52 protein-coding genes (1 of these 52 cut by a window edge) are annotated in these 57,526 nt (G+C 71.4%); 11 read left to right on the top strand and 41 right to left on the bottom strand.

Features of this window, described 5'->3' with window-relative positions; genetic code table 11:
* Positions 1-178, top strand: the end of a protein-coding gene (locus BKI49_RS27310; RefSeq protein WP_095936922.1) for a murein hydrolase activator EnvC family protein. It extends 527 nt beyond the left edge of the window; only the last 178 of its 705 coding nucleotides appear in the window; its start codon lies beyond the left edge, outside the window; it ends in the stop codon at positions 176-178.
* Positions 179-329: 151 nt separating this feature from the next.
* Here BKI49_RS27310 and BKI49_RS27305 read toward each other — a convergent pair whose 3' ends face one another.
* From BKI49_RS27305 to proS, 18 genes are all read right to left on the bottom strand, one after another.
* The gene (locus tag BKI49_RS27305) at positions 330-887 is read right to left on the bottom strand and encodes a TetR/AcrR family transcriptional regulator (protein WP_095936921.1); all 558 of its coding nucleotides are present in this window, start codon (positions 885-887) and stop codon (positions 330-332) included.
* 140 nt (positions 888-1,027) lie between these two features.
* Positions 1,028-1,870 (bottom strand): RNA polymerase sigma factor WhiG, encoded by an 843-nt coding sequence (whiG, locus tag BKI49_RS27300; RefSeq protein WP_028802460.1) that lies wholly within the window; start codon positions 1,868-1,870, stop codon positions 1,028-1,030.
* 273 nt (positions 1,871-2,143) lie between these two features.
* Positions 2,144-3,289, bottom strand: coding sequence for a DNA-processing protein DprA (gene dprA, locus BKI49_RS27295; protein WP_095936920.1), 1,146 nt, complete (start codon positions 3,287-3,289; stop codon positions 2,144-2,146).
* Positions 3,286-4,911: a YifB family Mg chelatase-like AAA ATPase gene (locus tag BKI49_RS27290; protein WP_095936919.1), complete on the bottom strand. Its 1,626-nt coding sequence runs from the start codon at positions 4,909-4,911 to the stop codon at positions 3,286-3,288. The genes dprA and BKI49_RS27290 overlap by 4 nt, the downstream gene beginning before the upstream one ends.
* Positions 4,911-5,282 carry a YraN family protein gene (locus BKI49_RS27285; protein ID WP_095936918.1) on the bottom strand — a complete coding sequence of 124 codons (372 nt, stop codon included), beginning with the start codon at positions 5,280-5,282 and terminating at the stop codon, positions 4,911-4,913. Before BKI49_RS27285 ends, BKI49_RS27290 begins: the two co-directional genes overlap by 1 nt.
* Before the next feature lie 170 nt (positions 5,283-5,452).
* Positions 5,453-5,761 carry a DUF2469 domain-containing protein gene (locus BKI49_RS27280; protein ID WP_003965949.1) on the bottom strand — a complete coding sequence of 103 codons (309 nt, stop codon included), beginning with the start codon at positions 5,759-5,761 and terminating at the stop codon, positions 5,453-5,455.
* Between the two features lie 55 nt (positions 5,762-5,816).
* Entirely contained in the window at positions 5,817-6,293 is a 477-nt protein-coding gene (locus BKI49_RS27275; protein WP_095936964.1) for an NUDIX hydrolase, read from the bottom strand.
* A gap of 94 nt (positions 6,294-6,387) precedes the next feature.
* Positions 6,388-7,161, bottom strand: coding sequence for a signal peptidase I (lepB, locus tag BKI49_RS27270; RefSeq protein WP_095936917.1), 774 nt, complete (start codon positions 7,159-7,161; stop codon positions 6,388-6,390).
* Between the two features lie 256 nt (positions 7,162-7,417).
* Positions 7,418-8,353 carry a signal peptidase I gene (gene lepB, locus BKI49_RS27265; protein WP_373557594.1) on the bottom strand — a complete coding sequence of 312 codons (936 nt, stop codon included), beginning with the start codon at positions 8,351-8,353 and terminating at the stop codon, positions 7,418-7,420.
* Positions 8,247-9,338 (bottom strand): signal peptidase I, encoded by a 1,092-nt coding sequence (lepB, locus tag BKI49_RS27260; protein WP_143658532.1) that lies wholly within the window; start codon positions 9,336-9,338, stop codon positions 8,247-8,249. Before lepB (BKI49_RS27260) ends, lepB (BKI49_RS27265) begins: the two co-directional genes overlap by 107 nt.
* The gene (gene lepB, locus BKI49_RS27255; protein ID WP_095936915.1) at positions 9,331-10,047 is read right to left on the bottom strand and encodes a signal peptidase I; all 717 of its coding nucleotides are present in this window, start codon (positions 10,045-10,047) and stop codon (positions 9,331-9,333) included. The genes lepB (BKI49_RS27260) and lepB (BKI49_RS27255) overlap by 8 nt, the downstream gene beginning before the upstream one ends.
* A gap of 83 nt (positions 10,048-10,130) precedes the next feature.
* On the bottom strand, positions 10,131-10,481 hold the full coding sequence (gene rplS, locus BKI49_RS27250; RefSeq protein ID WP_028802452.1) for a 50S ribosomal protein L19: 351 nt from the start codon (positions 10,479-10,481) through the stop codon (positions 10,131-10,133).
* 132 nt (positions 10,482-10,613) lie between these two features.
* The gene (gene trmD / locus BKI49_RS27245; protein ID WP_028802451.1) at positions 10,614-11,435 is read right to left on the bottom strand and encodes a tRNA (guanosine(37)-N1)-methyltransferase TrmD; all 822 of its coding nucleotides are present in this window, start codon (positions 11,433-11,435) and stop codon (positions 10,614-10,616) included.
* Positions 11,435-11,977 carry a ribosome maturation factor RimM gene (gene rimM, locus BKI49_RS27240; RefSeq protein ID WP_095936914.1) on the bottom strand — a complete coding sequence of 181 codons (543 nt, stop codon included), beginning with the start codon at positions 11,975-11,977 and terminating at the stop codon, positions 11,435-11,437. Before rimM ends, trmD begins: the two co-directional genes overlap by 1 nt.
* Positions 11,978-12,061: 84 nt before the next feature.
* Positions 12,062-12,301 carry an RNA-binding protein gene (locus BKI49_RS27235; RefSeq protein ID WP_003973401.1) on the bottom strand — a complete coding sequence of 80 codons (240 nt, stop codon included), beginning with the start codon at positions 12,299-12,301 and terminating at the stop codon, positions 12,062-12,064.
* Between the two features lie 2 nt (positions 12,302-12,303).
* Positions 12,304-12,723, bottom strand: coding sequence for a 30S ribosomal protein S16 (rpsP, locus tag BKI49_RS27230; protein WP_028802449.1), 420 nt, complete (start codon positions 12,721-12,723; stop codon positions 12,304-12,306).
* 296 nt (positions 12,724-13,019) lie between these two features.
* Positions 13,020-13,616: a hypothetical protein gene (locus tag BKI49_RS27225; RefSeq protein ID WP_028802448.1), complete on the bottom strand. Its 597-nt coding sequence runs from the start codon at positions 13,614-13,616 to the stop codon at positions 13,020-13,022.
* Positions 13,617-13,866: 250 nt separating this feature from the next.
* Positions 13,867-15,282, bottom strand: coding sequence for a proline--tRNA ligase (gene proS, locus BKI49_RS27220; RefSeq protein ID WP_095936913.1), 1,416 nt, complete (start codon positions 15,280-15,282; stop codon positions 13,867-13,869).
* Positions 15,283-15,480: 198 nt separating this feature from the next.
* On the opposite strand from proS, the gene BKI49_RS27215 reads away from it, so the two are divergent.
* Positions 15,481-16,341, top strand: coding sequence for an SAM-dependent methyltransferase (locus tag BKI49_RS27215; RefSeq protein WP_095936912.1), 861 nt, complete (start codon positions 15,481-15,483; stop codon positions 16,339-16,341).
* Positions 16,342-16,356: 15 nt separating this feature from the next.
* On the opposite strand, the gene ftsH is transcribed toward BKI49_RS27215, so the two are convergent.
* The 6 genes from ftsH to nsdA form a co-directional block, all read right to left on the bottom strand.
* Positions 16,357-18,291: an ATP-dependent zinc metalloprotease FtsH gene (gene ftsH, locus BKI49_RS27210; RefSeq protein ID WP_095936911.1), complete on the bottom strand. Its 1,935-nt coding sequence runs from the start codon at positions 18,289-18,291 to the stop codon at positions 16,357-16,359.
* A 279-nt stretch (positions 18,292-18,570) separates the two neighbouring features.
* A complete protein-coding gene (gene ffh, locus BKI49_RS27205; RefSeq protein ID WP_095936910.1) occupies positions 18,571-20,121 on the bottom strand; it encodes a signal recognition particle protein in 1,551 nt (516 codons plus the stop codon).
* 137 nt (positions 20,122-20,258) lie between these two features.
* Positions 20,259-22,706 (bottom strand): [protein-PII] uridylyltransferase, encoded by a 2,448-nt coding sequence (locus tag BKI49_RS27200; RefSeq protein ID WP_095936909.1) that lies wholly within the window; start codon positions 22,704-22,706, stop codon positions 20,259-20,261.
* Positions 22,707-22,731: 25 nt separating this feature from the next.
* The gene (locus tag BKI49_RS27195) at positions 22,732-23,070 is read right to left on the bottom strand and encodes a P-II family nitrogen regulator (RefSeq protein ID WP_086730248.1); all 339 of its coding nucleotides are present in this window, start codon (positions 23,068-23,070) and stop codon (positions 22,732-22,734) included.
* Positions 23,067-24,407 (bottom strand): ammonium transporter, encoded by a 1,341-nt coding sequence (locus BKI49_RS27190; protein ID WP_095936908.1) that lies wholly within the window; start codon positions 24,405-24,407, stop codon positions 23,067-23,069. The genes BKI49_RS27195 and BKI49_RS27190 overlap by 4 nt, the downstream gene beginning before the upstream one ends.
* A 336-nt stretch (positions 24,408-24,743) precedes the next feature.
* Positions 24,744-26,219, bottom strand: a complete 1,476-nt coding sequence (gene nsdA / locus BKI49_RS27185; protein WP_095936907.1) for a transcriptional repressor NsdA — start codon at positions 26,217-26,219, stop codon at positions 24,744-24,746.
* A 446-nt stretch (positions 26,220-26,665) separates the two neighbouring features.
* Here nsdA and BKI49_RS27180 point away from each other — a divergent pair, with 446 nt between their 5' ends.
* Entirely contained in the window at positions 26,666-27,328 is a 663-nt protein-coding gene (locus tag BKI49_RS27180; RefSeq protein ID WP_095936906.1) for a bifunctional DNA primase/polymerase, read from the top strand.
* Positions 27,329-27,524: 196 nt separating this feature from the next.
* Here BKI49_RS27180 and ftsY read toward each other — a convergent pair whose 3' ends face one another.
* Positions 27,525-28,733, bottom strand: coding sequence for a signal recognition particle-docking protein FtsY (gene ftsY / locus BKI49_RS27175; protein ID WP_095936905.1), 1,209 nt, complete (start codon positions 28,731-28,733; stop codon positions 27,525-27,527).
* Between the two features lie 109 nt (positions 28,734-28,842).
* Here ftsY and BKI49_RS27170 point away from each other — a divergent pair, with 109 nt between their 5' ends.
* Positions 28,843-30,429, top strand: coding sequence for a cytosine permease (locus tag BKI49_RS27170; RefSeq protein ID WP_095936904.1), 1,587 nt, complete (start codon positions 28,843-28,845; stop codon positions 30,427-30,429).
* A gap of 47 nt (positions 30,430-30,476) precedes the next feature.
* Complete coding sequence (locus BKI49_RS27165; RefSeq protein WP_095936903.1) at positions 30,477-31,457, top strand: LLM class flavin-dependent oxidoreductase; 981 nt, start codon at positions 30,477-30,479, stop codon at positions 31,455-31,457.
* A gap of 101 nt (positions 31,458-31,558) precedes the next feature.
* Here BKI49_RS27165 and BKI49_RS27160 read toward each other — a convergent pair whose 3' ends face one another.
* From BKI49_RS27160 to BKI49_RS27145, 4 genes are all read right to left on the bottom strand, one after another.
* Positions 31,559-32,977, bottom strand: a complete 1,419-nt coding sequence (locus BKI49_RS27160; RefSeq protein WP_095936902.1) for a sugar porter family MFS transporter — start codon at positions 32,975-32,977, stop codon at positions 31,559-31,561.
* 272 nt (positions 32,978-33,249) lie between these two features.
* Entirely contained in the window at positions 33,250-36,825 is a 3,576-nt protein-coding gene (gene smc, locus BKI49_RS27155; RefSeq protein WP_095936901.1) for a chromosome segregation protein SMC, read from the bottom strand.
* Positions 36,826-37,035: 210 nt separating this feature from the next.
* Positions 37,036-37,239 carry a hypothetical protein gene (locus BKI49_RS27150; protein ID WP_028802434.1) on the bottom strand — a complete coding sequence of 68 codons (204 nt, stop codon included), beginning with the start codon at positions 37,237-37,239 and terminating at the stop codon, positions 37,036-37,038.
* A gap of 381 nt (positions 37,240-37,620) precedes the next feature.
* A complete protein-coding gene (locus tag BKI49_RS27145) occupies positions 37,621-37,902 on the bottom strand; it encodes an acylphosphatase (protein WP_095936900.1) in 282 nt (93 codons plus the stop codon).
* 154 nt (positions 37,903-38,056) lie between these two features.
* Between BKI49_RS27145 and BKI49_RS27140 the strand changes: the two genes are divergently transcribed.
* On the top strand, positions 38,057-39,022 hold the full coding sequence (locus BKI49_RS27140) for a CAP domain-containing protein (RefSeq protein ID WP_095936899.1): 966 nt from the start codon (positions 38,057-38,059) through the stop codon (positions 39,020-39,022).
* 12 nt (positions 39,023-39,034) lie between these two features.
* Here BKI49_RS27140 and BKI49_RS36020 read toward each other — a convergent pair whose 3' ends face one another.
* Positions 39,035-39,340: a tyrosine-type recombinase/integrase gene (locus BKI49_RS36020; RefSeq protein WP_179332600.1), complete on the bottom strand. Its 306-nt coding sequence runs from the start codon at positions 39,338-39,340 to the stop codon at positions 39,035-39,037.
* A 185-nt stretch (positions 39,341-39,525) separates the two neighbouring features.
* Between BKI49_RS36020 and BKI49_RS35120 the strand changes: the two genes are divergently transcribed.
* Positions 39,526-39,948 (top strand): hypothetical protein, encoded by a 423-nt coding sequence (locus BKI49_RS35120; RefSeq protein ID WP_143658531.1) that lies wholly within the window; start codon positions 39,526-39,528, stop codon positions 39,946-39,948.
* Between the two features lie 589 nt (positions 39,949-40,537).
* On the opposite strand, the gene BKI49_RS27130 is transcribed toward BKI49_RS35120, so the two are convergent.
* Complete coding sequence (locus tag BKI49_RS27130) at positions 40,538-40,756, bottom strand: hypothetical protein (protein WP_095936898.1); 219 nt, start codon at positions 40,754-40,756, stop codon at positions 40,538-40,540.
* Between the two features lie 103 nt (positions 40,757-40,859).
* Positions 40,860-41,459: a flavodoxin family protein gene (locus tag BKI49_RS27125; protein ID WP_095936897.1), complete on the bottom strand. Its 600-nt coding sequence runs from the start codon at positions 41,457-41,459 to the stop codon at positions 40,860-40,862.
* Between the two features lie 130 nt (positions 41,460-41,589).
* Between BKI49_RS27125 and BKI49_RS27120 the strand changes: the two genes are divergently transcribed.
* Positions 41,590-42,024: a winged helix-turn-helix transcriptional regulator gene (locus tag BKI49_RS27120; RefSeq protein ID WP_257004972.1), complete on the top strand. Its 435-nt coding sequence runs from the start codon at positions 41,590-41,592 to the stop codon at positions 42,022-42,024.
* Between the two features lie 71 nt (positions 42,025-42,095).
* Here BKI49_RS27120 and mutM read toward each other — a convergent pair whose 3' ends face one another.
* The 8 genes from mutM to recG all read right to left on the bottom strand — a co-directional run bounded on the left by mutM (position 42,096) and on the right by recG (position 49,751).
* Complete coding sequence (gene mutM, locus BKI49_RS27115; RefSeq protein WP_095936896.1) at positions 42,096-42,956, bottom strand: bifunctional DNA-formamidopyrimidine glycosylase/DNA-(apurinic or apyrimidinic site) lyase; 861 nt, start codon at positions 42,954-42,956, stop codon at positions 42,096-42,098.
* Positions 42,957-43,341: 385 nt separating this feature from the next.
* Entirely contained in the window at positions 43,342-44,178 is an 837-nt protein-coding gene (gene rnc, locus BKI49_RS27110) for a ribonuclease III (protein ID WP_095936895.1), read from the bottom strand.
* 19 nt (positions 44,179-44,197) lie between these two features.
* Positions 44,198-44,371, bottom strand: a complete 174-nt coding sequence (gene rpmF, locus BKI49_RS27105; protein WP_028802425.1) for a 50S ribosomal protein L32 — start codon at positions 44,369-44,371, stop codon at positions 44,198-44,200.
* A 2-nt stretch (positions 44,372-44,373) separates the two neighbouring features.
* Positions 44,374-45,018 carry a YceD family protein gene (locus BKI49_RS27100; RefSeq protein ID WP_095936894.1) on the bottom strand — a complete coding sequence of 215 codons (645 nt, stop codon included), beginning with the start codon at positions 45,016-45,018 and terminating at the stop codon, positions 44,374-44,376.
* A 195-nt stretch (positions 45,019-45,213) separates the two neighbouring features.
* Positions 45,214-46,299, bottom strand: coding sequence for a cell division initiation protein (locus tag BKI49_RS27095; RefSeq protein ID WP_095936893.1), 1,086 nt, complete (start codon positions 46,297-46,299; stop codon positions 45,214-45,216).
* Positions 46,300-46,398: 99 nt separating this feature from the next.
* Positions 46,399-46,878 carry a pantetheine-phosphate adenylyltransferase gene (coaD, locus tag BKI49_RS27090; RefSeq protein WP_306453579.1) on the bottom strand — a complete coding sequence of 160 codons (480 nt, stop codon included), beginning with the start codon at positions 46,876-46,878 and terminating at the stop codon, positions 46,399-46,401.
* 26 nt (positions 46,879-46,904) lie between these two features.
* Entirely contained in the window at positions 46,905-47,492 is a 588-nt protein-coding gene (rsmD, locus tag BKI49_RS27085) for a 16S rRNA (guanine(966)-N(2))-methyltransferase RsmD (protein WP_095936891.1), read from the bottom strand.
* A 39-nt stretch (positions 47,493-47,531) separates the two neighbouring features.
* Entirely contained in the window at positions 47,532-49,751 is a 2,220-nt protein-coding gene (recG, locus tag BKI49_RS27080) for an ATP-dependent DNA helicase RecG (RefSeq protein WP_095936890.1), read from the bottom strand.
* A gap of 167 nt (positions 49,752-49,918) precedes the next feature.
* Between recG and BKI49_RS27075 the strand changes: the two genes are divergently transcribed.
* On the top strand, positions 49,919-51,757 hold the full coding sequence (locus BKI49_RS27075) for an HSP90 family protein (RefSeq protein ID WP_095936889.1): 1,839 nt from the start codon (positions 49,919-49,921) through the stop codon (positions 51,755-51,757).
* Positions 51,754-54,744: a hypothetical protein gene (locus tag BKI49_RS27070; protein ID WP_095936888.1), complete on the top strand. Its 2,991-nt coding sequence runs from the start codon at positions 51,754-51,756 to the stop codon at positions 54,742-54,744. Before BKI49_RS27075 ends, BKI49_RS27070 begins: the two co-directional genes overlap by 4 nt.
* 347 nt (positions 54,745-55,091) lie before the next feature.
* On the opposite strand, the gene BKI49_RS27065 is transcribed toward BKI49_RS27070, so the two are convergent.
* Complete coding sequence (locus BKI49_RS27065; RefSeq protein ID WP_095936887.1) at positions 55,092-56,873, bottom strand: DAK2 domain-containing protein; 1,782 nt, start codon at positions 56,871-56,873, stop codon at positions 55,092-55,094.
* Positions 56,874-57,132: 259 nt separating this feature from the next.
* Between BKI49_RS27065 and rpmB the strand changes: the two genes are divergently transcribed.
* On the top strand, positions 57,133-57,318 hold the full coding sequence (gene rpmB, locus BKI49_RS27060) for a 50S ribosomal protein L28 (protein ID WP_004924906.1): 186 nt from the start codon (positions 57,133-57,135) through the stop codon (positions 57,316-57,318).
* Positions 57,319-57,526: the final 208 nt, after the last annotated feature.

The raw sequence follows: 57,526 nt of genomic DNA, 5'->3' as shown, positions 1-57,526 counted from the left end.
CCTGCTCGGCACTGTCGAAGGCGACGGCTCGCACTGTGCCAGGTCGTGTCTGCACTGGGGACTGCTGAGAGGCAGTACGTATCTGGACCCGCTGTCGCTGCTCCCGCCCTGGCTGCTGCGCGCGGGCCCGTCGCGCCTGCTGCCGGTGGCGGGGGTGCCGCGGACACCCGCCACGTGAGGGAGACAGGTCCCGGACGTGAGGGAGACGGGTCCCGGCATCGGGTCCGCGCGCCCCGGGCCCCGGCGTCGCATCCGCGCGCCACAGGTCCCGACCTCACCTCCGCGCACACAGGTCCCGGCGTCGCCTCGCGTGCCGGGAAGCGCCGGACTCAGCCCCGCACGCCCCGCAGAACCATGGAAACGGCCGCGTCGGTGATGGCGTCGGGTTCCTCCGCGGCGCCCAGCTCGATACGACGCACGGCGGCGTCGACCACGCCCTGGAGGAGCATCGCGGCCAGCCGTGGTTCCGCGTGTCCCATGTCGCCGAGCGCCTCGACGATCATCGCGACCAGGCCGCCGTGAGCTGCGCGGATCTTCTCCCGCGCTCCGGCGTCGAGTTCGCTCGCGGAGATGGCGACCACGGCGCGGTGCCGCCGGTCGCCGACCAGCGCGAGCTGCCGGCGGACGTACGCCTCGACCTTGTCCTCAGGGGCGTCCGCCCGCTCCATCGCGGCGGAGACCTCGGCCGCCCAGACGGGGAAGTCGACCTCGCACAGTTCCTCGACGACGGCCGCGCGGGAGCGGAAGTACTCGTAGACGGACGATCTCGCGAGTCCCGTGCGTTCGGCGAGGGCAGGGAAGGTCAGCGCCTCCGTCCCGCCCTCGGACAGCAGGGACCGCGCCGCGTCCAGCAAGGCGGCTCGCTGCATCGACCGGTGCTCGGCCACGGAGGCCGCTCGAATCCTTGGCACGTCAACCACTGTACGGACGGAGCGCCCCGGACGGCAGCCACTCCGCCGACCCGGCGGTGGTGGCGGGGCCCCGACACGGGCGGGGCAGGGACGATTCGGCGTGCTGCCGCCACCCGTCAGCGGCCGAAACTCGCCAGCTTCGCCCGCAGCTGGAGCACCGACTTGGTGTGGATCTGGCTCACTCTGCTCTCGGTGACCCCGAGCACGTTGCCGATCTCCGCGAGTGTGAGTCCTTCGTAGTAGTAGAGCGTGACCACGGTCTTCTCCCGGTCGGGCAGCGTGTTGATGGCCCGCGCGAGGAATCTGCGCAGCTCTCGGTCCTCGGCCACCTCGACCGGGTTGTCGGCCGCTGTGTCCTCCAGCGTGTCCATCAGACTCAGGCGTTCACCGCCTTCGCCGCCGACGTGCAGCAACTCCTCCAGGGCCACCACGTTCGCCAGGGACAACTGGCTGAACACCGCGTGCAGTTCCTCCACCGCGATGCCCATCTCGGAGGCCACCTCGCCCTCCGACGGGGTGCGGCGCAGGCGTGCCTCCAGCGTCGCGTAGGCCCGCTCCACATTGCGGGCCTTCTGCCGCACCGAGCGCGGGATCCAGTCCAGCGCCCGCAGCTCGTCGATCATCGCGCCCCGGATCCGGGTGATCGCGTACGTCTCGAACTTGATCTCCCGCTCGATGTCGAACTTCTCGATCGCGTCGATCAGCCCGAACACCCCCGACGAGACGAAGTCCGCCTGTTCGACATTGGCCGGCAGTCCGACGCTCACCCGTCCCGCGACGTACTTCACCAGCGGTGAGTAGTGCAGGATCAACTGCTCCCGCAGCCGGTCGTCACCCGTCGCCTTGTAGGACCGCCACAACTCGTCGAGTGTCGCGGGAGCGGGCGGGCGCACGCTCCCGCCGTCGCGAGCGGCTGGCGGGATCGCCGCCCGGTCGGACCCGGAGGTGTGCTGGGGCATTCGTCGCCTTGTGCCGTTCTGCCGTGAACTGGGGCTGCCTGAGTGACCTGTCGGTCTGGTGTCGAGAATTGTCTGTCTGAGCCGGAATCCTCGTGAGCGTAGCGTGACTGAGGAGTCGCAGTGCGCGAAGAAGGGGGGATCACCCTCACGCGGAGTCACTTGACGTGACCTGCCTCCGCGTGACGGTGGTCGCCCTGCGTGACTGTCGGGAGACGCCAACTGCGGGAAATCCCAAGGCTGTCGGCGTTAGCCCGGACGGCCGAACACGCTCCGTCAGCAGCCTCGGCGATCTTCATGGACGGGGATCATCGCCTGGCGTGTCAACTTCCAGCCGTCGCCGTGTCGTTCGACGAAACCAAGTGCTCGGAGTTCGTACAGCCTCCCGACCGCGTCGTCCGGCGTGGTCGCCGCGCCCCGGGCGATCTCCTCCGCTCCGGCCCGGCCGCGCGCCGGCAGCGCGGCCAGCACGCGTCCGGCGCCCGGGTCCAGCAGATCTCGTGGCAGCACGGGCCCGCGCCGGTCCGGGGCCAGCTCGCCGATGTCACCCACCAGCTCCACGACGTCCGCGGCGTCGGAGACGAGGACCGCGTCGCCGCGCAGCAGTTCGTGCACTCCGGCCGACAGTCCGCTCGTGGCCGGGCCCGGCACCCCCATGGTGAACCGCCCGAGGCGCTGCGCCGCACGGGCCGTGACCAGCGCGCCGCTGCGATACGCCGCCTCGACGACCACCGTGCCCCGGGTGAGCGCGGCGATGACACGGTTGCGCAGGAGGAATCTGCTCTGTGTCGGATGGTCGCCGGGTGGCAACTCCCCCACCACGAGGCCCTGTTCCGCGATTCTCGTGATCAGGGTGGCGTGTCCGCTCGGGTAGGGCCGATCGACGCCGCAGGCCAGCACGGCGACCGTGGCTCCGCCCGCCCCGAGCGCTCCCCGGTGCGCGGCGCCGTCCACGCCGTACGCGCCGCCGGAGACCACCACCCATCCCCGCTCCGCGAGGCCCGCGCCGAGGCAGGCGGCCATGTGGGCGCCGTACTCGGTGCAGGCCCGGGCGCCGACGAGGGCGACGGAGCGCAGCGCCCACATCCGCAGACTGGGGCTCCCGCGCACCCACAGGCCCGTGGGCCGGGCATCGCCCAGGTCGTCGAGCTGCGCGGGCCATTCGGGCTCGCCGGGGCAGACGTACCTCACCCCGGCGGCCCGCGCCTGGGCCAGGTCCTGCTCGGGGCGGACCCGCCCGGCCCGTCCCCGCAGCCCCGCCCAGCGCTTCCCGGTCACCCCCGGCAGCGGTCTGCCCCCTTCGACCAGCCGCCGGGCCACCTCCACGGGCCCGAACTCGCGCAGCCATCGTCCGCCCACCTCGTCGCCCGGTTCGATGATGCGGGCGAGGGCGACGCGGGCCATACGTGCCTCGTCACTCATGTCGGCGAGCCGATCGTCATCGGCACCCCTCGCGGGACGCCGGTGCGCAACTGGAGCGCCAGGGCGACGTCACCGGCGTCGGGCCGGTCGTGCCCCGACAGGTCCGCGACGGTCCAGGCGACGCGGAGCACACGGTCCAGGCCGCGCGCGGTCAGCAGGCCGCGCTCCAGTCCGCGCTCCGCCTCGTCCATCGCCCCGGGCAGCGCCTGCCAGCGGCTGCGCAGCTCGCGTCCGGGCATTTCGGCGTTGGTGTGCCACGGCGTGCCGGACAGACGGCCGGCGGCCCGGTCGCGGGCGGCTCGCACCCGGTCGGCCACCGTGCGCGTCGACTCGCCCCGCGCGCCGAGCGCTGTCAGCTCCGAGCGGGTGACCGGCTCGACCTCGACCCGCAGGTCGACCCGGTCGAGCAGGGGGCCGGAGAGCCGGGACTGGTAGCGGCGGATGGCTGAGGGAGGGCATTCGCAGCAGTCGTTCGTCACGCTGAAGCGCCCGCACGGGCAGGGGTTGGCCGCCAGCACCATCAGGAACTTCGCCGGGAACCGCACGACTCCGGCGCTGCGCGCGATCACGACGTGCCCCGCTTCCAGGGGCTGGCGGAGGGCGTCGAGGACGAAACCGCTGAACTCGGGTGCCTCGTCGAGGAAGAGCACGCCGCGATGCGACAGCGACACGGCGCCGGGGCGTGCCAGGCCCCTGCCGCCGCCGACGAGCGACTGCATCGTCGCCGAGTGGTGCGGTGCGCAGTAGGGCGGGACGTCCACCATGGGTTTGCCCGGCGGCAGCAGGCCCGCGACCGAGTGGATCGCCGTCACCTCCAGGGATTCCTGCCGGTTCAGGGCCGGCAGGAGGGACGGCATGCGCTCGGCGAGCATGGTCTTGCCCGCGCCGGGTGGTCCCTGCAGGAAGACGTGGTGTCCGCCCGCCGCGGCCACCTCCATCGCGGTGCGCGCCGACAGCTGGCCGACGACGTCCGCGAGATCGTGCCCCTGGTCCTGGTCGGGGAGGGTGGTGCCGCACAGACCGGTGGCCTCTCCCGTGCCGGGCACGCGCAGTCCGGCCAGCAGCGGGTCGGGGCGGCCCTGCTCGTCCGGGTCCTCCTCGGGCATCGGTTCGTCGGTGAGGGCCGCGATCAGCTGGCGCAGGCTGCGGACCCCGAGCACCGAGACCCCTGGGACGAGCGCGGCCTCGGCGGCGGCGCACTCCGGCACCACCACCTGCTCGTATCCCGCGTCCGCCGCCGCCAGGACGGCGGGCAGGACACCGCGCACCGGCCGGACCCGGCCGTCCAGGCCCAGTTCGCCGATCATCACGATGTCGGCGAGCACCCGTGGGTCGATCCGTTCGGCGGCGCCGAGCACCGCGCAGGCGACGGCGACGTCGAAGCCCGATCCGGCCTTGGGGACGGACGCCGGGCTCAGGCCGACCGTGAGTTTCTTCTGCGGCCAGTCGGCGCCCGAGTTGACCACCGCCGCCCTCACCCGGTCGCGGCTCTCCGTGAGGCTCTTGTCGGGGAGGCCGACCAGGGTGAAGGCCGCGACGCCGGGCTCCAGGTCGGCCTGGACCTCGACCACGACGCCCTCGACACCGACCAGTGCCACCGCACACGTACGCGCGAATCCCATCAGGCCACCCCCCGCGCGTGCTCGACGACGGGCGCGCCGCGGCCGGGCAGGACGACGCCGATCAGATCGATGCGGACGCCGCCGGGGGGCGCCCCTCCGTGTTCCTGGACCCAGCGTTCGGCGAGGCCTCGCAGGCGCTGGGCCTTGGCCGGTGTGACGGCCGCCATCGGGTGCTCGAAGGAGCCCGCCTTGCGGGTCTTGACCTCGCAGATCACCAGCGCGTCGCCGTCACGGGCCACGATGTCGATCTCTCCGGTCCTGCCGCAGCGCCAGTTGCGCGCCAGGACCGTCATGCCGGCCTCGGTCAGCCGGCGGGCGGCGAGGTCCTCTCCGTACCTGCCGAGTGCGTTGCGTGCCTGGGACGAGTTCATGTCGGCACCACCTCCGGCGCCAACACTGCGGCCGTCCCGCCCCGCTTGTGGATCTTGGTGGACGAACGCGCGATTGTGGAAAACCCCGTCACCCGCAGGGGTGACCGCTCCACGTCAGGAACTCCGCGGGGTGACCGCCGGCGGCTCCCAGCACGCCGGCGCCTCCGTCATCAGCCGCCCGGAAGCTCCAGATCGCTCTTGTTGAGCTCCTCGATGTTCACGTCCTTGAACGTCAGGACGCGGACCTGCTTCACGAAGCGTGCGGGTCGATACATGTCCCACACCCAGGCGTCCGCCATGGACACCTCGAAGAAAACCTCTCCCTGGACCGAGTGCACCTGCATCTCGTAGTCATTGGTGAGGTAGAAGCGCCGTTCGGTCTCGATCACATATTTGAACAGACCGACGACATCGCGGTACTCCCGATAGAGCTTCAGCTCCATCTCGGTCTCGTACTTCTCGAGGTCCTCGGCGCTCATGGCATGTTCCCCTTCAGCCGTGCGTCCCCCTATTGTGCGCCAGCCCCGCGGGCCCCTAGACGATTTCCGTGTCGAGGACCTCGGGCGTGGCCGGGGGACCCTCGTCGAGCAGCCTGTACAGCAGCTCGGCGAGCCTGGTCGGATACACCGTCTCATGTGCCTCGGTCAGTTCCTGGCACGTCCACCAGCGCGCTCCGGCGACACTGCGCCGTTCCAGCTCCGTCAGACCGGCGGGCGCCGTCACCGTCTGGGTCGTACGGGCCAGGTAGTACCACTCGTCCTGGTCCCAGCGGCGGCCCGCGAAGGGGAACGAGCACATGCGCCGCCACAGCACCGGGCCCAGTTCGACCTCGGTGATGCCGGTCTCCTCCGCGAGCTCGCGGACCGCGGCCTGCTCCCGGGTCTCGTCGCCCTCCAGGCCGCCGCCCGGGGTGAACCACCAGTCGTCGGCGGGGTCACCGGGCTCGTGCCCGTGCAGCAGCAGAATGCGTTCCTCGGGGTCGAGCAGCACCACACGGGCCACCTTCCGCAGCCCGCCCCGGTACTCCTCGTCGGTGACGACGGGCGAGGGGGCGGCGGCAGGCGAGGGGTCCTGCCCGTGCTCGCCACTCGCGTCGTACGGCACCTCAGCGGGCACCGGCGAGCTCCGTGCGGGCCCCGGCCCGCCGGCGCGCCCGGCCGGCGATCGGGCCGTAGGCCGCGCCGCCCAGGACGAGCACCGCGCCCGCGATCACCGCCGAGACGATCAGCCGCAGGGGCCCCGGCTCGGAGAGGCGGCCCAGCGGCTCGAAGCCGGTCGGCCGCTCCAGCATGCCGTTCATCGGCCACACGACCGCGTCGACGCGTCCCTTCACGGCCTTGCGCGGCACGGTGCCGTTGGCGGCGTCGGTCAGGTGGGCGGTGGAGTCCAGGGAACCGCTGCGCTCGTCACCGAGCAGGAAGAGATTGCCGTCCGGGACCGTGACGGTCGGGATCTTCGTCAGCTCGGCCGCCGACCCCTTGGGCAGATACGACTCGTCGATCTGCTTCCCGTTGACGGTGAGCTTGCCGTCGGTGCAGCAGGCGACCTTGTCGCCGCCGACGGCGACGACGCGCTTGACCATGGGCACGTCGCCCCACGACGACTGCTTGAAGACGACGACGTCGCCGCGCTTGACCTCGCCTCCGTCGACCCGCTGTGCCAGCACGCGGTCGCCCGCGTCGATCGTCGGCGTCATCGAACTGGTGGGCACGGTGTACGGCCGATAGACCACCGCCCCCCAGGCGAACCCTCCGAGGAACAGCACAATGCCCAGCGCGACAGCCAGTCCGGACAGCACCTGTCCGGTCCGGCCGCCCGCCGGGCCCTTGTCTGTGCCACCGCTGCGCGGGGCCGTACGCGTCGTGCTCTCGCCACCCATGGGTCCGCACCTTACCCGGGGGTACGGTCCGCGGTCAGCCCATGGCCGGGATCACGATCACCGGCTCCGGGCCCACGCGGGCGGACTCGGGTCGTGCCGTCCGTCCGCCCGCGCCGCGAAACAGCCCATCGCGGACCTTTGGGTGCGCCGTCCCGAAGCCTCCCGAGACGGGTCCGCGCCGGCCTCGACATCTCCGCCACGTCCACATCGGCCGCGACACCTCCTGAGACGCGCTCGCGCCGGCCGCAGCGCCCTGTCAGGACGCGTCCGTCTTCCGCCCGGACGCCTTGCGGCGCCGCCCGAGCAGCACCAGTGGTACGGCTCCGACCAGCGCCACGGCGTCGGGCGAGGTCACGGCCGCGGCGGCCTGACTGCTCAGACCGTCCTGGTCGAAGGTGTCCGGAACGGGCAGGGTGCCCCAGCGGTTGATGGGCCAGGCCTTCACGATGGCGCGCCCGACGACCTTGTCGACGGGAACCATGCCGTGGTGCTTGTCCATCTGGTTGTAGCGCGAGTCCTTCGAGTTCTGGCGGTGGTCACCCATCACCCAGATCATGCCCTTGGGCACCTTGACCTTGAACTGGCCGCCGTCCTCGTCGACGCTGCACGGGGTGTTGCCCGGGTAGACGTACGACTCCTCGTTCAGCGCCTTGCCGTTGACGGTCAGCGGGCCGGAGCCCTTGCACTCGATGGTGTCGCCCCCGACGCCGATGACGCGCTTGATGAGGTCCTTCTCCTCGGCCGACGGCATCAGACCGATCCAACTGAGCACCGTCTGCAGGGCGTTCGGGTTCGCCGTGGGCTCACCCGCGAGCCAGTTGTCGGGGTCGTGGAAGACGACGACCTCGCCGCGCTCCGGCTCGGAGCCGAACCACGGGGTCAGCTTGTCGACCAGGACGCGGTCTCCCTGCTGGAGCGTGTTCTGCATCGAGTCCGAGGGGATCGAGAACGCCTGCACCAGGAAGGTCTTGATGAGCAGCGCGAGGACCAGGGCGATGCCGATGAGGATCGGCAGCTCCTTCCAGAAGGAGCGCTGCTTCTTCGACTTCGCGTCCCGCTCGGCCGCGGCTCCGCCGTCCTCGGCGTCACTCCCGGAATTCGACGCGTCCTCTACGGCCGGGGAAGCCGAATCGTCGGGCCGCTCCGGCTTCCCTTCGGGACCGTCTTGTCCGGACCGTGCGCCGACCGCCACATCCCCCACATCCACTCCTCACTCCGTGCCGCCGCCCACGCCGTATTCGGCGCAGGCCCACCACTCCCATAACGAGCGGGAGTTCCGCAGGGGTCGGGAGCGGGGTCAATCCGTCTGGATCCGCAGGGGCCACCCTATGCGACTGAGCGAGAACGGAGGTCGACCCTCCAGGCGCGTCGGCCACGGACGCGTACGTGCCCGGCTCCTCCAGACTGGTCCAGTGTCCGAGGGGCCACGCGATGTACCTGGCGCGGCCGACGACCGACTTCAGGGAGACGGTGCCGCTGAACTTGTCGGAGCGGTGGTAGCGGGAGTCGGCGGAGTTGGCGCGGTGGTCGCCCATGACGAACAGGCGTCCCTGGGGCACCTTCACCTCGAAGGCGAAGTCCGACGGTTTGTTGTCGGCGTGGATGTAGGGCTCGCTGAGCGGCGTGCCGTTGACGGTGACCCGGCCCTGCGCGTCGCAGCACTTGACCGTGTCGCCGCCGACCCCGACGACGCGCTTGATCAGGTCCTTCTCGTTGTCGGAGGGAAGCAGACCGATGAAGGTGAGCCCCTCCTTGACCTGTTTGACGACGACGGGGTCGTCCTTCTTCTTGGTCTCCTCGGCGGTGAGCCAGCCTCCGGGGTCCTTGAAGACCACGACGTCACCGCGCTGGGGCTCGGAACCGAACCACGGGGTGAGCTTGTCGACCAGGACGCGGTCGCCGATCTGGATCGTGTTCTCCATGGAGCCCGACGGGATCACGAAGGCCTGGACGAGGAAGGTCTTGAGCACGAGCGCTATGAGGACGGCGACGCCGACGAGGAGAGGTATCTCCTTGATGGCCGAGCGGCGCCTGCGCCGCTTGACCTTGCGCTGGAGCTTGCGCCGCTCGGCGCGTCCGGTGCGCGCGACGCCTCCGGAGGCCCGCCGGGTGCCGGTGGGCAGCAGGTTCTCGGCGGCGCTGGTCGGCACGCCGCGCGGTTTGCCGCGGTTACCCATGGGCACCGTCCGCGGCGGGCACGCGCGCGTAGGCGTCGGGGCGCGTCAGCCGCGTCCAGTGACCGGCGGGCCAGGCGACCCAGTCGGCACGGCCGATGACGCCGTCGACGGGGACCATGCCGCCGCCGGGTGAGCCCAGGTGGTCGCGGGAGTCGCTGGAGTCGCTGCGGTGGTCACCGAGGACGAAGAGAGTGCCGGCGGGCACGACGACGTCGAAGGGAACGTCGGACGGGCTGTCCCCGTGATGCACAAACGCCGACTCGTCGACCGACTGGCCGTTCACTTCGAGCCTCCCTTCCTTGTCGCAGCAGACCACGTGGTCTCCCCCCACACCGACCACGCGCTTGATGTAGTCGGCGTCTCCGAAGTAGCCGGTGCCGTCGAACACGACGACATCGCCCCGTCGCGGCTCGGCACCGAAACGGTACGCCAACTTATTTACGAGAACGCGGTCCCCGATCCTCAATCCGGACTCCATCGAGCCGCTGGGAATCTCGAAGGGCTGCATCACGAAGCGGCTCACGAGGAGCAGGAAGGCCAGGCAGGTCAGTACGGTCAAGGTGATCCGCCCGCCCGGGAGCCAGTCGGCGACGCGGTCCACCAACGCGAAACGCGACCGTCCCTCCGGCCCCTCTGTGTCCGGGATCTCCTCGGATCCGGAAGGGCGGGAGGAGCGGTCGCGCTCCACGTGCTGTGCTTCGGTGTCCATCGGAGCCAGATGTTATCCGGCCCCGCTGTGACACCTTCGCGCCGACGGGTTCACCAGCGGTTTCCCCGTGCGGCGGCGCGAGATCAGTTCTCGCGCTTCTCCTTGATCTTCGCCGCCTTGCCGCGCAGGTCACGCAGGTAGTACAGCTTCGCGCGACGCACGTCACCGCGGGTGACGAGCTCGATCTTCTCGACGATCGGGGTGTGCACCGGGAAGGTGCGCTCGACGCCGACGGAGAACGAGACCTTGCGGACCGTGAAGGTCTCGCGGACACCGGCGCCCTGGCGACGGATGACTACGCCCTTGAACTGCTGCACACGGGAGCGGTTGCCCTCGATGACGCGCACGTGGACGTTGACGGTGTCACCCGGGCGGAAGGCCGGGATGTCGCTGCGCAGCGACGCGCTGTCGACGGAGTCGAGCAGGTGAGACATTTCGTCTGCTTTCTTCGCTGATGCCACAGGTCATCAACGGGAGATAGGTTTTCCGGAATTCGCTGCCGCGCCGGGGCGGGCGTCGTGTCCCCCTGTGGCAGGGGCGCACGCCGGACGACGTACAGCAGCGGTCTATTCTTCCACGGCCTCGGGCGTGCGCCAAAATCGGCCGTCGGGGCCCGGCTGCCAGCCGAGGATCGAGAGCATCTCGCGGTCCTTCTTGTCGAAGACGGCGGGGTCGCAACGCTCGATCAGGTCGGGACGGTTGGCCGTCGTACGGCGCAGCGCCTCGTCGCGGCGCCAGCGGGCGATCTTCCCGTGGTGGCCGCTGAGCAGCACCTCCGGGATCTCCCGGCCGCGCCAGGCCGGAGGCTTGGTGTACACCGGGCCTTCCAGGAGGTTGGCCATGGCTCCGGGGGCGAAGGAGTCGTCGCGGTGGGACTCGGCGTTGCCGAGGACACCGGGCAGCAGCCGCGCCACGGCCTCGGTGACCACCAGGACGGCCGCCTCGCCGCCGGCGAGCACGTAGTCGCCGATGGACACCTCGTGGACGGGCATACGGGTGGCGTACTCGTCGATGACCCGGCGGTCGATGCCCTCGTAGCGGGCGGGGGTGAAGACCAGCCAGGGGCATTCGGAGAGCTCGACGGCGAGCTCCTGGGTGAAGGGGCGTCCGCTGGGCGTGGGGACCACCAGGGCGGGCCCGTGGGAACCCGTCTCGTAGCCGTCGGCCAGGACGGAGTCCAGCGCGTCGCCCCAGGGCTCGGTCTTCATGACCATGCCGGGGCCGCCGCCGTACGGGGTGTCGTCGACGGTGTTGTGCCGGTCGTACGTCCACTCCCGCAGATCGTGCACGTGCACGTTCAGCTGTCCACGCGCGCGTGCCTTGCCGACCAGCGAGACGTTCAGGGGTTCCAGGTACTCGGGGAAGATCGTGACGACGTCGAGCCGCATTACGCCTCGTCCCTGGTGGAGGCGATCTCGGCGCGGTCGTCGATCAGTCCGGGCGGCGGGTCGATGACGGCCCGCTGCTCCGTGAGGTCGATGCCGGTGACGATCTCCTCGACGAACGGGATCAGGACCTCCGTCCCGTCCGGCCGCTCGACCACGAAGAGGTCCTGCGAGGGCAGGTGCGAGATCTCCGTGATCCGCCCGACCTCGACGCCGTCCGCGGTGACCACGTCCAGGTCGATCAGCTGGTGGTCGTAGTACTCCTCGGGGTCCTCCGGCGTCTCCTCCGGATCGACGTCGGCGATGAGCAGGGTGTTGCGCAGCGCCTCGGCGGCGTTCCGGTCCCGTACGCCTTCGAAACGCAGCAGGAGACGGCCGCTGTGGACGCGACCCGTCTCGATGGTCAGCGGTCCGGCGGAGGCCGGGTCGGTGAGCAGGACGGCGCCCGGTCCGAGCCTGAGTTCCGGCTCGTCCGTACGCACCTCCACGGTGACCTCGCCCTTGATGCCGTGGGCACGGCCGACGCGAGCGACTACCAGCTGCACTGTGCTTGATCTCCTGTCGATACGACTACGGGCCGGGAAAGGCTCGTAAGCCCTCCCCGGCCCGAGCCGGTGCTGCCTGTTACGTCAGCGGACGTGGTCCACGTCGACGAGGTCGACGCGGACGCCGCGGCCGCCGATGGCGCCCACGACGGTGCGCAGAGCGCGCGCGGTGCGGCCGTTGCGGCCGATCACCTTGCCGAGGTCGTCGGGGTGCACCCGGACCTCGAGTACGCGCCCGCGGCGCAGGTTGCGCGAGGCGACCTGCACATCGTCGGGGTTGTCGACGATGCCCTTCACGAGGTGCTCGAGAGCCTCCTCGAGCATGCTCAGGCCTCGGTCGACTCGGACTCGGCCTTGGCCTCGTCCTTCTTCTCAGCCTTCTTCTTCTGGGTGATGGCCTCACCCTTGCCCTCGTCCTCGCCGCCCAGGGCGTCGAAGGACGGGCGCGTGGCCTTCGGCTCGGCCACGAGCAGCGGAGCCGGGGCCGGCAGGCCCTTGAACTTCTGCCAGTCGCCGGTCAGCTTCAGGATGGCGAGCACGGGCTCGGTCGGCTGCGCGCCGACACCCAGCCAGTACTGCGCGCGGTCCGAGTCGACCTCGATGCGCGAGGGGTTCTGCACCGGGTGGTACAGACCGATCTCCTCGATGGCCCGGCCGTCACGGCGGGTACGGGAGTCGGCGACGACGATGCGGTAGTGAGGCGAACGGATCTTGCCCAGACGCTTCAGCTTGATCTTGACTGCCACGGAAGTGGTGTCTCCTGGTCTTGACGTGGTTGGGCACGGCGAGATGGCCGCGTGGGGTTGCGGTACCCGAGTGCCCGATGGACGCGTCAGCCGGAGGAGAGAGGGGTCCTGTGCGGCTGTCGAGTACAGCTAGCCATTGTGCCACATCCCGGCGAGTCGCCTTCACCCGCGGGGTGCGCCCGGCCATGGCTCAGCGGCACCCGGCGCCGGCCCCCGGGCGCCCTTCACGCCGCCCGGCGCCCCATGGTGCCGCCGTCCTGGATGGCTGAGCACGGCTGCCACGAGCAGCCGTGCTCTCAGGACGCCGCCGCGCCCACCACTTCGGGGATCCGGAAGGGCTTGCCGCACCCTCCGCACACGATCGGCGCCTGGGCGAGCACCGACGGGACGACGCGCACATTGCGGCCGCAGTCGCACACGGCCTTGACGCGGACGCCCCCTCCGGAGGAGCCGTGGCGCGCGGCCGGGCCGCGGAACGACCGGGCGCTGTCGGCGGCGGTCGCGGCCGAGTGCGCCTTCAGCGCGCGCTGGAGGCGCTCGATGGTCGGGCGGTACCGGCGCTTCGCCTCGGGGTTGAGCGTGACCAGGGAGAAGCCGCTGCTGGGATGCGGTTCCTCGGGGTGGTCGAGACCCAACTCCTCGGCGATCGCGAGGAACCTGCGGTTGTGATACCGGCCGGCGCGCGAGGTGTCGCGGACTCCGCGGGCGGCGGCGATGCCGTGGACTGCCTCGTGAAGCAGTCGTTCGAAGGAGAGTTCGTGCCCGCAGGCGGACGACGACTCCCCGATCAGGGACTCTGGCGCGGCAAGATCGGGCAGCTCGGGGTGGTGCCGCTGAATGTCGGCCCACGCCCCTGCCAGCTCTGCGGCGAGAACAGGTGGTGTCGTGCTCACGTCGTGACAACGAGCCGGGGTGCCTCTGTGTTCCTATTCCGGGGCATCCCAAATAATTTGCACGTACCCGTCAGTTGCCGCTGATGTGTCCTGACGAGGGCGGGTGCGCTGATCTGCGGAGAAGCCTCACAGCTCGTACCAAGGCGGTACGTAGGGACACGTACGCCCCGGCGCGTAGACGGGGTCGGCGCGCCGGGGCACCTGGAGTCAGCAGATGCGCAAGAGGCCTTTCGGTCGGCCTGGGACCTACTCAGTAAGCGCGCGCCACGACCGCGACGTTACCCGGTGCGTCGTCGGCGTCGGGCACCGACCCGTCCTCGGCGACCAGACACCGTACGGTCACGGAGTGCTCGGCGAGCTTGGCCTCGCCCTCTTCGCCCAGGTCGGCCCAGGGAATGCGGGCCCAGCCGCCCGCGGCGGCGGCCTCGACGGCCTCCTCGATCGTCGTCACGTCCGAGGTGCGGGACTCGCGGCGCTCGCGCGACTGCCTCAGCAGCAGCGCCTGGTCCTCTTCGAGGACCGTGGGGAGCAGACCCGTCAGGGCGTCGATGGCGACCGGCTCCTTGCCGCCGGGGATGCGGCGGGCGAGCATCGCGGTGCCGTTCTCCAGGTCACGGGGCCCGACCTCGATACGGACGGGTACGCCCTTGAGTTCCCAGTCGACGGCGCGGCGGCCGAAGGGGGTGTCCGTGCGGTCGTCCACCTGGACGCGAACGCCCGCCGCCTTGAGCCGGTCGCCGATCTCGCGGACCTTGGCCAGAACCGCCTCGTCCCCCTTGATCGCGAGGACGACGGCCTGCACGGGGGCGAGCCGCGGGGGCACCCGCAACCCGTTGTCATCGCCGTGCGACATGATCAGGCCACCCACCATGCGGGTCGAGGACCCCCAGGAGGTCTGCCAGACGAGCTCCTGCTTGCCCTCCTTGGACAGGTACTGCGTGTTGAAGGCCTTGGCGAAGTTCTGTCCGAGCTCGTGGCTGGTGCCCATCTGGAGGGCCTTGCCGTCGCCCATCATCCCTTCGAGCGTGAGGGTGTTGATGGCACCGGCGAACCGCTCGCTCGCCGTCTTGCGGCCGAGGACGACGTCGATGCCGAGGACGTTCACCATGAAGTCGGCGTACACCTCGCGGTGGATGTACGCGGCGTAGTCCCGGGCGTCCTCGTAGGTGGCGTGGGCGGTGTGGCCCTCCTGCCAGAGGAATTCGGTCGTCCGGAGGAACACACGCGGGCGCATCTCCCAACGCACCACGTTGGCCCACTGGTTGATCAGCAGCGGCAGGTCGCGGTAGCTCTGCACCCACTTGGAGAAGTAGTCGTTGATGATCGTCTCGGAGGTGGGGCGGACGACGACCGGCTCCTCCAGCTCCTTGCCGCCGCCGTGCGTGACGACCGCGAGCTCCGGGGCGAAGCCCTCGACGTGCTCGGCCTCCTTCGTCAGGTACGACTGCGGGATGAAGAGCGGGAAGTACGCGTTCGAGGCACCCGCTTCCTTGATGCGGGCGTCCATCTCCTGCTGCATCCGTTCCCACAGCCCGTACCCGTACGGCCGGATGACCATGGTGCCGCGCACCGGGCCGTTGTCGGCCAGCTCGGCCTTGTTGATCAGGTCCTGGTACCAGCGGGGGAAGTCGTCCGCCCGGGGCGTGAGAACGGGTGCCTTTGCCATGCGGCGATCGTACGGGCCCACGTTGCCGGAATGTGAATTCTCGCGGCGGGCACGGTCGGTGGCCAAGCCGGGCCCCGCAACCCCTGGACGCCGGGTCGAGTGCGGAGTTACCTGACATACGGGGGGAGTGCGAGCGCACTGCACGGGGGGCGGCGAAACAGGCAAGGCGGCAACTCTCGGCGGATTGGGGCGCTTTCGATGACACCTACGCTCGTGCGGCAGCAACTGCCTCACGCGGGTCCATCGCCTCGCGTGGACCTGTGTGCACGCGCGCGTGACTGGGCCGAGATCCAGGAGCGGATGCTGGTGCCGCTCTACGAGGCCGTCTACGAAAGACTGGAAGTGGGCCGTGGGACGCGGCTGCTGGGACTGGGGTGCGGATCGGGACTTGCGCTGCTGATGGCGGCGGCGCGCGGTGCGACGGTGACCGGTGTCGACTCCGCGTCGCCCGAACTGACGGCCCTGGCGCGCGAGCGGCTGCTGCCGGAGGGATGGCGCACGCGCGCGCGTGCGGACACGCGGCTGGTGGAGGGCTCCCCGGAGGACGCGGCCGTCGCCGCGGGGACGCCGGCGTACAACGTGGTGACCGCCTTCGAGCCGGTCGGATGCACGGCCGGGGACTCCGAGGCGCTCGGTGCGCTGCTCGGCCGGGCGGCACCGCTCGCGGAGCGGGGCACGCCCGTGGTCCTCGTCGGATGGGGGCCGCCGGAGCGCTGCGCCACCTCGGGTGTGCTGCGGATCGCCGCCAAGCTGGCCGATCCCCTGCCGGGGGCGGGGAGCTGGCGGGCGGCCCGGCGCGACGACCTGGAGGAGGTCGCTCAGCGGGCCGGGCTGCGGCCGGACGGGTCGGGGCGGGTCGCCTGCCCCTTCGGGTACGCCGACGTGGACAGCGCGGTGCGGGGACTCGTGTCGACGGGGCTGTTCGACGCGGCGGTCGAGGCGACCGACCGGGCACAGGTCGACAAGGAGCTCGCCGAGGCGCTGCACCCGCACCTGCGGCAGGACGGCACGGTGTGGATGCCGAACGTCTTCCGGTACCTGATCGCCCGCACGGCCTGAACGGACACCGGACCGCTACGTCTCCTTCGTCAGACGCGTGATGCCCGCGATCCGGTAGGCGTCCGCCTCCTCCAGGGTCTCGTTCGCGAGGAGCGCCTCGGCCAGTGCGTCGAGTCGGCCGCGGTGGTCGCGGAGCTTGCGGCAGGCCTCCTCGTAGCACTCGTCGACGATGCGGCGCATCTCCCCGTCGATCACGTCGAGGGTGCGGGGTGCCGCGGCGAGCCCGTAGGCCTGCTGGGCGTCGGTCGGGAGAGCGGACAGGCGGCCGACGCGGTCGCTCATGCCCCACCGGGCGACCATGCCGCGGGCGATGTTCGTGACCTGCTCCAGGTCGTTCTCCGCGCCCGTGGTGACCACTCCGTAGACGACCTGTTCGGCGGCCATGCCGCCGAGGGCTCCGATGATGCGGCCGCGGAGGTACTCCTCCGTGTACGCGTACCGGTCCGACTCCGGGGTGGAGAGCGTGACGCCCAGGGCGCGGCCGCGCGGGACGATGGTGATCTTGCGGACCGGGTCGGCGCCCGGTTGCAGCATGCCGAGCAGGGCGTGGCCGCTTTCGTGGTACGCGGTGCGGCGGCGTTCCTCGTCGGGCATCACCAAGGGCCGTTCGGCGCCCAGCTGCACCTTTTCCAGGGCCTCGGAGAGGTCCGTCCGCGTCACCTGCCGCTGCTTGCGCTTGACCGCGAGGAGGGCCGCCTCGTTGGCGAGGTTGGCGAGTTCCGCGCCGGTCATGCCCGGGGTCGTACGGGCCACCTGGGAGAGGTCCACGTCCGGGGCGAGCGGGATGTCCCGGGTGTGGATCTCCAGGATCGCCTCCCGGCCGCCGCGGTCGGGGGGCGAGACGGTGACGACCCGGTCGAAGCGTCCGGGGCGGGTGAGCGCCGGGTCCAGGATGTCGGCGCGGTTCGTCGCCGCGATGACGACGACGCCCTCGGAGCCGGAGAAGCCGTCCATCTCGGTGAGGATCTGGTTCAGCGTCTGCTCGCGCTCGTCGTGACCGCCCATGCCGGAGCCCCCGGCCCGCGCCCGCCCGATGGTGTCGATCTCGTCGATGAAGATGATCGACGGGGCCATCTTGCGGGCCTCGGCGAACAGCTCGCGTACGCGTGAGGCGCCGACGCCGACGATCATCTCGATGAACTCGGAGGCCGACGCGGAGAAGAACGGTACGCCCGCCTCGCCGGCGACGGCGCGGGCGAGCAGCGTCTTCCCGGTGCCCGGCGGGCCCGTCAGGAGCACGCCGCGGGGCATCTTGGCGCCCATCTTCCGATAGGCGTCGGGGTTCTTCAGGAAGTCGACGACGTCGTTGAGCTCGCCCTCGACCTCGTCGATGCCCGCCACGTCGCCGAACGTGGTGCGCTCGGCGCCCGGCTCCAGCTCGACGGGCTTGGGCGGCGGCTTGCGGCCGAGCATGCCGCGCGTGCCGCCCATGCCCGCTCTCATCCGCCGGGCGATGAAGATCCACAGGACGATCAGGAGGATCATCGGGGCCAGCGAGATCAGCAGGTTCGCCAGGAAGCTGCGGTGCTGGACGACCGGCTGCGCGGTGACGGTGACGTTGTTCTTGGTGAGGTCCTGCCAGAGCTGGTCGTCCGCGAAGGACGGGCGCTGGGTGTTGAACTTGGTGTACTTGCCGCCCCCGTCGGGGTTGTCCTGGGCGTTCTTGAGCTGCCCCTGGATCGCGTCACCCTTGGCGTAGATCTTGGTGACGTTCCCGGCGCCGACCTGCTTGCTGAACTCCGTGTAGGAGATCGTCGGCTCGTCGCCCTCGTTGAAGAAGGACAGCACCAGGTTGGCGATCAGGAACACCACGAGGGCGGTGAGGACCAGCCGCCACCAGCCGCCGCGCATCCTCCGCCCGCCGGGTGTCGGCTTCGGCGAGTCCTCCGGGGTGCCCTCCGTACGCCAGGGCTGGTCGGGAGACTTGCGAGGCGGCGCAGGATTGGCCATATCGGGACGTTACGACACGTGTGCGACACCGGCACCCCAGCGGGCGGCCCCGGCGCCCGGCACGCTCCGGCGCCCGGCACCCCAGCGGGCCCCTTCGTCGACACCGGCACCGGCATGTCGGCAGACGCTGCGAGAGGCTCCGCTTCGGGCGGGCCGACACCCGGGCCGGTCCCCCGCTCCGACATACGCCGAGGGCGCCCCTTCGGCGAGGGGCGCCCTCGATGACGTACGAGAGCCGGCCGGCCCGGTGCGGGCCGACGGCGGGGGACTTCGCGAGCGTCAGCCCATGAACTTCTTGAACTCGTCCGGGAGCTCGAAGTCCTTGCCACCCTGCTGCGGCAGACCGAAGGCGCCGCCCGGCTGCGCACCGGCCTCGCGGCGCGCGGCGGCCTCCTCCTCCTGCTGCTTGCGCTTCATCGGGTTGCCGGAGCGCTGCTTGCCCTTGGCCTGCTTCGCCTTCTTCTTGGTGCGGCCGGGGCCACCACCCATGCCCGGCATCCCGGGCATACCCGGCATGCCGCCGCCCTGGGCCATGCGGGACATCATCTTGCGGGCCTCGAAGAAGCGCTCGACCAGGCTCTTGACGGCGCTCACCTCGACGCCGGAGCCCTTGGCGATACGGGCGCGGCGCGAGCCGTTGATGATCGTCGGCTCCTGGCGCTCGGCCGGGGTCATCGACTTGATGATCGCGGCCGTGCGGTCGACGTCGCGCTCGTCGAGGTTGTTGATCTGGTCCTTGATCTGGCCCATGCCGGGAAGCATGCCGAGCAGCTTGCTGATGCTGCCCATCTTCCGGACCTGCTCCATCTGGGCCAGGAAGTCGTCCAGGGTGAAGTCCTGGCCCTTCTTGGACGCCAGCTTGGAGGCCATCTTCTCGGCCTCTTCTTGGCTGAACGTCTTCTCCGCCTGCTCGATCAGGGTGAGCAGGTCACCCATGTCGAGGATGCGGGAGGCCATCCGGTCCGGGTGGAAGGCGTCGAAGTCGTCGAGCTTCTCGCCGTTCGACGCGAACATGATCGGCTTGCCGGTGACCGAGGCGATGGAGAGGGCCGCGCCGCCTCGGGCGTCACCGTCGAGCTTCGACAGAACCACGCCGTCGAAGCCGACGCCGTCGCGGAAGGCCTCGGCGGTGTTGACCGCGTCCTGACCGATCATCGCGTCGACGACGAAGAGGATCTCGTCCGGCGAGACCGCGTCACGGATGTCAGCGGCCTGCTGCATCATGTCCTGGTCGATGCCGAGGCGGCCCGCGGTGTCCACGATCACGATGTCGTGGACCTTGGTCTTCGCGAACTCCATGGAGTCCTTGGCGACCTTGACCGGGTCGCCGACGCCGTTGCCCGGCTCGGGCGCGTAGACCGCGACGCCGGCGCGCTCGGCGACGACGCTGAGCTGATTCACGGCGTTCGGGCGCTGGAGGTCGGCCGCGACGAGCAGCGGCGAGTGGCCCTGGTCCTTGAGGTGCTTGCCGAGCTTGCCCGCGAGGGTCGTCTTACCGGCACCCTGCAGACCCGCGAGCATGATCACGGTGGGCGGGTTCTTGGCGAACCGGAGGCGGCGGGTCTCGCCGCCGAGGATCGTGACGAGCTCATCGTTCACGATCTTGAGAACCTGCTGGGCCGGGTTCAGCGCCTTGGAGACCTCGGCACCGAGCGCGCGCTCCTTGACGTTCTTGATGAAGGTCCGCACGACCGGCAGGGCCACATCGGCCTCGAGGAGCGCGATACGGATCTCGCGTGCGGTGGCGTCGATGTCAGCTTCGGACAGTCGGCCCTTGCCCCGCAGGTTCTTGAACGTCGCTGAGAGGCGATCGGAGAGAGTATCGAACACGGCGCTCGTCGGTCCTCAGGGGTCGGGGGCGAAGGGAATCGCCCTCCAGGGTATCTGGCCGCGTGCGGTGCGGTCTCCACCGCGTTCGTACGAGACCGGTGACGGCCCAGGACAACGGCCCCGGATCCGGGCCGGGCTCACGCCCGCAGCGCCTCCTCCAGGGCGCGGGCCACCGCGGCGGCCTCCTCCCCGGGCAGGGGCGATCCCTTCGTGCCGGTCACGTAGAACGCGTCCACGGCGTTCGCGCCGAGCGTGGAGACGTGCATGCTCCGCACCCGGACCTCCGCGTCCTCCAGGGCCCTGCCGAGGCGGTGCAGCAGCCCGGGTGCGTCGTGGGCGCGGACCTCGATGACGGTGGCGTGCCGGGAGGCCGCGGGGGCGACCGTCACCCGGGGCGGCGGCGCGACCGTGCCCCGGCGCCGCGGGTAGGCGGCGTCGCGCTCGGCGAGGCGGGCCGCGATGTCGAGGGAGCCGTCCAGGGCGCGGACGAGGTCGGCACGCAGCCGGGCGGCCTGGGGCAGCGAGCCGTACTCGGCGGCGACCCGCCAGTCGAGCAGCAGTACCGAGCCCTGGACCTCCTCGGGCAGATCCAGGGCACGCAGTCCCGCGGTGCGTACGGTCAGCCGGTGCATGGCGAGCACCCCGGCGACCGCGGGAAGCACACCGGGCTGGTCGGGCACCGCGATGAGGAGCTCCACGCCCAGTGGCTCCGGGTCGTCCGCGGGGGTGTCGGCGTCGGCCGGTTCCGTCTGCGCGCGCAGCGCCAGAACCGGGCTGCCGGTCCGGAACGCCTCGATCGCGAGCCGCTCCTGCTCGGCCGTGGGCGCCACGGCCTCGGGCTCTTCGGGCTCGTCGCCCGCGAGCACCGCCGAGACCCGTTTGACCAGGTCGGCCACGAGGGAGCCGCGCCAGGACGACCAGGCGGCGGGCCCGGTGGCGAGCGCGTCGGCCTCGGTGAGGGCGTGCAGCAGCTCCAGGGTGCCGTGGGAGCCGACGGCCTCGGCGACCGAGCGGACGGTGGCCGGGTCCTCCAGGTCGCGCCGGGTGGCGGTGTCGACGAGGAGCAGGTGGTGGCGTACGAGAGTGGCGAGGACCCCCACGTCCGTGCGGTCGAAGCCGATCCTGGCGGCCACGTCGCGCGCGATGATCTCGCCGGCCACGGAGTGGTCGCCGGGCCAGCCCTTGCCGATGTCGTGCAGCAGGGAGGCGACGAGCAGCAGGTCGGGGCGGCCGACGCGCCGGGTGAGTTCGGAGGCCCGTACCGCCGTCTCGATGAGATGGCGGTCGACGGTCCAGATGTGCACGGCGTTGCGCTGCGGCCGGCAGCGCACCCGCTCCCAGTCGGGCAGCAGCCGGGTGATCAGCCCTTCCGCCTCCAGCGCCTCCCAGACCTCGACGGTCGGGCGGCCCGAGCCGAGGAGGGTGACGAGCTGCTCGCGCGCCTCCGCGGGCCAGGGGGTGGGCAGGGGGCGCGCCACGGCCGCCATGCGCCGCACGGCGTGCAGCGACAGCGGAATTCCGGCCTGCGCCGCGGCCGCCGCCGCCCGCAGCGGGAGCACCGGGTCGCGCTCCGGGCGTGCGGCACGGGCGAGCACCGCCTCGCCGTCCTGCTCGACCACGCCCTCCGCGAGGGGCGAGCGCTCGGCGACCGGCTTGCCGCCGCCGAGCATGGCGCGCAGACGCGGACGTACGGCGCGCGAGCGCAGCACACGCCCGACCTCGCGCCAGGTCACGTCGCTGGCGTACGAGATGACCCGGGCGGACTCGTACACCTGGCGCAGCAGGGTGTCGGCGTCCAGCAGCCCGAGCTCCGCGGCGACCTGGTCCTGTTCCTGGAGCGAGAGGCGGTCGGTGGCGCGCCCGGTGGTGAGGTGCAGTGCGTCGCGGACGTCGAGGAGGCGCCTGCGGGCGTCGGCGAGGCCCTCGCGGGGCGCGTCGGCGAGCCAGGAGGCGGCGACGGCGCGCAGGGCGGTGGCGTCGCGCAGCCCGCCGCGCGCCTCCTTCAGGTCCGGTTCGAGGAGGTACTGGAGCTCGCCCTGGCGTTCGGCGCGTTCGGCGCACAGCTCCTGGAGCTCGGGAAGGCGTTTGGGTGCCTGGTTGCGCCAGTCGGCGAGCACGGCCGTGCGCAGTCCTGCGGTCAGGCCGAGGTCGCCCGCGATGTGCCGGGCGTCCAGCAGGCCGAGCTGCACCTTGAGGTCCTCGCCCGCGGTCTTGCGGGCCTCGGCGGGGGTGCGCACGGAGTGGTCGAGGGCCAGGCCCAGGTCCCAGACGGGGTACCAGACGCGGTCGGCGAGCGCGGCGACGCCGCCGGGGTCGCTGCCGTCGTGCAGGAGCAGCAGGTCGAGGTCGCTGCGGGGTGAGAGCTCTCCGCGGCCGTAGCCGCCGACGGCGACGAGGGAGACACCGCGCAGTCCCTCCGAGCCGGCCGTGAACAGGCCGGTGAGCCAGTCGTCGGTGAGTTCGGCGAGGGCCGTACGGCGCGGCGGCCCGGACCGCGCCCCCTCCTGGAGGAGGCGCAGCCGGGCCGCCGCGTAGCCGCTGGGTCCCGAGTCCTCTGCTTCCGCACGCACGTCCGTACTCGTCACCCAGCGACTCCTGTCCTCGTGCTGATCAGAGCGCGTCCGGGCCGCGCTCGCCGGTCCGGACCCGGACTGCCGTGTCGACCGGGAGGGACCAGACCTTGCCGTCACCGATCTTGCCGGTCCGGGCCGCCTTGACGACGACCTCGATGAGCTGTTCGGCGTCATCGTCCTCGGCCAGGACCTCGATGCGGATCTTGGGGACCAGGTCGACGGTGTACTCGGCACCGCGGTAGACCTCGGTGTGGCCCCTCTGCCGACCGTAGCCGCTGGCTTCGGTGACCGTCAGTCCGTGTACTCCGAAGGCCTGGAGGGCCTCCTTGATCTCGTCGAGCCGGTGGGGCTTCACGACGGCGGTGATGAGCTTCATGCGTCCACCTTCTTCGTCTGCGCGTCGGCGACCGGGGTCGGGACCGCGGTCCGGGCCGCGCCGCCACCGGCGCCGCTGAAGTCGTATGCGGTCTCCGCGTGCTCGGCCTGGTCGATGCCCGCGATCTCCTCGTCCTCGGTGACCCGCATACCGATCGTCTTGTCGATCAGGAAGGCGAGGATCGCGGAGGCGACGAGGGAGTAGCCGAGGACGGCGAAGACACCGGCGCACTGCTTCCAGAACTGGTCGAGTCCGCCGCCGTAGAACAGGCCCTTGACGTCGGACTGGCCGCCGCCGCTGGCGAAGAAGCCGATGAGCAGGGAGCCGACGACACCGCCGACGAGGTGGACGCCGACGACGTCGAGGGAGTCGTCGTAGTTGAACCTGTACTTGAGGCCGACGGCCATGGCGCACAGCACACCGGCGATGGCGCCTACGGCGATCGCGCCGAGCGGGGAGACGGCACCGCCGGACGGGGTGATCGCGACCAGACCGGCGACCGCGCCGGAGGCGGCACCCAGGGTGGTGAACGCGCCGTGCCGGATCTTCTCGTAGGCGAGCCAGGCGAGCATGGCGGCGGCGGTGGCGATCTGCGTGTTGACGAACATCAGCGCGCCGACGCCGTCGTCGTTGCCGAGCCACGAGCCGGCGTTGAAGCCGAACCAGCCGAACCACAGCAGACCGCAGCCGAGCATGACCAGCGGGAGGCTGTGCGGGCGCATCGGGTCCTTCTTGAAGCCGACGCGCTTGCCGATGACGAGGATGACGCCGAGTGCGGCCGCACCCGCGTTGATGTGGACCGCCGTACCACCCGCGAAGTCGATCACGCCGAGGTCGAAGGCCCAGCCGCCGGTGCCCCAGACCCAGTGCGCGACCGGGAAGTACACGACCGTGGCCCACAGCGCGATGAACAGGGACCAGGCGGTGAACTTCACGCGGTCCGCGAGGGCGCCGCTTATCAGGGCGGGCGTGATGATCGCGAACATCAGCTGGAAGACGGCGAAGACGTAGATCGGGATGGTGTAGCCGTCCCAGAGCTCCATCTTGCCGATGCCGCTGAATCCGACGAAGTCGGAGGTCCAGCCGACGAGGGAGCCCTTGTCGGTGCCGAAGGCGACCGAGAAGCCGTACAGCACCCACAGGATGGTGACGATCCCCATGCTGATGAAACTCATCATGAGCATGTTCAGGGTGCTCTTGACACGGACCATGCCTCCGTAGAAGAAGGCGAGTCCGGGTGTCATGATCAGCACCAGGGCGGAACAGATGAGCATGAACCCTGTGTTGGCGGCAGACAGCTTGGGTGCCTCTGCGGCAAGGGTGATGGCTGGTGCCATCGGCGTCTCCTCGTCGTTGGTACGGCCCCGTGCGGGCGAAGCCTGAGTGGTCGTGAGGGGCGGGCCGGTTATGCGCCATGAGATTGGCGCAGCGCGGTTTCGGTCGAAGCCCCTCGATGTTTCGCCGCAGTGACGAAGAGGTCCTGTGTGTTACGCGTCCATGAACTGCCTGCTGCCGGACCGAGCGATCGTTATCGTGGCGCAACCTTCTTCGAAGGCAAAAGAACCGGCCACGGCGGGTCGTCCGATGACCTGGCATGGGGGAGCCGAGTCGGGCAGTTCGGGACGACCGGCCGTGGCCGGGGTACTGGGCGGAGCCGCTGCCGCGGCCCCGGGTCAGACCGCCTCTGCGGTCTCGGGCAGGTCGATGGCGAGCTGGTCGGTGAGGTCGATGACCTCGGCGAGGTCCCCGAAGTCGCGGACCGCGGCGTCGACCGTCTTTCGGATACGAGTGTTCACGCGCTCGGAGCGCACCTTCTTGGCGATCTTCATGGCGTCCTTGGCCAGCGCCACGCTCCGCTCGGGCTCGCGCTGCAGCAGGTGCACGGTGGCCAGGCCGACGAGGTTGAGCGCGAACGAGCGCTGGTGCTCGGAGTCCTTGGCGAAGCGGTCGACGGCCTCCTGCATCAGGGGCTCGGCCAGGGAGGCGTACGTGGGGCTGCGGCCCGCCACGTACGCGAGGTCGCGGTAGGAGTGGGAGTTCTCGCCGTACAGCTCGGCCTTCGAGAAGAAGCGGATCCAGTCGGGGTCCGGGTCGTCCCACTCGTCGACGTCGGAGAAGGTGTCCTCGGCCATCCGCACGGCCCGCTTGCACTTTCCGGGCTGGCCCATGTTGGCGTAGGCGCGGGCCTCCATCGCATACAGCATCGACTGGGTGCGCGGGCTCGCGCAGTCACGGCTGCCGTACTGCGCGAGGTGGATGAGCTCCATGGCGTCCTCGGGCCGCCCGAGGTGGATCATCTGGCGGCTCATGCTGGACAGGATGTACGCGCCGAGCGGCTTGTCGCCCGCTTCCTTCGCGGCGTGCAGCGCGAGCACGAAGTACTTCTGCGCGGTGGGCTGGAGTCCCACGTCGTAGCTCATCCAGCCCGCCAGCTCGGCCAGTTCGGCGGCGACCTTGAACAGACGCTTCTCGGTGGCGGCGGGCTGGGGCTCCTGGAGCAGGTCCGTCACCTCGTGCAGCTGGCCGACGACGGCCTTGCGGCGCAGACCGCCACCGCACTGCGCGTCCCACTGGCGGAACATCACCGTGGTGGACTCCAGCAGGTCCAGCTCCGGCTTGGAGAGCCGGCCGCCGCGGCGTGCCGAGGCCGGGGGCTCGGGCTCCTCGTGGGGTGCGGCGGGGGTGGGGACGAGCCAGCGCTGCATCGGCTCGATCAGGGCCGGTCCGGCGGACAGCGACAGCGAGCTGCCGAGGAAGCCGCGTCGCGCCAGCATCAGGTCGCTGCGCGAGTACTCACTGATCAGGGCCACCGTCTGCGGGCCCGTCCAGGGCAGGTCGACGCCGGACACGGACGGTGACTGGTGAGCGGCCCGCAGGCCGAGGTCCTCGACGGCGACGACGCAGCCGAAGCGCTCGGAGAACAGCTCGGACAGGATGCGCGGAATCGGCTCGCGCGGATTCTCCCCGTCCAGCCAGCGACGCACCCGCGAGGTGTCCGTGGAGATGTGGTTGGCCCCCAACTGGCGGGCCCTGCGGTTCACTTGACGTGCGAGTTCGCCCTTGGACCAGCCGCTGCGCACGAACCATGAGCCGAGCAGCTCATTGGGGCGCTTGTCAGCGTTCGTACTGCTTCCGCCGTTGCCGCCCACTGGAACGCCCCCATCCCTGAGACCACTTGTACGCTGCGTGCGCCAAGCCCTATCAGAATGCCGGTAAATACGGCCGCCCGTCCCGTAGTTCTCACCCTTCGAACGGGAAGCCGACTTGCCCTTGGCATACCCACGAGTGCACACGCCCCCAGGACTCGTGTACTCAAAGTAATCCTACGATCACTGCTCCAGCCATGGCGATCCATGAAACGCCACCATTCGCCACCCCTTCGAATGAACTCCGCCTGGCCTGCGCGCGATTCACTTGACACAGGAAAAGCAGGGGTGGGTGGAGCGGTGTACGCCGGGGCGCGCGGAGCCGAGCACACCACCCGGTGCACCACAACGCGCCGCCTGGACCGGGCGGCACGGGGAAGTCGGGAACAGAGGGTCACATTCCGATTCCTCCACGTAACCACTGGTGCGTCGGACCCGTTGGAGGGGGCATGGGCTTCACGATCGGCAGCAGCCGGGGGTTGCGCGAAATCCGGCCCGGCACGCGGCGCCGCGGCCGCTCGTCGGAGTGCACCGCCGTGGCCGAGTTCACCGGACTGTGGGGCTGGGACACGGTCCCGGGCGCCCGTGCCGCCGCGGGGACGTGTTCGTGCGGCAAGGCCGACTGCCCGGCCCCGGGTGGGCACCCCCTGGACTTCGCCCCCACCGTCCCGGCCGGCGCCACGCTCGACGAGGTCTCCGAGGTCTGGGCCGACTTCCCCGGCGCCGCGGTGATGCTGCCGGTCGGCCGCTCCTTCGACGTGATCGAGGTCGCCGAGCCCGCCGGGCGCCGCGCACTCGCCCGCCTGGAACGGATGGGCCTCCCGCTCGGCCCGGTGACGGCGACGCCGGACGGCCGCGCGCACTACTTCGTCGCCCCCGGCGCCGCCGCCGAGCTGCCCGAGCTGCTCTACCGGATGGGCTGGGACGATCCGTCCCTGGACCTGCGCGGCCTGGGCCCGGGCTCCTTCATCACGGCGCCCCCCTCCGACCGCGGCGGCCTCGGCCCGGTGCGCTGGCTGCGCTCCCCCGCCCTCGACTCGGCGACCCGGCCGCCGCAGGCCCGGCTGCTCCTGGGCACGCTGGCGTACGTGGCGCACCGCTCGCGCGTCTAGGGAGTGTCGTCCGGCCCCCCGGGGCCCGCGGTGATCCGAGCGACACCCCCCCGGTCTTCCCCGCCACGGGGCCGCATGACGAAGCGCCCGCTCCCAACTGCACCTTGGGGGCGGGCGCTTCTCTTCGACGACCGGACGGCCGCGCTCCCGCGACCCGGGCGTGCCCCGCAGGACAGGCCCGCGGCCGGGGGTGGTGTCACTCGCCGATGAGCGCGTCCACGAACGCCTCGGGCTCGAACGGCGCCAGGTCGTCCGCGCCCTCGCCGAGACCCACCAGCTTGACGGGCACGCCCAGCTCGCGCTGCACGGCGATGACGATGCCGCCCTTGGCGGTGCCGTCCAGCTTGGTCAGCACGATGCCGGTGATGTCGACGACCTCGGCGAAGACACGCGCCTGGACCAGACCGTTCTGGCCGGTGGTCGCGTCGAGGACGAGCAGTACCTCGTCGAGCGGGGCGTGCTTCTCGACGACACGCTTGACCTTGCCGAGCTCGTCCATGAGACCGGTCTTGGTGTGGAGCCGGCCTGCGGTGTCGATGAGGACGACGTCGGCGCCCTCCTCGATGCCCTCCTTGACCGCGTCGAAGGCGACCGAGGCGGGGTCGCCGCCCTCGGGGCCGCGCACGGTGCGGGCACCCACGCGCTCGCCCCAGGTCTGCAGCTGGTCGGCGGCGGCGGCACGGAAGGTGTCGGCGGCGCCCAGCACGACGCTCTTGCCGTCGGCGACGAGCACGCGCGCGAGCTTTCCGGTGGTGGTGGTCTTACCGGTGCCGTTGACACCGACGACCATGACGATGCCCGGGGTGTCGAGGTTCGAGTCGGTCTTGACGGCGCGGTCGAACTCGGGGACGAGGAGCTGGAGCAGCTCCTCGCGCAGCAGGCCGCGCAGCTCGTCCGGCGTCCGGGTGCCGAGCACCTTCACGCGCTCGCGCAGCCGCTCGACCAGTTCCTGGGTGGGCTGCACGCCGACGTCGGCGGTGAGGAGGGTGTCCTCGATCTCCTCCCAGGTCTCCTCGTCGAGGTGCTCGCGGGAGAGCAGCGTGAGCAGCCCCTTGCCGAGCGCGTTCTGCGAACGGGAGAGCCGGGCGCGCAGGCGCACCAGGCGCCCGGCGGTCGGCTCCGGGATCTCGACGGCGGGCGCCTCGGTGGGGAGGGGTTCCTCGACGACGACCGGCGCGGCGGCCGAGCCCTCGGGAAGATCCACCTCCTCGATCGTGCGGCGCTCTTCGTCGTGCGGTGCCTCGGCCTCGTCGCCGACGTGCGGCTCGGCCGGAGGGGCGGTGATGTCGGGGGCGGCCGGGGGCGGCGGGGGCAGCTGCTTGCGCCTGCGGCTGCCGATGACGAGCCCGCCGAGCGCGCCGATCACGACCACGGCGATGACTACAGCAAGGATGACGGTTTCCATAACCCACCCAGTATCGGCCATGGCCCTCACGGGAACCCAGCTTGTGTTTTCCTCCAGGGAACATAAGCCATTTAGAGGATTTAGTAGGACCAACGTACGATAGTGGGCCATGAGCTCCACCGCATCGACCGATGGCGCCCACCGACCTCGTGCCCGCGGCTCCCGCGAACCGCACGCCCCGCACTCCCCCGGAGCACATGCCCGCGCCGGTCGCGGTCCGCGCGACGAGGACCCCCCGGAACCTCCCGCAGGGGACACCTCCGGCGCGCATGCGCCCCGCGCCCTGGAGACCCGGGGCATCGAGCCCGTCCCGCCCGGCGAGCGCCGGGCCAGGACCCGCGGGCTCTTCCCCACCTGGGTCGCCGCCAACGTCACCGTCCTGCTGCTGACCATGGGGGCGAGCCTGTCCGTCACCTTCCGGCTCAACATCTGGCAGGCCCTGGTCGTCGGCGTCGCGGCGCCGGCCGTGTCGTACGGGCTGGTCGGGCTGGTCGGCATCGCGGGCAAGCGCGGCGGAGCCCCGGGGATGGCGCTGTCGCGTGCGGTTTTCGGCCAGCGCGGGAACCTCCTGCCCGGCTCGCTGATCTGGGTCGCCCGGTGGGGCTGGGAGACGATCAACGCGGTGACCGGTGCCTACGCCCTGCTCACCGTGCTGGACATCCTCTTCGGCGTCCGGAGCAGCACGTTCCTGGTCGTCGCGGCCCTGCTGCTGTTCGTCGCCACGACGTTCGCGATCTCGGGGCTCGGGATCGGCGCGGTGCGCCGGTGCACCAGGTGGGCGACGTACCTGTTCGGCGTCTTCTCCGTGCTCGTCCTCGGCCACCTCGTCGGCGACACGGATTGGAACAGGGTGTTCGCGCAGCCGGCGGGTCCCACGGCCCTGATGGTCACGGGGGTGGGGCTGATCGCGGCGGGCGGTATGAGCTGGGCGCCGTCCTCGCCCGACTTCACGCGCTACCTGCCGCGTACGGCGTCGTCGGTGGCGATCGTGCGCAACACCGTCGGCGGAGCCGCGATCGTCGTGCTCCCGTTGATCCTGATGGGTGCGGTCATGGCGGTCTCCACCCCGGACCTGGCCTCGACGCCCGATCCGGTCTCCTTCCTCGGCGAGGTCCTGCCGCTGTGGATGGCGGTGCCGTACCTGCTGATCGCCCTGGTCGGCATGGTGCTGATCAACGCGATGTCCATGTACTCGGCGGGCTTCACCGCCCAGACCCTCGGCCTGAAGGTGCCGCGCCACTGGGCGGTCTCGGTCAACGCCGCGATCTCGCTGGTCCTCGGTGGCGTCCTGATGCTCGTCGCGACCAGCTTCCTGAGCTCCTTCCTCGCCTTCCTGTCGCTGCTCGCGGTCGCCTTCTCGGCCTGGGTCGGCGTCTTCGGCGCGGACATGCTGCGCCGCCCGGCGTACGACGGCGCGGCGCTGCTCGACACCACGCGCACCAGCGCCTACTGGTACCGGGGCGGCTTCAGCCCGGCCGCGGTCGTCGCGTGGGCGACCGGTCTGGGCTCGGGCGTGCTGTTCACCACGTCGGACTGGTTCAGCGGGCCGCTCGCGTCCGGCAACCCGATCGGTGAGTACGGCCTCGGCTGGGTGGCCACCGTGGCGGTCTCGTTCCTGCTGTACGTCGCGCTGCCGAAACCGGCGGTCCGCGGGCCCGCGGATTCCGCCGAAGAGGCCACGACTATGGCCGTCTGACGCACCGTCAGCTAGCGTCCTCCCCCACACACGAAGGGGGGCACCCCATGCCCGTGACGGTCGTTCGCTTCAACCTCGTCGAGCCCGAAGCCACCCCCGCCTCCCTCAGCGCCCGCTACAAGGCGGCCGTCGAGATGGCCGCCTACGCCGACGACCGCGGCGTCACCACCGTGCAGACCGAGGAGCACCACGGCGTCGCCAACAACTGGCTGCCCTCGCCGTTCGCGTTCGCGGGCGCCGTCTTCGGCGCCACCCGGCACATCGCGGTCACCGTGTCGGCGGTCATCGGCCCGCTGCACGATCCGCTGCGCCTCGCCGAGGACGTCGCGGTGCTCGACCTGCTCAGCGGCGGACGGCTCGTGACGGTGGCCGGGATCGGCTACCGGCCGGAGGAGTACGCCCTGTTCGACGTGGACTGGAAGCGGCGCGGCCGGCTCCAGGACGAACTCCTGGAGACCGTGCTGAAGGCGTGGAGCGGCGAGGAGTTCTCCTACCGCGGCCGTACGGTCCGGGTCACCCCGCGCCCGTTCTCCGATCCGCATCCCCTGCTGCTGGTCGGCGGTTCGTCGAAGGCGGCGGCCCGGCGTGCCGCCCGTCTCGGGCTTCCGTTCTTCCCGAGCGCGCACCTCCCGGAGCTGGAGACGTACTACAAGGAGCGGCTGACCGAGTACGGCACCGAGGGCTGGACCATGATGCCCGCGGCCGAGACCCCGCTGCTGCACGTCTCCGAGGACCCCGACCGCACCTGGGCCGAGCACGGCAGGCACTTCCTGCACGAGGCCCGGACCTATGCCTCCTGGCAGTCGGGGGACATCCGCTCGGCGGTGAAGTCCGCGGCCACGACGGTCGACGAGCTGCGCGCCGAGGGCGTCTACCGCGTCCTGACGCCGGACGCGTGCGTGGCCCTGGGTCTCGACAACTACGTACTGCACCCGTTGTCCGGCGGGATGCCGGTCGACGAGGGCTGGCGCAGCCTGCACCTGTTCTGCGAGAACGTGCTGCCCCGGCTCGATGCCCTGAAGGGCTGAGCCGGGGCGGTACGCCTCTTACGAGTACGAGGAGAGGGGCAGCGGGGACTTGGCCCTTCTCCCCGAGTCCGGGGACCTCTTCGGGAGGGCGGCGCCGAGGCCTAGCCCATCTCCTCCAGGGCCTTGCCCTTCGTCTCCTTCACGTACTTGAGCACGAAGGGGATGGAGAGGGCGGCGAAGATCGTGTAGATCACGTAGGTCGCGGAGAGGTTCCAGTCGGCCAGCGACGGGAAGCTCGCGGTGATGGCCCAGTTGGCGATCCACTGCGCGGAGGCGGCGACGCCGAGCGCGGCGGCGCGGATGCGGTTCGGGAACATCTCGCCGAGGAAGACCCAGACCACCACGCCCCAGGAGAGGGCGAAGAAGAGGACGAAGACGTGGGCGGCGATCAGGGCGACCCAGCCCTGGGTCGCCGGCAGCTTGCCGTCCACCAGGTCGAAGGAGAAGGCCCAGGCCTCCAGGCCGAGACCGATGACCATGCCCACGGAGCCGATGAGGGCGAGCGGCTTGCGGCCGATCCGGTCCACGAAGATCATCGCGATCACGGTGCCGACGATGTTGATGATCGACGTGGTGAACGAGTAGAAGAACGAGTCCGTCGGGTCGACGCCGACCGACTGCCACAGCGTCGAGGAGTAGTAGAACGCGACGTTGATGCCGACGAACTGCTGGAAGACCGAGAGACCGATGCCGACCCAGACGATCGGCTTGAAGAAGAAGGAACCGCCGAGCAGGTCCTTGAAGGTCGACTTGTGCTCACGCTTCATGGCGTGCTCGATCTCGGCGACGCGGGCGTTCAGGTCGATCTTGTCGCCCTCGACCTCCTTGAGCACCTCGCGGGCGCGGTCCTGACGGCCGGCGGAGATCAGGAAGCGCGGCGACTCGGGGATCGCGAAGGAGAGCAGGCCGTACAGGACGGCCGGGACGACCATGACGCCGAGCATGACCTGCCAGGCCTCCAGGCCCATCAGGTTGCCGCGCTGGTCGCCGCCCGCGGCGTTCAGGATGCCCCAGTTGACCAGCTGCGAGATGGCGATGCCGATGACGATCGCGGCCTGCTGGAAGGAGCCGAGGCGACCTCGGTACGCGGCCGGCGCGACCTCGGCGATGTAGGCGGGGCCGATCACGGAGGCCATGCCGATGGCGAAGCCGCCGATGATGCGCCAGAAGGCGAGGTCCCACAGCGCGAAGGGCAACGCCGAACCGACGGCGCTGATGGTGAAGAGGACCGCGGAGATCTGCATGCACCGGATGCGGCCGATGCGGTCGGCTATGCGGCCCGCGGTGGCGGCACCGATGGCGCAGCCGATCAGCGCGATGGCGATGACCTGGGCCAGGGCCGCGGAGCCGATGTCGTAACGGCTGCGGATGGCCTCGACTGCACCGTTGATCACGGCGCTGTCGTAACCGAAGAGGAAGCCGCCCATGGCGGCCGCCGCCGCGATGAAGATGACATGCCCGAGATGCTCGGGGTGAGCCGACCTGGCTCCTGACTGAGGTGCCTGCGCTGTGCTGGTCACGGGTAACTCCTCGGGCCACCGGCGTCACTGCCGGGGGTGGGGGGCGAGCCCTTCGTTGGTGGTTCCAGTGGCGCACAGGTTCACGCCGCCCACCACCTGAAGGTAAAAGCAACGTTGCAGAGACTATGCCTTCAAGTTTCGAAGTCAACAGGCGGCAAGCTATGAATTTCGGCCACAACCTCGACAGAGTTGTGTTCAACACTTGAAGTCAGAGTGAAGGCAGGAGGAAGCCCAGGTCAAGACCGGTGTGGGCTACACGTACTTTCGCGGCGCTAGCGGAGACGCTGGCTGATGACCTTCGACACACCGTCGCCCTGCATGGAGACGCCGTACAGCGCGTCGGCGACCTCCATCGTGCGCTTCTGGTGCGTGATCACGATCAGCTGCGAGGCCTCCTGGAGCTCCTGCATGATCCGGATCAGCCGCTGGAGGTTGGTGTCGTCGAGCGCCGCCTCGACCTCGTCCATCACATAGAACGGACTCGGCCGGGCCTTGAAGATCGACACGAGCATCGCCACCGCGGTCAAGGACCGCTCACCGCCGGACAGCAGGGAGAGCCGCTTGACCTTCTTGCCCGGCGGCCGGGCCTCGACATCCACACCCGTGGTGAGCATGTTGTCGGGATCGGTCAGGATCAGCCGCCCCTCCCCTCCCGGGAACAGCCGGCTGAAGACCCCCTCGAACTCCCGGGCCGTGTCCCGGTACGCCTCGGTGAACACCTGCTCGACGCGCTCGTCGACCTCCTTCACCACCTGAAGCAGATCGGCACGCGTCTTCTTGAGGTCCTCCAGCTGCTCGCTGAGGAACTTGTGACGCTCCTCCAGCGCGGCGAACTCCTCCAGGGCGAGCGGATTGACCTTGCCGAGCTGCTGATACGCCCGTTCGGCCGACTTGAGCCGCCTCTCCTGCTCCGCACGGTGGAACGGCCGGGGCTGGTTGCGCGGGTGCTCCGGGTCCTCCGGCAGCTCCTCGCCCTCGGCGGGCAGCGACGGCGGCACCGGCTGGTCCGGACCGTAGTCCGCGACGAGCCCGGCCGGCTCGACACCGAGCTCCTCCAGCGCCTTCGACTCCAGTTGCTCTATCCGCAGCCGCTTCTCCGCGCCGAGCACCTCGCCGCGATGCACCGAGTCCGTCAGCTTGTCGAGCTCCGCCTTCAGGTCACGGCCCTCGCCCCGGGCCACACCGAGGGCCTGCTCCCGGTGCGTCTTCGCGTTCTCCGCGGCGGCCCGCTCCTCCTCCGCACGGGTCAGCGAGACCTCGACGTGGGCGAGCAGCTGGCGCGCGCCGGAGGCGACGGCCTCGGCGACCGCGGCCTCGTGCCGCAGCCGGGCACGCCGCTGCTCGGCACGCGCGCGTGCCTCGCGTTCGGCGCGCGCGGCCCGATCGAGTCCGTCGGCACGTCCGGCGAGCCCCTTGACCCGCTCCTCGTGCGTACGCACCTGGAGGCGGGCCTCCATCTCGGTCTGCCGGGCGTTGGCCCCGTCGGCGGCGAGCCGGTCACGCACGGAGGTGTCGGGTTCCTCCTCCACGGGCATCTCCTCGGCCACCGCGAGCCGTTCCGCCAGCTCCTCGGCCTCTTCGACGGCCCGGTCCAGGGCATCCTGGGCGCGCGCCGCGGCGGCCGTGCTCCGTTCCGCCTCCCCGGCGGCGCCGCGCGCCTGGCCGGCCAGCCGCCCGAGCTGCTGCGCGACGGACGACTTCTCCCGCTCGGCTGCCCGCCGCCGCTCGCCCAGCTCCTCGACGAGCGCGGCCCGTTCACCGCGCACTCCGGCCGCCAGATGCTGCGCCTCGGTCAGCTCCTCGCAGCGGACGGCGAGTTCCTCCAGCTCGGCCGCCGCCTCGTCCACGGACGCCTGCACCTCCAGCAGGCTGGGCGCGCCGGCGGAACCGCCGTGCGCGAAGTGCGCGCCGAGCAGGTCGCCCTCCGCGGTGACGGCGGTGAGCTCGGGCCGCGCGTAGACGAGGTCCTCGGCGTCCTCGAGGGTGCCGACCACGACGATGCCGCGCAGCAGCCTCCGTACGGCGGGCATCAGCTCGGCGGGACCACGGACCAGTTCGGCGGCGTACCGGGGGCCGTCCGGCTGTGCCGGGGAGGCGCCGCCCGGGGTGCCGTCTCCGGGCTCGTCCGGTGCTCCGGTCAGCAGGAGGGCCGCCCGCCCCGCGTCCTGCTTGCGCAGCAGCCGGATGGCCTCCGCCGCGGAGGCCGGGGTGGTGACGGCGATCGCGTCGGCGGCCGCGCCGAACGCCGCGGCCAGCGGGACCTCGAAACCGGGTGTGACCGAGAGCAGTTCGGCCGCGGGCCCGAGGATGCCGGTGAGCCGGTCGCGGGCCCCGAGCAGCGCGCCCGTGCCGTCCTTGCGGCGCAGGCCGAGGGCGAGCGCCTCGTGACGGGCCTGGGTGGCGGCGCGCCTGCGTTCGGCCGCGGTGACCGCCTCGCGGGCGGCGGTCAGGGCGGCCTCCGCCTCGGAGAGCTGCTTCTTGGCCTCCTCGTGCCGCTCGGTGAGTTCCGCGTCGCCCGCGTCGAGGCCGTCGACCTCGGCCTTCAGCTGCTCGTACTCCTCCTGGGCGGCGAAGGCGCGTTCCTGGGCCTCGTCGCGGGCGGAGGCGAGGCGGTCGATCTCGGCCTGGGCGGAGGCGGCACGCGAACGGGCTGCGTTGACCTGGCCGTTCAGACGGGCGAGGCCCTCACGGCGGTCCGCGATGGCACGGGCCACGTCCTTGAGGCGGCGCTCCTCCAGCGCGAGTTCGCGCTCCAGTTCGGCGCGGTGCGCGACCGTGTCCTCCAGAGCCCGTTCGGCTGCCTCCAGCGCCGCTTCGAGCTCGGCCTCCTGCTCGCGGATGCGCGCGGCCTCGCGCTCCATGTCCTCGGGGTCGCGCCCGCGCCGCTCCTCGGCGGGCACGGACGTGGCGCTCTTCACGCGTGCGTCGGCCAGCGAGATCGTGCCGCGCACGCGCTCGGCGAGCTGCGACAGCTCGTACCAGGTCTGCTGGGCCCGCTGGAGGCGCGGAGTCAGCTGCCGCACCTCGTCCTCCAGGAGGGCCTCGCGCTGGAGCGCCTTCTTCAACTCGGCCTCGGCGGACTCCTTGCGCGCCTTCAGCGCGGCCTCGTCGGCGATCTCGGTCTGCAGCGCCTGCCGCAGCCGTACGAGGTCGTCGGCGAGGAGCCGCAGCCGCGCGTCGCGCAGATCGGCCTGGATGACCGCCGCCCGGCGCGCCACCGCCGCCTGCCGGCCGAGCGGCTTCAGCTGCCGCCGCAGCTCGTCCGTGAGGTCCTGCACGCGGGCGAGGTTGGCCTGCATCGCGTCCAGTTTCCGCAGCGCCTTCTCCTTGCGCTTGCGGTGCTTGAGGACGCCCGCGGCCTCCTCGATGAACGCGCGGCGGCCCATCGGGTCGGCGTGCAGGACGGAGTCGAGCTGGCCCTGCCCGACGATGACGTGCATCTCGCGGCCGATGCCGGAGTCGGACAACAGTTCCTGGATGTCGAGGAGCCGGCAGGTGTCGCCGTTGATCTGGTACTCGCTGCCGCCGTTGCGGAACATGATCCGCGTGATGGTGACCTCGGCGTACTCGATGGGCAGGGCCCCGTCGGAGTTGTCGATGGTGAGGGACACCTCGGCGCGGCCGAGCGGCGGGCGGCCGGTGGTGCCGGCGAAGATGACGTCCTCCATCTTGCCGCCGCGCAGCGACTTGGCCCCCTGCTCGCCCATGACCCAGCTCAGCGCGTCCACGACATTGGACTTGCCCGAACCGTTGGGGCCCACGACGCACGTGATACCCGGCTCGAACCGCAGCGTGGTCGCCGAGGCGAACGACTTGAACCCGCGCAGGGTCAGGGCCTTGAGGTGCACGCCGCTGGACTCTACCTTTCGGGCCGGGTCTCACTCCATGAACGCGCGGTTTCACCCATGAACGTGCAGGGCACACCAGACGGTGAAGAGAGGGGAAGGGGACGCGGGGGCAAGAAAGAAGGGACGCCGAAGAGGCGTCCCTTGCAAATCTGACAACTTAGCGGTTGATACGGGCAGCCCAACCACTGCTGTCGTGGTGCGGTGCAGTGATCAGGTGAGCGCAGGCTCCGCCTGGGGTACGTCGATGCTCTCAAGAAGCGAATCGTGAGAAGCGGCAGCCGCGAGCGCGTCGTTCTCGGCCTGGATCCGTACGAGCTCGGATTCGAGGTCCTGTACGCGCTGCTGGAGCCGTCGCATCTCGGCAATGAGTCGCGGGTCGGAACCGCCGACGTAACCGAGAAGCGCCTTTGCCATGATGGATGGTCCTCCACACTGAGTGACCGACCGAAGCGGTGTGGGTCGTGAGGGAATCGCACCCGCGATGCTTGACACTGCTGATGTCCTGCTGCCGTTCCACATGCCAAACAGCTAAGGTGCGCGGGGCTTTCAGCGTCTCACCAAAAAGTTTGACGGTCAACACGATCACGCCCCGTATTGGGGGGCAACCCGCTGTCGCGCGGCCTTCTGACGGCTGCGCTGCGACTCCTGCGGGGCCCTCAGGGCGTGGAGATCATCCTTCTCTGGGGAGCCTGCCACTTCTCGCCGTTCTTGGCAACCACCAGGTCATTTCTGCTCCCGGCAGGTGCCGGTGGCATGCCCGGCCCCCGTCCGGCGAGGTCACCGGGGTCGATGTCGTCAGCGGATGGCGAAGCCGTCGTAGATCCCGCGGGGCGTGTCCCAGATCTCAGTGACTCCGTCGACCCGGCCGGGCGTGTCGTCGCCCTGGAGCCAGTCGAGCAGGCTCTGGCAGTCGTCCCGCGGGCCCTCCGCCACGACCTGGACGCGTCCGTCGTCCAAATTGAGAGCAAAACCACTCAGCCCGCCGATCTCCAGGGCCTTGGCGCGCGTGAACCAGCGGAAACCCACACCTTGGACCCTTCCGCGCACCCAGACGACCAGCCGTGCAACCTCGTTCATGGGTGCACGCTAACCGGACAATGTCTCTCGGAGCACTTCCCCCTCACGCGGCATGGGGTACCGTCCCGACCCAATGAGCCTCACAGGAAACTCACTCTTTCGAGTGAGGTTCATCCGGGGATCGCTGACCGCAAGATCGAGGAAGGCCCAGGAGATGGGACGCCACCGACGCTCCGCCGCCGGCCGCGCCGCCACAGGGCGCGCCACCGGGGTCACGGACACACACGGTGCTCGCACGGAGAGTTACGGCCCGGAGAATCTGTACGGCTACGCAGCCGTCGCCGACCTCCCGCCCACCGCCGCCGCCCGCTCGCACCGCAAGCGCAAGACGGTGACGCCCGTGCGCACGGGGCTGCTCGGTGTATCGGCGGCCGTGGCCCTGGGCACCGTCGCCGTCGCGACCGGCGTGCTGCCGGGCAGCGAGAACTACTCGCTCGGTGGCGGCAGCAACAACTCCGACAACGTGCAGGCCGCGAGCTCCCCGTCGTCCCTGGAGACCCAGCAGGGCGGCACGTCGGGCACCGCGGACGACTCCCGCGACGACGGCACCCCGACGAGCCGTGACGCCCAGCGCTCCGTCTCGCCCCCGGCCGCCCCCTCGACGTCGCCGGCCGCGCCGACCACCACGGCGCCCCCGAAGGAGCACCCCTCCAAGCCCGCCAAGACGAAGGCACCCAAGCCGAGCAAGCCGGCCAAGCAGGCCACCAAGGCGCCGAAGACCAAGGAGCCGGTGGTGTCCGCGGAGACGGCGGCGGAGGCCGAGGTGCTGCGCCTGGTCAACGAGGAGCGGGCCAAGGTCGGCTGCAGCCCGGTGGCGGCGAACAGCTCCCTGTCCGAGCTCGCCCAGTCGTTCAGCGAGGACATGGCGCTGCGCGACTTCTTCGACCACACCGACCCGGGCGGGCTCAGCCCCTGGGACCGTGCGGCGCAGGCCGGGATAACCGGTCTGGGCGGCGAGAACATAGCCCGCGGCCAGACCACCGCCGAGGCGGTGATGGAGGCCTGGATGAACAGCCCCGGCCATCGCGCCAACATCCTGAACTGCGACTTCAAGACTCTCGGCGTCGGAGCCCACTTCGGCTCGGGCGGCCCTTGGTGGACGCAGGACTTCGGTTACTGAGATAAGCCCAGGTCAGGGGCCTAGGAACCGTCTGGGGCCGTCAGCCGGAGGTTCGTCCGGGAAGAGGCGGTCCACGGCGGCCCGGGTGCGGGTCCCGCTCGACGGCATCAGGTGGGTGTACGTCCGCAGCGTGAACCCGGGGGCTTGGTGACCGACGTACTCGCTGAGTGCCTTGATGCTCTCGCCCGCGTTCGGGAGCACCGAGGCGTAGAAGTGCCTCAGCGCGTGCATCCCGTTGTCTCGCCCGGTCTCGACCTCAGCCGCCCGGAGCGCAGGCCGCCATACCCGATCGTTGAAGCGGTTACGGTCGAGCGACAGCCCCCGCGGGGCCCGTGAAGAACAGGGACGCCGTCACCAGCGGGCCCGAGTGCACACAGCCTGAGGCCCCAGTGAGATCCGGGGACTCCTGCGCCAGAGACGTGCGCGACTCCCGACCGAAGCTGCCGCGCCTTCCGCTGTAAGGTCCCGCAACAGACTTGCGCGGAATGGCTACTGGAGGCGCCATGAGCGGCATAAGGGCTGGTCAGCACGCTTTTGTGCGACCGTGGCACGTCTTTGTGTTCGGTTCGACACTCGGGTTGGTCGCGCTCTTCGAGCGAGTGCAGGGCTTCCGGTCTGGCCGCCAATACGTGCTGTGCCACGAGTCACCAGCCCTGAACCACTTCACACTGGTGGCTCTCGCACTGGTGGCAGGCGCCTTCCTGGCGGCCGTCGTCGGTGCGGCAACAGCGACCGTGAGGAGTAGGCCTTCTCGCCCTCCGCTCCTCTTTGCTTGCATGGTGGCCGCCCTAGCCCTCGTGGTGGCAGCCGACAGAGTGGACGCCGACGGCGAACGGCGCGCAGCGAAGCTGACGGCCGAGCGTCAGAGCGCCTGCGACTACACGCCGCAGGTCTACTCGGCCACTCCCGGTTGGTTCTCCTGGTGATCAGTCGGATGATGAGGGGCATAGGTCTGCACTCGACGCTCTGGACCACCTGCACGGCTCGACACGCGGCGATCAAGGCGCCTCACCGCAATCTCGGCAGACGACCAACGGGCTTGGAAGGCTTGCGCGTGTCCCAAGGCCCGGGGCACGGCGCACCAGTTGCGCACCAGAACGCTCGGTCAGCCACGGTCAACGGCGGTTCAGCACGGGACGGCCAGCATGACGATCAGGGTCCATCCTCGCGGGTCAGCCACCTACTCAACGTGTGAGTACCGGTGATTCCCAAGAACTGATCGCTGGGGTCGACGTGACCAGCAGCGAGCCCTAGCCTCACACCGTGAGTGACGCAGTCGAGGCAGGGGGTGCCTTCAAGAACCGCGCCTGAGAGCCTCCTTGGATGAGCAAGGGACGGCGGCATCGTGGCCGATCGCCAACCATCAGCCCCAAGCATCGAAGTCGGTCGCCCCGGGCCGTCCGAGGGCGCACAACGACGACCAACGCCACGGCTTCTTCCACGGCGGTCCCCAGGGGTCGCCGTCGGCATGTGCACCCGAGGGTGCCGCCCGCGCGGGCCGGGGCGGGCGGCCGCTCACCCCCGGCCGCTCCCCCGCCGCCCCAGGCTGCGCAGTTCCCACCAGGCCGCCGGGGTCCGGCCCCGCTCCTGCCAGTACGGATGGAAGAGCACCGCGGTCGACAGCCGGTACAGACGTCGGCGCAGCTCGGTCCGGCCGGGCTGCTCGGCCAGCCGACGGTAGGTGGTGCTCCACTCCTGCTGCGCCTGGACGAGATCGTCGGGAAACGGTCGCATGACGCGATTCAATCATGTGTTCGATTTTTCTCGCATCAAGGGCGCGCACCGGAAGCACCACCCCCTCACGTCCCACGGCGCGGACACCGCGAAGGGCGGCGCCTCAGGCGGCCGCTCCGGCCGCCGCCACGCGCCCCAGCGCGAAGACGCGGGCCGCCTCGGCGATCCGGCGGCCGAGGTGCTCGGCGGTGGCGATGTCGGCCTTGTGCACGCCGTCCGGACCCTCGTCGACATTGGTCTGCGCGGCGGCGCCGGCGAAGACTCCGAGGCGGTTGAGGTCGTGCTCGGAGGCCGTGCTGCTGTTCCAGCCCGGGTGCAGACCGAGGTTGATCCAGTTCATGCCGTGCTGCGCGGCGAGGATCTGGAAGAACTGAAGCGTATGCAGCTTGTCGCCGCTCTTGGAACCGGAGTTGGTGAATCCGGCGGCGAGCTTGTCCCGCCAGTCCTGGCCGAACCAGCGCTTCGAGGACGCTTCGGCGAAGGCATGGAAGGCGCCGGAAGCGGTGCCCATGTAGGTCGGCGAGCCGAACACGATCGCGTCCGAGGCGTCGAGCAGCTCCCACTGCGCGTCGGTGATCTCGTCGACATTGATCAGCTCGACCTGGGCACCGGCCTCGGCGGCGCCGGCGCGGACGGCCTCGGCGAGCACGGCGGTGTGGCCGTGGCCGGAGTGGTAGGCGATGGAGACAACGGGGGTCGTCACGGTTCGTACTCCTCAGGGACGAAAGCGGGCAGCGCCATCTGCGCTGCTCACTGAAGATGACGAAAGGAAAGCACTAACTTCTAGTTAGTGCAACCTCCTGGTTAGCGCTGTATCCGCGTATGCTCGAGGTATGGAATCTGTCGCGCAGACCGCCGAGGGCACCGACAGCGGCCGGAGCGCCGCCTGCGTGCAGGGCAAGGACCTCGCGTACAACGTGTTCGCCCGCAGCTGCCCGTCCCGGGGCACGCTGGAGCACGTCACCGGGCGATGGGGCTCACTGACGCTGGGCGCGCTGCACGACGGCACGTTCCGCTTCAACGAGCTGCGCCGCCGTGTCGACGGCGTCAGCGAGAAGATGCTCTCCCAGACGCTGCACGCGCTGGAGCGCGACGGTCTGGTGCACCGCGAGGCCCAGCCCACCAACCCGCCCCGCGTCGACTACCGGCTCACGCCGCTCGGCCGCGAGGTCTCCGAGCGTCTGCTGACCCTCATCGACTTCGTCGAGGGGCACATGGACGACGTGCTGGAGGCCCGCGAGCGCTACGACGGGACGCGCGAGCGCTAGCAGGTCCGCGCCACCGGCACGGTCACGGGAGAGAAGGCGAGGCGTGCGCCCGCGGGAGCGCACGCCCGTCGTCAGACCGGGAGGCGTGGCGCCCGCTGGCAGCGCGGGCAGAAGTAGCTCGACCGGTTCATCCAGGCGCGCCGACGCATCGGCGTCCCGCACCGTCGGCACGCTTCGCCCTCGCGGCCGTACGCGTCGAGCGAGCGGTCGAAGTAGCCCGACTCTCCGTTGACGTTGACGTACAGGCTGTCGAAGCTGGTGCCGCCGGCGGCCAGAGCGTCGTTCATGACGTCACGGATGTGCCCGAGGAGTTCCGCGGTGCGGGGACGGGTGAAGGTCCCCGTGGGGCGTTCGTAGTGCAGCCGGGAGCGCCACAGCGCCTCGTCCGCGTAGATGTTGCCGACCCCGCTGATCAGCGACTGGTCGAGGAGGGCACGCTTGATCGTCGTACGGCGGGCCCGCAGCGCCGTGTGGAACGCGGCGTCGTCGAAGAGGGGGTCCAGCGGGTCGCGGGCGATGTGCGCGATGACGTCCGGCAGGCCGTCCGGGGTGTTCTCGTGCAGCGAGAGCCCGCCGAAGGTGCGCTGGTCCACGAACCGCAGTTCGGTGCCGAGGCCGTCCTCGAAGCGGATGCGGATGCGCAGGTGCTTCTCGTCCGGGGTGTCCTGCGGCTGCACGAGGAGCTGCCCGCTCATGCCGAGGTGCGCGAGCACCGAGAACGGGGAGTCGTCGAGGGGCAGCCACAGGTACTTGCCGCGCCGTCGGGCCTCGCCCACGCGGTGCCCCGCGAGGGCCTTCGCGAAGCCCTCGGGGCCCGCGAGATGGCGTCGTACGGCCCGCGGATGCCGCACCTCGACGGTCTGCACGACGCGTCCGCTGACCCAGCGCTCCAGGCCCCGCCGCACGACTTCGACCTCGGGCAGCTCGGGCACGGGACTCCTTCGGAGGGGTGGTTCGAGGGGCAGTGCCCGAAGGGTACCTCGTGCTCAACGGCGCGCGACGGCCCCGCCTTTCGGGCGGACAGGACCGCGGGAGCCGGGGCCCGCGCCGCGCTCCCTTCCGGGGCGGCCGGCCACGGTCACTGCGGCAACGGCGGCCGACCGCGGCCCTGGTCCGGACGGCGGCCAGTCGCGGCGATCATGCCCGACGGCGCCCCGACGCGGTCACCGTGCCGGACTGCGGCCGGACGCGATGATCATTGCGGACGGCGGCCCCACGCGGTCACCAGGCCGGGCGGCGCGACGGCCCGACGCACGAACCCCGTCGCGGCGCGAGCGCTGCGACGGGGTTCGGGTACTGCGTCCGGCTGTGAAGGAGTCAGGCCGTGGCCGCGTCGCTCGTCGGTGCCGAGGGGGTGTCGGCGGTCCCCTCGGCGGCCCGGGCCGCCTGTTCGGCGGCCTCGGCCGACTTTGCGCGTTCGTCCGCGGCGGCACGGATGGCACGCCACGCGGACTCCGCGGCCTGCTGCTCCGCCTCCTTCTTGCTGCGGCCGGTGCCGGTGCCGTACGAGACGCCTCCGACGCGGGCGGCAGCAGTAAAGGTCTTCTCGTGGTCCGGGCCGGTCTCCGAGACGAGGTACTCGGGCACGCCGAGCCCTTCCGTCGCGGTGAGCTCCTGGAGACTGGTCTTCCAGTCCAGGCCCGCGCCCAGATTCGAGGACTTCTCGATCAGCGGGTCGAAGAGACGGTGGACGAGCTCGCCCGCCGCGTCCAGGCCCTGATCGAGATAGACCGCGCCGATCACCGCTTCGAGGGTGTCGGCGAGGATGGATGCCTTGTCCCGGCCACCCGTGCCTTCCTCGCCCCGGCCGAGCCGGATGAAGGAGCCGAGTTCGAGCCCGCGGCCCACCTCGGCCAGCGCACGAGAGTTGACCACCGCGGCCCGCAGCTTGGCCAGCTGGCCCTCGGGCAGGTCGGGGTGGGTGCGGTACAGCGTGTCCGTGACGACGAGACCCAGTACGGAGTCCCCGAGGAACTCCAGGCGCTCGTTGGTCGGCAGACCGCCGTTCTCGTACGCGTAGGAACGGTGGGTCAGTGCACGCACCAGAAGGGCGGACTCGACCTTGTAGCCGAGCCGCCCTTCCAGAAGCGTGTGGGACGAGGCTGTGTTGTCCGCCTTTTTCTTGGCGTTTGATTCCGCCTTGGCGTCAGACATCAGACCTCTCACCAGCCACTCAGACTTCGAGGACCTGGCGCTTGTTGTAGGTGCCGCAAGCCGGGCAGGCGATGTGCTGCTGCTTGGGCTCGTGGCAGCGCTCGCACGCAACCAGGGTGGGGACCGCAGCCTTCCACTGCGACCGGCGGTGGCGCGTGTTGCTGCGCGACATCTTCCGCTTCGGAACAGCCACGGCTACTTCTCCTGCTTCTCGTCGACGCCCGCATCGGCGCCGCTCATCTCGTCCTTCTCGCCATCTTCGAGTGAACCGGCGAGTCCCTGCAGTGCCGCCCAACGGATGTCGACGGCGTCGTGGCGGTGGTCCGGGTCGTCCGCGAGCCGGGCTCCGCACTCGGAGCACAGGCCGGGGCAGTCGTCCTGGCACACCGGCTGCATCGGCAGTGCGAGCACCACCGCATCACGCAGCACGGGTTCGAGGTCGAACAGGCCGTCCTCGACAAAGAGCCTGTCCTCGTCTTCCTCGGCGTCGTCGGCCGGCTCCGCTTTGACGCGGCCCCGGTCATCGGCGTCAGGGTACGAGAACATCTCCTGGAAGTCCGCTTCGAGCTCCTGCTCCAGCGGCTCCAGACACCTTACGCACTCCCCCTTGGCCGACGCACGGGCGGTGCCTGTGACAAGCACCCCTTCCATGACCGACTCAAGGCGGAGTTCGAGCTCCACCGGGGCGCCTTCCGGCACTCCGATGACTCCCGGGATCCCGAGATCCGCGGGGGCGTCGATCGTGCGGGTCAGGCGCTGCATCGCACCAGGACGCCGCCCCAGCTCGTGCGTGTCGAACACGAGAGGGTTGCGGTGGTCGTGGCGGGTGTTCAGAGCCATTCCTGCTTTCGATCCTCGAAGCTCAAGAGCCACTGCCCCTGGTGTTCCGGGCAGCGGTGATCGCGGACGTACGCGCGACCGAAGAGCCAGGATACTGGACCATTCGCTCTCGGCCCAATCCGGTGCCCGTCCCCGGTTCCGGGCGCCGGAGCGCGCCCGTCCGTGCCCCGCCCGGGCGACCGTCCCGCGCCGGCCTCAGTGCCCGCCGCGCCCCTGCTCGTACGCCCGCAGCTGCTCGGCACTGATCATGCCGGTGTCGAAGAGGCTGGTCTCGTCGAGGGTGTGTGCCTGCGGGTCCGTGGCGTGGCCCTGCGGTTCGGCGTAGGCCTGCCCGCCGCCGTCGTACGCGGCCTGCTGGCCGTAGGCCTGCTGCGGCGGGTAGGCGGCGTACGGGTCGGCCTGCTGGTAGCCGTAGGCGTCCTGCTGGGCGTACTGCTGCTGGTAGCCGTACGGGTCGGCCGACTGCTGCTGCTGGTAGGCGTAGGCCTCCTGCTGGCCGTAGGACGGCTGGGCGGGGACCTCCGGGGTCTGCGCGGGCTGCTCGGGGGCGGCGTCCGCGAGCTCGGCCAGTCCGGCCAGGTAGTCGGCGTCGCTGGTGTGCCGGCCGGGCGTCCCGTCCTCGTCGAAGGCGCTCAGGTCGCCGAGGTCGTCGGAGGCGATCCGGCCGTGCAGCTTCTGACGGCCGCGGCCGACGGCCTCCAGGGTCTTGGCGAGGACGGCCTCGAAGGCTCCGAGCTTGACGTCGACGTACTCGTCGGCGTTGCGGCGCAGGGTCTCCGGGTCGTGGCTGCGCTCGGGGGCGTCCTCGTCCTCGTACCCCTGCTCGTCGAGGCCGGGGCCGGTGCCGAGGAGCTTCTCGCGGCCGCGGCCGACGGAGCCGAGGGTCTTGGTGAGGACGACCTCGAAGTTGGCGAGCTTGGAGTCGACGTAGTCGTCGGCCTCCACGCGGATCTCCTCGGCCTCCTGGCGGGCCTCGGCCAGGATCCGGTCCGCCTCGTTCTGCGAACGGCGGGCGACCTCCGTGTCGGAGATCAGGGAACCGCGCTCGGCGTGCGCGGACTCGATGATCCGCTCGGCCTCCTGGCGGGCCTGCTCGACCATCTGCTCGCGCCCGCCGATCAGCTCCTGGGCCTGGGCGAGGGAGCCGGGCAGCGCCTGGCGCACCTCTTCGAGCATCGAGAGCAGCTCGGCGCGGTTGACCACGCACGAGGCCGACATGGGCATGGAACGGGCGCCGCCGACCGTCGCGACGATCTCGTCGAGCTTCTTCTGCACGTCCACCGTGTGCTCGCCACTCTCTACAGCTGTGTTGAAGACGGACGGGTCGACTGTACGACCACTCCCGCCCCTCCCGACACCTGGTGACGGACTGTCAGGGTCTCAGCCCTTGCCGAGCCGCTCGGTGAGCGCCTCCAGGACCACCGGCGGCACCAGGTGAGAGATGTCGCCGCCCCAGTTCGCCACCTCCTTGACGAGCGAGGAGGACAGGAAGCTGTAGGTGGGGCTGGTCGGGATGAAGAGCGTCTCGACGCCGGAGAGGCCGTTGTTCATCTGGGCCATCTGGAGTTCGTAGTCGAAGTCGCTGACCGCGCGCAGGCCCTTGACGATGGCGGGGATGTCGCGCTGCTTGCAGAAGTCGACCAGCAGGCCGTGGTAGGCCTCGACCTGGACGTTGCCGTAGTCGGCGGTGACCTCGCGGATCAGCTCGATCCGCTCCTCGACGCTGAACAGGCCCTTCTTCGCCTGATTGATCATCACGACGACGTGCACGACGTCGTAGAGCCTGGAGGCGCGGGCGATGATGTCGAGGTGTCCATTGGTGATGGGGTCGAATGACCCCGGACAGACGGCGCGGCGCAACAGTGGTCCCTCGCTCTCCGGTCCGGTCATCGTGCGTCTTCGCACGTAGAGGCGGCGCGACCGTACCAAAACGTGCCTTCGCCGTAACGACGGGCCCTGATCGCTTCGAAGCCGTCCGGCCAACCGAATTCGCCGCCTCTGGTGCTGCGCTCCACGGTGACGAGGGCTTCGGCCGCGAGCCAGCCCTCCGAGCGGAGTGTGAGCAGGATCTCGCGAAGATCGTCGTCCGTGACGGCATACGGGGGATCCAGGAAGACCAGGTCGTACGGTGACGCGGGCGGCGCCGTACGGATGATCTGTTCCGCTTTGCCCGACCTGACCTCGGCTCCGGGCAGGCCCAGCGACTTCACGTTCTCCCGGATGATCCGGGCTGCCCGGGCGTCGGCCTCGACGAGCAGGGTGTGTCCGGCGCCGCGGCTGAGCGCCTCCAGGCCGACGGCCCCCGAGCCCGCGTAGAGGTCGAGGACGCGCTCTCCGTCGAGGGGGCCGCCGAGCAAGGACTGCCAGGTGGAGAAGAGGCCCTCACGCGCCCGGTCGGAGGTGGGCCGGGTGCCGGTGCCCGGCGGGACGGCCAGTCGGCGTCCTCCGGCCCGGCCGGCGATCACGCGGGTCATGACGGTCCTTTGCGGCGGGGATGTGTCGGGTCCAGTCTGTCAGCCCTTTTCCAGGTACTGCTCGCGCTCCTCGTCGAGCAGTGCGTCCAGCGCGGTGCGCAGGCCCGGCAGCTGCTCCAGGGCCGGGTCGGCGACGACGACCGCGGTGGCCTCCTCTCGGGCCTCGGCGATGATCTCCTCGTCGTCGATGACGGCGAGCATCCGCAGGGACGAGCGGACGCCGGACTGGGCCTGGCCGAGGACGTCGCCCTCGCGCCGCTGCTCCAGGTCGATGCGGGAGAGCTCGAAGCCGTCGAGGGTGGACGCCACCGCGTTCAGCCGCTGGCGCGCCGCACTGGCCTCCGGCATCTCGGTGACCAGCAGGCAGAGTCCGGCCGCCGAGCCGCGGCCGACGCGACCGCGCAGCTGGTGCAGCTGGGACACGCCGAAGCGGTCGGCGTCCATGATCACCATCGCGGTGGCGTTCGGTACGTTCACCCCGACCTCGATGACAGTCGTGGCGACGAGGACGTGCGTCTCGCCCGCGGCGAAGCGGCGCATCACGGCGTCCTTGTCGTCGGGCTGCATCCGCCCGTGCAGGATCTCCACCTTCAGTCCCCGCAGGGGGCCCTGGGCGAGGTGGTCGGCGATGTCGAGGACGGCGAGCGGCGGGCGCTTCTCGGCCTCGTCCTCGGGGGACTTCTTCTTGGTCTTCTTCGCGTCGGCGTCGTCGACGTCGTCGCCGATGCGGGGGCAGACCACGTACGCCTGGTGGCCGTTCTCCACTTCCTCGCGCACGCGCTCCCAGGCGCGTGCGAGGAAGTGCGGCTTGTCGGCGGCCGGGACGACATGGCTGGCGATCGGCGAGCGCCCGGCGGGGAGCTGGTCGAGGACGGAGGTCTCCAGGTCGCCGAAGACGGTCATCGCGACCGTCCGCGGGATCGGGGTGGCGGTCATCACCAGGAGGTGCGGGGGCTGCTTGCCCTTGCCGCGCAGAGCGTCGCGCTGCTCGACGCCGAAGCGGTGCTGCTCGTCCACCACGACCAGGCCCAGGTCGTGGAACTGCACCTTGTCCTCGATCAGCGCGTGCGTGCCGATGACGATGCCGGCCTCCCCGGTGACCAGGTCGAGCAGTGCCTGGCGGCGGGCCGCCGCGCCCATGGAGCCGGTGAGCAGCACGACCTTGGTGGAGTGCTCGGCCCCGCCGAGCATGCCGCCCTCGGCGAGCTCCCCCATCATCTCGGTGACGGACCGGTGGTGCTGCTGGGCGAGCACCTCGGTGGGCGCGAGCATGGCCGCCTGCCCCCCGGCGTCGACGACGGCGAGCATGGCGCGCAGGGCGACCATCGTCTTTCCCGATCCGACCTCTCCCTGGAGCAGCCGGTGCATGGGGTGTTCGGTGGCGAGGTCGTCGAAGATCTCCTTGGAGACCTTCTGCTGGCCCTCGGTGAGCGTGAAGGGCAGCTTGGCGTCGAACGCGGTGAGCATGCCGTCCGCGCGGGCGACGCGGGCGACGGCCGGGAGCTGCGCGTCGGCGTGGCGGCGGCGGGCCAGGGCGACCTGGAGGACGAATGCCTCGTCCCATTTGAGCCGGGCGCGGGCGTCGTGGATGTCCGCCTTGGTGTGCGGGCGGTGGATCTTGAGGAGGGCCTCGGGGAGGGTGACCAGCCCGCGGCCGTCGCGCAGGGAGTCCGGGAGGGGGTCGACCGCCTCCTGGGCGCTGGGCAGCACCGTCTGCACGGACTTGGCGATCTTCCAGGACTCCAGCTTGGCCGTGGCCGGGTAGATCGGGATGAGGGCGCCGGCCCAGGAGTCGACGCTCTCGGCGGCCTCGTCGCCGTCGCCGCGCAGCAGCTCGTACGCCGGATGGGTCAGCTGGAGGCGGTGGTTGAAGACGGAGACCTTGCCGGAGAACATCGCACGCGTGCCCGGCAGGAGGTCCTTGTGGGGCTTGTGCACGCCGTTGCCGAAGAAGACCAGCTGGAGGCGGCCGCTGCCGTCCGTGATGGTGACTTCGAGACGCTGGCCCTTGCCGCGCGGCGCCCGGGACGAGGCGAAGGTGTGCAGGCGCGCGTCGGCGACCTGGGCGACCACCGTCACATGCTCGTCCATGGGCAGGTCGGCGAGGTGGGTGAGCTGACCGCGCTCCTCGTACCTGCGGGGATAGTGGTGCAGGAGGTCGCCGACGGTGTGCAGGCCGAGGTGCTCGGCCATCACCTTCGCGGTGGCGGGACCGAGCACCTTCTTCAGTGGTTCTTCGAGCACGGGCACGAGATCCATTGCACACCACCACACTGACAATGCCGTATACGTCCTGGAAATCCGCTGGTCAGGCCGGTCGTTCCGGGCCTAGGATGACGCGTTCCGGCCCTCTTCGCGGTCACCGTCCGCCGGGACCGCCCGACCCCGCGCCGTCGCCCGTCCCCCCACCGACCGGCGCAGCGACGATGGACTCCCAGACCTCACAGTCATCCCAGGCACCTCAGTCACCTCATACGTTCCAGGTCGACCTGCGCGGTCTGGTGGACCTGCTCTCCCATCACCTCTACTCCAGTCCCAAGGTCTATCTGCGCGAGCTGCTGCAGAACGCGGTGGACGCGATCACCGCGCGGCGGGCCGAGCAGCCGGACGCCCCGGCCACCGTGCGCCTGCATGCCGAGGGCGGCGCGCTGCGGGTGGAGGACTCCGGTGTGGGGCTCACCGAGGCCGACGTGCACAGCCTCCTCGCGACCATCGGCCGCAGCTCCAAGCGGGACGACGGCCTGGAGTCGGCACGCTCGGACTTCCTGGGCCAGTTCGGCATCGGCCTGCTCGCCTGCTTCGTGGTCGCCGAGCGCATCCGCGTCGTCAGCCGCAGCGCGCGCACCCCCGACGCGGCGCCCGTGGAGTGGACGGCGGCCGACGACGGTTCGTACACCGTGCGGACGCTGCCCGCCGAGGCACGCCCCGAACCGGGCACCACCGTGCACCTGGTGGCCCGCGCCGGGGCCGGCGAGTGGCTCACCGAGGAGCGGGTGCGGTCGCTGGCACGGGACTTCGGCTCGCTGCTGCCGTACGACCTGCGCGTGGGCGACGAGGCGGTCACCGACCTGCCGGCGCCGTGGGACCGCGCGTACCCGAGCCCCGCCACCCGGCGGGTGGCCCTCGCCCGGCACTGCCACGACCTGTTCGGGTTCACTCCGCTGGACGCGATCGACCTGAAGGTGCCGCTGGCCGGCATCCGCGGTGTCGCGTACGTCCTGCCGACCGCCGTCAGTCCCGCCCAGCGGGCGAGCCATCGGGTGCATCTCAAGGGCATGCTGCTCACCGAGCGGGCCGAACAACTGCTGCCCGACTGGGCGTTCTTCGTGCGCTGTGTGCTGGACACGGACAGTCTGCGGCCCACCGCCTCACGCGAGTCGCTGTACGAGGACGAGACCCTCGCCGCGGTGCGCGAGGCGCTCGGTGAGCGCATCCGGTCCTGGCTGACCGGCCTGGCTGCCGGGGACCCGGAGCGGCTGTCGGCGTTCCTGTCGGTGCACCACCTGGGGGTGAAGTCCCTCGCGCGGCACGACGCGGACATGCTGCGCACGATGCTGCCGTGGCTGCCCTTCGAGACGACCGACGGCCGGCTGTCCCTGGAGGAGTTCGCGCAGCGGCACCCCGTCGTGCACTTCACGCGCACCGTCGAGGAGTACCGGCAGGTCGCGCCGATCGCGTCCGCGCAGGGCGTCGGCGTCGTCAACGGCGGCTACACGTACGACAGCGAGCTGGTCGAGGCGCTGCCCTCGGTGCGCCCGGGCACGGTCGTCTCGGAGCTGGACGCCGACACGGTGACCGCGCACCTGGACGCGGTCGACCCGGGCGAGGAGCTGGCCCTGTCGGCCTTCCTGGCGGCGGCGCGGGCGAAGCTCGACCCGATGGGCTGCGACGTCGTCCTGCGCGCCTTCCACCCGCTCTCGGTCCCGGCCCTGCACCTGGACGACCGGGCCGCCCGGCACGAGCAGGCCCGCGCGGAGGCCGAGGAGCAGGCCGACGACCTGTGGGCCGGCATTCTCGGCTCGCTGCGCGGCAGCGCGCCCCGCGCGCGGCTGGTGCTCAACCACCTCAACCCGCTCGTCCGGCGGATCGGTTCCCTGGCCGACCCTGAGCTGATCGGCACCGCCACCGAGTCGCTGTACGGCCAGGCACTGCTGATGGCCCAGCGCCCGCTGCGGCCCTCCGACTCCGCGCTCCTGAACCGCTCGTTCATCGGCCTCCTCGAATGGGCCACCCATACCGACCCGGGGAGGGACGACCGCGGATGAGCGGGGCCATGGACTTCGACACCCTGCGCCAGGAGATGGCGGACAACCACGAGCAGCCCGAGGGGCCCGCACGCAACGCGCGCGCGGAGCAACTGCTCGTCGAGGCCGAGAAGCTGAACATCCCGCTCGCGGTCGTCGAGGCGCTCGGACACCAGCTGAAGGTCTACAACTACAGCTCCGAGAAGGACAAGATGTTCGTCCCCTTCGCGCGCCTGCTGCGCATGTGGGACGAGCGCCCGGAGGACTTCGACGAGTACGAGATCCACTCGCTGCACTGGGTGTTCAAGTGGATGTCGGCCGGAATGCTGGACCAGCCGCACATCCCGCTCGCCTCGATCGAGAAGTGGCTCGGCGAGATGGAGCGCCGCTACCGGCTGGCCGGCCACTCCGAACGGTCCGTGCGGGGCGCGGAGTTCAGCGTCGCCGCGCATCTCGGGGACCTGGAGCGGGCGGACCGGGCGTACGCCGCATGGCTGGCCGCCGACCGGGACAGCATGGCGGACTGCCACGCGTGCGAGCTGCACAGCCAGGGATGGTGGCGCGCGGAGCGCGACGCCGACACGGAGGCGCTCGACCTGTGGGCTCCGGTCCTGGAGGGCGCGTACACGTGCGCCCACGAGCCGCACACCGTCCTCGCGTCGTCGCTGCTCCCCCTGCTGCGCCTGGGCCGCCTGCAGGAGGCCCGCGCCCATCACCTCCGGGGCTTCCGGCTGGTGCGCGCCATGGAGAGCATGCGCGGGGCGTACGCGGACCACGTCGAGTTCTGCGCGCTGTCGGGGAACGAGGCCCGCGCCCTGGAGCTCCTCGCCGAGCGGCCCGCGTACTTCACGGACTCCGGGGACCCGCGCAGCAAGCTGGACTTCATGGCGGTCGTGGCCCTCCTGATGGACCGCCTGGCCTCCCTCGGCCTCGGCGGGCAGACGGTGCCCGGCCCCGCCGGACGGGCGTGGACCGCGGCGGAACTGGCCGTCCACGCGCGCGAGGAGACCCTCGCGCTGGCCGCGCGCTTCGACTCCCGCAACGGCACCTCCTACGTGAGCGAGCGGGCCCGGGCACGCATGGACCGGGCGCCGCTGGTGGACCGGCTGCCGCTGGGCGTGCGCTCCGCCCGCCCCGCGTCCGCCGGTCGCGCCGAGCCGGCGCCGGAGCACCGGCCGCGGGCGGCGGGTGCCGGCGCCGCACCGGACCTGCCCGCGCTGCTCGCGGAGGCCCGGCGGCTGTCCGGGCTGCGCAGCCCGGACGCGGTGGAGGCGTGGGCGGCTGTCTCACGCGCCGCCGAGGGCAACGAGCTGACGGTCCGCGACCGCGCGGAGATCGCCGACCACGAGGCGATGGACCGCGGTCCCGAGGGCGTCGGCCTGTTCCGCCGCGCGGCGGAGCTGTACGAGGAGGCGGGCGACCCCGGTGAGGCGCTCGCGGCCCGTGCCCGCGCCGCGTACGTCCACGCCCTGTCCGTCGGCACCGCGGAGGCGCTGGCGGAGACGGCGGAGCTGTACGAGGAGGTGCTCGCCCTCCACGCCCGGGGCGGTACGGGAGTGCCTCAGACGGCGTCCGTGCTGATCGGGCGGGCGCGGACGTGGATGCACCTGGTCGACGAGCTGGAGAGCGCGGGCGAGGCCGCCGGCCCGGACGCCGCGGCCGCCACCCGGACGGCCGGGGCGGCCGCGCGGGAGTTGCTCGCGCTGGTCGGGCCGCACGTCGGCGAGGACGTGGCGCTCGCCTCGCGGGCCGCGGAGGCGAGGGCGATGCTCGGCGAGCTCGCGGCGCGCGCCGACGACGCCGAGACCGCCGTGGAGCACCTCTCGGCCGCCGTGGACGGGTTCGTCTCGGCCGGGCTGCCGTGGTTCGCCGTGGAGTACGACTCCCGGCTCGCCGGCATCGCGATGCAGCTGGGCGACGCCGGCGCCGCGGAGCGGGCGGCCCGCGCGGCGCTGGAGCACGCAGGTGCGTACCTGGAACCCATGGGCCACGCCCAGCTGCATCTCCAGCTCGCCGAGATCCTGGGCGCCCGCGGGCAGTCGGGTCCCGCCGCGGAACAGGCGCTGGAAGCCGCGCACTGGGCCGACGAGGCGGGTGAGGCCGGCACGCTCGGCGCCTGGGCCCGCCACCAGCTCGGCGGACTGCTGCTCCGCCAGGGGCGGTGGGCCGAGGCGGCCGAGGTGCTGGAGTCGGCGCTGCCCGACCTGACCGCCGAGATGCACGGGGACGGCGCGATCGTCCAGACGCGGTGGTGGCTCGGCGACTGTCTCACCGAACTCGGCGAACACCGTGAGGCCGCCGGGCACTGGCTGCGGGCCGCGGACATCGCCCGGCACTGGCCCGAACAGCACGACCACGCGATGCTCGCGCATCTGGCCGCCGAGGCCCTGGGGCACGCCGGTCTGGCCGACCGGGCCGAGCAGGCGTACGCCCGTGCCGGCGACCTGTGGCGCGCGCTCGGCAACGTCCCCGGGCTGGTCAGGTCGCTGCGGGCGCGCGCGTGGACCGCGCCGCGCACGGAGGCCGGCCTCGACGCCGCGCGGGAGCTGATGGAGACGGCCGTGCGGGCGTGCGAGTCGGCTCTCCGGGCGGAGTCCGCCTCGCCGTCCGGCTCCGCCTCCGGGGGTCCGGAGGGCGAGGAGACGCGGGAGCGTCTGGTCGCCGAACTCGGGCACACCCACCGTCAGTTCGGTGATCTCGTGGCCCGTTCCGTGTCCGGGGACGAGGAAGAGGCCTCCGCCGGGGCGGCGTTGGAGGAGGCCCTCGCCCATGTCACGCGGGCGATCGCCGTGTTCACCTCGCTGGGCGACGCCGGCGTCGGAGCCCGGACCGGGGCCGAACTCGCCGCCGGCCGGCTGGAGGCCGACCTCGGCCGCCCCGCCGCGGCTGCCGCACGCGCGCGTGCGGTGCTCTCCGCCTGCGCGGGGCTGGACGGGGAGACTGCCGGGTCCCGGCGGACCGAGGCGGAACGAATGCTGGGGCTGGTCGAAGGACTCCCGGGGGACTGAGTCGGTGCGGCAGGGGTCCCGGGGGCGCCTCCATCCGCGGACCGGCGGGTTCGCCCTCTCCGCGGACCGGCGGGTTCTCCAGCCCTCCGCGGACCGGCGGGTTCGCCCTCTCCGCGGACCGGAGGGTTCGCCCTCTCCGCGGACCGGAGCGTTCGCCGCCCTCCGCGGACCGGAGGATTCGCAGCTTCCGCGGGCCGGTGGTTCGCCCCCTCCGCCCCTGCCCTTCCCTGCACTGGGGGCTGCGCCCCCAGACCCCCGCCTCGGCCTGGACGGCCTCGTCCTCAAGCGCCGGACGGGCTGAGGTCGTCCGGCGCTCGAGGACGTGGACGTGAGCGGGGGCGGGGCCGCTACTCCACCCCGATCAGCAGCAACGCGCCCTGCCGGCCGCCCCGGTACACGACCGTGTCGACCGCCAGGTACGACTCCCTGACCCGGGCCTCCAGATGGGGCACCACGGACTCGGGGGCCTCGTCGCCGAGGACGAGTGTGACCATCTCGCCGCCGGCGGCGAGCATGCGGTCGAGGACCGACTCGGCGGTGGCCGTGACGTCGGAGCCGATCACGGCGACGTCGCCGTCGATGAGGCCGAGGACGTCCCCGGCCTGGCAGATGCCGGCCATGGTCCAGGACTGCCGTTCGGCGACGACGACTTCGGCGTGGCGGGTGGCACCGGCCGCCGAGGTCATGGCGACGACGTCCTCGTCGAACCGGCGGTCCGGCTCGTGCACGGCGAGCGCGGCGATGCCCTGCACCGCGGACCGCGTCGGGATGAGCGCGACCCGCACGCCCTCCGTGCGGGCCTGCTCCGCGGCGGCCGCCGCGGTGTGCCGCAGCTCGGCGTCGTTCGGCAGCAGCACCACCTCACGCGCGTGGGCCCGCCGTACGGCCTCGACGAGCTCCCCGCTGGCGGGCGGCTCCCCGGGCCGGGCGAGCACGGCGGTCGCCCCGGCCTCCGTGTACAGCCGGGCCAGTCCCTCGCCGGGCACGACGGCCACCACCGCGCGCTGGGCCCGCTCCCGCGGCGGACGCCCGGCCGCGCCCGCGGTGTGGACGTCGCCGAGCCCGAAGTGCGTGATCCGGATCCGGTACGGGCGTCCGGCCTCGACCCCCGCCTCCACGGCGGCGCCCGCGTCGTCGACGTGCACATGGACGTTCCACAGCCCGTCCCCGCCGACCACGACGAGGGAGTCCCCGAGACCGTCGAGGCGCCGCCGGAGCCGCTCCACGGCCGCGTCCTCCGCCTCCAGGAGGTAGATCACCTCGAAGGCGGGCCCGCCGTCCTCCGGTCCGTCGTCCGTGCACGCGTCGGCGGGCGGGGAAGCCTGGACCGTGGTCGTCCCCTCACGCGCGCGGGCGGGCGCGGGCACCGCGAGCAGGCCGGGCGACTCCCCCGTGAACGTCTCCACCAGGGCCGCGAGAACGGCCACCAGCCCACGCCCGCCCGCGTCGACGACTCCGGCGCGCCGCAGGACGGCCAGCTGCCCGGGCGTCGCGGCGAGTGCGACGCGTGCCCCTTCGTGGGCCGCGCGCGCGACCGCCGCGCAGTCGCCCTCGGCTCCGTCCGCCGCGTCGGCCGCCGCGGCGGCGACCGTGAGAACGGTGCCCTCGACGGGGTGGGCGACGGCCAGGCGGGCGGAGTCCGCGGCGTGCCGCAGAGCGAGCCGCAGCCCCGGCCCGTCGGTGTGGGTGGTGTCACCGTCGGCCGCGAGGACCTGTGCCATGCCCCGCAGCAGCTGCGCGAGGATCGTCCCGGAGTTGCCGCGTGCCCCGATGAGCGCGCCGTGGGCCATCGCCCGCACGGCGTCGGCGAGGCTGGGACCGTCGGCCGCCCGCACCGCCCCCGGACCTCCGCGCGCGTCGGTATCGGTGCCGGTGTCGGCCGGGGCACCGGTGCCGTGGAGGTCCCGGGCGTCCGCGACCGCCATCGTCTCGTGGCCCGCGAAGACCGCCTCGACGGCCGCTGCCGCCGACTCCACGGTCAGATACAGGTTGGTCCCCGTGTCCCCGTCGGCCACCGGGTAGACGTTGATCGCGTCGATCTCCTCGCGGGCCCGTCCCAGCGCTTCGAGCGCGAGCCCGCACCAGGTGCGCACCGCGAGAGCATCGAGTGTCTGCGGCACCTGCGGCACCTGCGCCTCCTTGAGCTGCTGGACGTGGGACGCAGCGTAGACCCAGAACGGGTTACTGTCGGTAGGGACCCCTGATGAGGGCGCGGACCAGGTACGGGCCGGTCATGGTAGTTTCGTTCTCCGGACGCAGTCGTTGTATGCTGCTCCAGTTGCCCGATCCGATCGGGCCTTCCCCCTGGCACCGCCACTCAGATCCTAGATCCTGATCCCGGCATGCCGGGATCAACCGTAAGTGCATCTGAAGTCTTTGGAGTGACCCGTGGCTGCCAACTGCGACGTCTGCGGCAAGGGGCCGGGCTTCGGCAACAACATCTCGCACTCGCACCGCCGTACGCCCCGTCGCTGGAACCCCAACATCCAGCGCGTCCGTACCGTGGTCGGCGGGACGCCGAAGCGCGTGAACGCTTGCACCTCGTGCATCAAGGCCGGCAAGGTTTCGCGCTGACAACCGCTAGCGCGCGGCCACTGCTGGTTCGCTTGCACTGAGCCGGTCCACCTCTCCGGGTGGGCCGGCTTTTTGCTGTGCCCGCACCGCGGCCGACACGGCACCGCGCACGCTTCCGCGGCACCGGGCACGCTTCCGCGGCGGACACGGGCCGAGACAGTGACACAGGTGACATGGCGAACACCGCCGACACCACCGACACGTACGA

It is taken from the genome of Streptomyces sp. Tue6028 (assembly GCF_002300165.1).
Lineage (GTDB): Bacteria > Actinomycetota > Actinomycetes > Streptomycetales > Streptomycetaceae > Streptomyces > Streptomyces siamensis.
Note: the sequence above shows the minus strand (reverse complement) of the source record. Positions and strands in the feature narration are given on the sequence as shown.

Coding starts and splice junctions, on each gene's coding strand:
- trmD (WP_028802451.1), bottom strand. CDS start 11,435: ATGCGGCTCGACGTCGTCACGATCTTCCCCGAGTACCTGGAACCCCTG.
- BKI49_RS27150 (WP_028802434.1), bottom strand. CDS start 37,239: ATGGCAAAGGCGCTTCTCGGTTACGTCGGCGGTTCCGACCCGCGACTC.
- lepB (WP_095936917.1), bottom strand. CDS start 7,161: ATGGGTGGCGAGAGCACGACGCGTACGGCCCCGCGCAGCGGTGGCACA.
- BKI49_RS27140 (WP_095936899.1), top strand. CDS start 38,057: ATGGGACGCCACCGACGCTCCGCCGCCGGCCGCGCCGCCACAGGGCGC.
- BKI49_RS27280 (WP_003965949.1), bottom strand. CDS start 5,761: ATGAGCGCCGAGGACCTCGAGAAGTACGAGACCGAGATGGAGCTGAAG.
- rnc (WP_095936895.1), bottom strand. CDS start 44,178: ATGTCTGACGCCAAGGCGGAATCAAACGCCAAGAAAAAGGCGGACAAC.
- lepB (WP_143658532.1), bottom strand. CDS start 9,338: ATGGGTAACCGCGGCAAACCGCGCGGCGTGCCGACCAGCGCCGCCGAG.
- BKI49_RS27130 (WP_095936898.1), bottom strand. CDS start 40,756: ATGCGACCGTTTCCCGACGATCTCGTCCAGGCGCAGCAGGAGTGGAGC.
- ftsH (WP_095936911.1), bottom strand. CDS start 18,291: ATGGCCAATCCTGCGCCGCCTCGCAAGTCTCCCGACCAGCCCTGGCGT.
- BKI49_RS27100 (WP_095936894.1), bottom strand. CDS start 45,018: ATGGCTCTGAACACCCGCCACGACCACCGCAACCCTCTCGTGTTCGAC.
- BKI49_RS27170 (WP_095936904.1), top strand. CDS start 28,843: ATGAGCTCCACCGCATCGACCGATGGCGCCCACCGACCTCGTGCCCGC.
- dprA (WP_095936920.1), bottom strand. CDS start 3,289: ATGAGTGACGAGGCACGTATGGCCCGCGTCGCCCTCGCCCGCATCATC.
- BKI49_RS27070 (WP_095936888.1), top strand. CDS start 51,754: ATGAGCGGGGCCATGGACTTCGACACCCTGCGCCAGGAGATGGCGGAC.
- BKI49_RS27285 (WP_095936918.1), bottom strand. CDS start 5,282: ATGAACTCGTCCCAGGCACGCAACGCACTCGGCAGGTACGGAGAGGAC.
- ftsY (WP_095936905.1), bottom strand. CDS start 28,733: ATGGAAACCGTCATCCTTGCTGTAGTCATCGCCGTGGTCGTGATCGGC.
- rplS (WP_028802452.1), bottom strand. CDS start 10,481: ATGTCTCACCTGCTCGACTCCGTCGACAGCGCGTCGCTGCGCAGCGAC.
- whiG (WP_028802460.1), bottom strand. CDS start 1,870: ATGCCCCAGCACACCTCCGGGTCCGACCGGGCGGCGATCCCGCCAGCC.
- BKI49_RS27120 (WP_257004972.1), top strand. CDS start 41,590: ATGGAATCTGTCGCGCAGACCGCCGAGGGCACCGACAGCGGCCGGAGC.
- rsmD (WP_095936891.1), bottom strand. CDS start 47,492: ATGACCCGCGTGATCGCCGGCCGGGCCGGAGGACGCCGACTGGCCGTC.
- BKI49_RS27190 (WP_095936908.1), bottom strand. CDS start 24,407: ATGGCACCAGCCATCACCCTTGCCGCAGAGGCACCCAAGCTGTCTGCC.
- BKI49_RS27180 (WP_095936906.1), top strand. CDS start 26,666: ATGGGCTTCACGATCGGCAGCAGCCGGGGGTTGCGCGAAATCCGGCCC.
- BKI49_RS27215 (WP_095936912.1), top strand. CDS start 15,481: ATGACACCTACGCTCGTGCGGCAGCAACTGCCTCACGCGGGTCCATCG.
- BKI49_RS27165 (WP_095936903.1), top strand. CDS start 30,477: ATGCCCGTGACGGTCGTTCGCTTCAACCTCGTCGAGCCCGAAGCCACC.
- BKI49_RS27235 (WP_003973401.1), bottom strand. CDS start 12,301: ATGCTCGAGGAGGCTCTCGAGCACCTCGTGAAGGGCATCGTCGACAAC.
- proS (WP_095936913.1), bottom strand. CDS start 15,282: ATGGCAAAGGCACCCGTTCTCACGCCCCGGGCGGACGACTTCCCCCGC.
- lepB (WP_095936915.1), bottom strand. CDS start 10,047: ATGGACACCGAAGCACAGCACGTGGAGCGCGACCGCTCCTCCCGCCCT.
- BKI49_RS35120 (WP_143658531.1), top strand. CDS start 39,526: ATGAGCGGCATAAGGGCTGGTCAGCACGCTTTTGTGCGACCGTGGCAC.
- BKI49_RS27075 (WP_095936889.1), top strand. CDS start 49,919: ATGGACTCCCAGACCTCACAGTCATCCCAGGCACCTCAGTCACCTCAT.
- BKI49_RS27195 (WP_086730248.1), bottom strand. CDS start 23,070: ATGAAGCTCATCACCGCCGTCGTGAAGCCCCACCGGCTCGACGAGATC.
- BKI49_RS27290 (WP_095936919.1), bottom strand. CDS start 4,911: ATGGGATTCGCGCGTACGTGTGCGGTGGCACTGGTCGGTGTCGAGGGC.
- recG (WP_095936890.1), bottom strand. CDS start 49,751: ATGGATCTCGTGCCCGTGCTCGAAGAACCACTGAAGAAGGTGCTCGGT.
- BKI49_RS27145 (WP_095936900.1), bottom strand. CDS start 37,902: ATGAACGAGGTTGCACGGCTGGTCGTCTGGGTGCGCGGAAGGGTCCAA.